Origin of the sequence: Nocardia sienata NBRC 100364 (assembly GCF_001613205.1) — a bacterium.
Lineage (GTDB): Bacteria > Actinomycetota > Actinomycetes > Mycobacteriales > Mycobacteriaceae > Nocardia > Nocardia sienata.
Genome location: NZ_BDBX01000033.1, coordinates 115343 through 169433 on the forward strand (window position 1 = coordinate 115343; position 54091 = coordinate 169433).

Consider the following 54091-nt stretch of genomic DNA (forward strand, 5'->3'; position numbering starts at 1 on the left):
GTCTGGACCGCACCGAGGCCGAACGGTTCGCCGCGATGGCCTCGGCCTTCCACAGCCTGGCCCGCAGCGCGGGTAGCCATTTCAAAGCCGGCGGCGTATGCCAGACCGTGGTCGAACTCGACCGCGCGGTCCTGTTCATCACTGCCGCCGGCGGTAACGCCTGCCTGGCGCTACTGGCCACCGAATCCGCGAATATGGGCATGGTCGCGTTCGAGATGAACCGAACCGTCCAGCGGGTCGGCAGCCATCTCGCCGTCGACTCGCGCCCGCGGCCGAACGGAGCGAGACAGCCGTGAACGGGCCGCGCGAACCCTGGGAGGAAGAGGAAGCCGGTCCGGTCGCACGGCTCTATGCGATGACCGGCGGCCGGGGTCGCACCGCGCGAACCGAACTCACTCTCGACACCATGGTCGTCGACGTAGGAGCCGGCTTCGCGCCGCGGCGCACCGATCCCGAATATGTCGAGATCATCCGATTCTGCCGGGTACCGCAATCGGTGGCGGAGGTCTCGGCGCAGCTGCGAATTCCGCTGGCCATGACCAAAGTCCTCATCGGGGATCTGATCGATGACGGCAGGCTGGCCGTGCGGGCTCCCGCCGAGACCACCGACAGCGCACCCGATCTGGGTCTGCTGCGGACCATCGCGAACAGCCTGCGGGGTGGTTGAAACGACTACCGCGCTCGCCACGACCCGGGCCCGGCACCCCGGATTTCGAACGATCGCCCTTTAACATTTCGGCGGCTTCTGTAGCCGTGCTCACACCGATACTCTGAGCCCCACTCGGTGAGACCGGTCTCCGGTAGGCGCCCGGCTTTCGCTATCGTCTCCGACGAGAGCTGATGCATTGCCGGAGAACGGCAATGCCGAGAACATTGGGTGACGCGCCGGTCACCGCGGTGTCGCACCGGCGCACGCCCGGAACGGGTTGATCTATCGTGGCTGTTCGGCGGCTTCTGCCCGAGGCACTGGTGCGGGCGTTCCGTTCCGGCGCAGACGCGACTCGGGGCCGGCTGGGTATCCGCGCCCGGCTCCTGTCGATCGTGCTGATCACCAGCGTCACCTTGGTCGTCGTCGGCGTCGGCGCCGCCGGATATCTGGTCAAAACCAGTGTCGCCGCGACAATCTGGGCCAATCTCATCAGTGGCACCACCACGCCGGTGATCTCTATGGTGCAGACCTTCGAAGAGGAGCGGCGGCTGTCACTGCTGTATCTGGCGGGCGATCCGGATGCGGCGAACAAGCTGGTAGAGGCACGAAAGCGCGCCGATACCGCGCTCGCGGCGGTGATCGCCAAGGGCGAGGCGGCCCAGCGCCTGAACCCGGACGGATCGGCCGCCGAGCTCGAAACCTTCCGCCCGCTCTACAACCGGGTACCCGGCGTGCGCACCGCGATCGACTCGCGCGCGATGCCGCACGCCGAGGCGTTCGAATTCTTCAGCACCGTGATCGGCACGATCCCCAAGGCATCGCTGGTCGCGGCCCGGGTTGCGCCCGACGCCAAACTCGGTATCGCCCTCGGCTACGGCGTCGAGCCGCTGCGTGCCGCCGAGGCACTCTCCCAGGCCGACACGCTCGGTGCCGTCGCCCTGACCCGCGGCACACTCACCACCGAGGAACTGCTCGAGTTCACCCGCTACACCGGCGAAGTCCGCTCGCAGATGGCCTATTCCGCCACGGTGCTGACCGGACCGCGGCTCGCCCAGCTGCAAACCATCACGGATTCACCGGACTGGCAGCAGGTGACCGCCATGCAGGACGCACTCATCCTGCGCGGGCCGGTTCCCGCCGCAGACTCCGGTACGGACGCTTCCGATACCGATTACGACTACGAGCAGTCCAGCGAAACCGAGCCCGCTCCGCTACCGATGACAGTGCCCGCGTGGCAGGATGCCTCGGTGCGGCTGAGCGCGGCTCTGTTGAGCCTGTGGGAGAACCAGAGTCGCGATGCCCATGCCATCGCCCGGTCCGAGGGTACCGATACCGCGGGAATTTCCCTGGTCGGCGGCATTGTGGTGCTGATCGTGACGGCGGTGGCGCTGCTGGCCGCGCTCATCGGCGCGAACCGGTTCATCGCGCGGATGCGCCGCCTGCGCGACGATACCCTGGAACTGGCCGACGTGCGGCTGCCCGACCTCATGCGCCGACTCGACGACGGGGCCGAGATCGATACCGCCGCGGAAGTGGCACACCTGGACTTCGGCACCGACGAACTCGGCGAAGTGGCCGACGCGTTCAACCGCGCGCAGGTCGCGGCGGTTTCCGCCGCGGTGGCCGAGTCGAAGACCCGCGCGGGTTTCCGCACGGTGTTCCTCAATATCGCCCACCGCAACCAGCTGGCCGTGCACCGCCAGCTGGCCCTGCTGGACAAGGCCGAGCGTCAGGAGGAGAACGCCGACCAGCTCGAACTCCTCTTCGAATTGGACCATTTGGCCACCCGGGCCCGCCGCCACGCCGAGAATCTCATCGTGCTCGGCGGCGAGCAGCCGGGCCGCCGCTGGCGCAAACCGGTTCCACTGTGGGATCTGATCCGGGGCGCCGCGGCGGAGAGCCAGGACTACACCCGCATCCACACCGGCCAGATACCCGATCTGTCGATCACCGGTCCGGCCACCGCCGACCTCATCCACCTGCTCGCGGAGCTGATGGAGAACGCCACCACCTTCTCGCCGCCGGAATCCCGCGTCGAGGTATCGGCCGCCGTCGTCGGACGCGGTGTGGCGGTCGAGGTCGCCGACCGCGGTCTGGGGATGACCGCGGAGGAGATCACCGAGCGCAACGACCTGCTGGCCGAACCACCGGATTTCGGCGTGGCGGCTCTCACCGGCGATACCCGTCTCGGCCTGTTCGTGGTGGCCACCCTGGCGGCCCGCCACGGGGTCTCGGTACGGCTGGCGGATTCGGTCTACGGCGGGATCAAGGCCGTGGTGGTGATCCCGGCCGCGCTCATCGAGACGGCGGGCACCCCCGAACCGCCCGCCGAGCCCGCCCGCGCCGCGGTGACCACTGCCGCTTCCCACAGCACCGCCCCGCCGCAGGACACCTCCGCGTCACCGGTCGCCACCGCACCGGCACCCGGTGACGGCACCCGTCCCGCGCTCCCGCGCCGACGCCGACAGTCTGCCGAACCAGAAGCCACGGAAGCGCCGGTCACCGAGGAGACCCCGCGGGCGCGCACACCGGAACAGGCTCGCAATCTGATGGCCGCCATCGAAGGCGGCACCCGGTCCGGACGCCACCCGCGTCCCGATTCGACCGCGGCCGATCGGCCCCGACAGGAAGGCGACGATGACAACTCCTCCGCGCACTGACCTGAGCTGGCTGCTGGAAGAACTGGTGAGCGGGTTGCCGGACGCCGAATCCGCGGTCCTGCTGTCCACCGACGGGCTGTTGATGGGACGCTCGGCGGGTCTGGATCAGACCGAGGCCGAACGGTTCGCCGCGATGGCCTCGGCCTTCCACAGCCTGGCCCGCAGCGCGGGTAGCCATTTCAAAGCCGGCGGCGTATGCCAGACCGTGGTCGAACTCGACCGCGCGGTGCTGTTCATCACCGCCGCGGGCGCCAATGCGTGTCTGGCGCTCTGGCCACCGAATCCGCGAATATGGGCATGGTCGCGTTCGAGATGAACCGAACCGTCCAGCGGGTCGGCAGCCATCTCGCCGTCGACTCGCGCCCGCACACGAACGGCGCGCCGCAACCGTGAGCGGCCCGCACGACGACTGGGACGAGGAGGACGCCGGCCCCGTCGTACGCCTCTACGCGGTGACCCGGGGCCGCGGCCGCACATCACGTAGCGACCTCACCCTGGACACCATGGTGGTCGACGCATCGCCCGGGCTGGCCTCACGGCGGACCGAACCCGAGTACGTCGCTATCGTCGGCCTGTGCCGGGTGGCGCAATCGGTGGCGGAGGTGTCGGCGCAACTGCACGTTCCGCTCGCGCTGACCAAGGTCCTCATCGGTGATCTCGTCGACGACGGCCGCCTGCTGGTCCGCGCTCCGGCCGAGACCGGCGACAACGCCGATCTCGGCCTCCTGCGGACCATCGCGAACAGTCTGCGCGGCGGCTGAACCGAACCGATCAGGTCAGCCGGGCGGCCAGCCGTTCGGCGTTCATATGGGCGATCGCCTCGATCGACACCATCGGGTTGACCCCTGAGGATGTCGGGAAGCAGGACGCGTCGGCGACGACGATGTTCTTCACGTCCCAGGTGGCGCCGTCCGGGTCGGTCGCCGAGATCTCCGGCGAACCGCCCATGCGTGCCGAGCCCATGATGTGCAGGGCGCCGAGCGCACACCGGCCGGGCCCATAGCCCGCGGTGCGGCAGGCGGCGGAGAACTCCGCGTGCGACCCCCGGACACCGGGTTCGTAGGAGATCCCGGCCTGGTGCCCGGAGAAGATCCGGCGCGCCCCGGCGGCTTCGAGAATGCTCGCCGCGCCCTCGATCCCGGTGTGCAGATGCCCGGCATCGTAGTCGGAGATGCGGTAGTCGACGGTGGGGTGCCCGTCACGGTCCACCTTCACCACCCCGGAATCACGATCGCGGGTGATGATGCCGATCGCGTTCGAGCGGCCGAAGTCCAGCATATTGGTGCGATGGTTCGCGGCGCCGCGCCAGCTCATGAACCCGGTCGACAGCCCCGGATGCAGCGGCCCGGTCTCGTAGATGACCCCGTATCCGTTGCCGTCGAGGTCCGCGTGCCGACGGCAGATGCGGGTCTGCAATCCGCCCTCCCAGGGCCGGATCTCCTCGTCGAACACTCCGAACACCGCCGCGGCCGGATGCAGCCGCAGATAACGGCCGATGTTCTTGTTCGCCAGCCCCGAGCGCTTCAGCAGCGCCGGGGTCTGGATCGCGCCCGCCGCGACCACCACGGCCCGGGCCCGGATCTCGAATTCGACACCCGTCGTGGTGCGCGCCGACACCGATTCGGCCCTGCCCCCGCGGACCGCGATCCGCCGCACATCGGCGTCGACGATCAACCGCGCACCCCGCGCGGCGGCATCGGCCAGCCACGTCTTGGTGACCGACTGTTTGGCTCCCACCCGGCAGCCGTTGCCGCACCGGCCGCATTCCACCCCGGCGTCGCAGGCGTCGGTCACATTGCGGGGCAGCGGGTCCACCGCCCAGCCCAGCGCCCCGGCACCGCGTTCCAGCACCCCGTCGCGCGCCGAGAGGATCGAGCGGCGTTCGTTGACCCCGAGCCGGCGCACCACCGCGTCCAACGACTCGCTGAACTCGGCCTCGCCGAACTGCTTCGCGCCGACCTCGGCCCACTCCGCGCGCACGGTATCGGGTGTAGCCAGCGAGGTACTCCAGTTGACGACGGTCCCGCCGCCCAGACACGTCCCCGCGACCAGAGTGATCTGCCCTGCGGCCGACGCGGAGGGACCCGGCGCGTACAGCTGCTGCAGACCCGCGAGTTCCCCCGCGCCGAAATCCTTGTCGTCGTAGTAACCGCCGCGTTCGACGACGATCACGTCGAGTCCCGCTTCGGCGAGTACGGCGGCCGCCGTCCCGCCGCCCGCACCCGAACCGACGATCACCACATCGCAGGTGAGTGTGCCGGGTTCGGTGATCCGCTGCGGCGCCAGCGCGGGCCGCGGCGCGGTCTGCAGCGGTCCGGGCGGCCCCGGGTAGCCGATCTCCTTCCACAGCGGGTGGAATCCGGTGGGCCCCGGCGTGACGTTGTAGGCGAGCAGCGACGCCTGTTTGAGCGCCTGGAAAACCGCCCGGACCGCACCGATACGGGAGTCACCGAGCCGCAGCAGCGCCCGCTCCCGCTGCTCCTGTGACAGCTTCGAGAATCGCCGCGGCCCGCGCCCGGTGAGCAGACCGGTCACGGGGGAATCCCATACATCCAGCAGCGTCGCCAGCTGCTTGCCCTCGGCCGCCCGGGGATTACGCCCCAGCAGTTCGAATACCGTTTCCACGGCGCCGATTTCGGTCGCCGACGGCATCGTCAATCCGTCCCCCGGCACGAACGTATCGCAGATCGTCCCGAGCGCGGCACGTTGCTTGGCAGTCGCCTTCATACCCATCCGCCTTTCAGATTGCCGAAGTTCTATCACGGAGTGTGAATCACCGCTTACAAAAGCGGATAAAATCCGCCGTGGATACGGCAAATATTCCAGAACACCGATTTACTTCGACGGGCGGCCGATCACCCTCGTGTACTCCGGCATCCGGGGAAGATCCCAGCGGGTCGCCCCGGATGCTCCCCCGATCGACCCGGGCGGCGGCGGTCGGCGGTCCGGACCACCGCTCGTCAGTGAGGGTCGGCGATCCGGGCCAGTACGATTCCGCAGACGATCATCGACAGTCCCAGCACCCGGCCCGCGCTCAGCGGATCCTTGTCGACGATCACACCGAGGCCGATGGCGCCGAGTGCGCCGATGCCGGTGAACACGGCATAGGCGGTGCCGACGGGCAGGGTTCGCATCGCATACGAGAGAAGGTATACAGCGACCGCGGCGAGCCCGAAGCAGAGCAGCGTGGGCAACGGCCGGGTAAAGTTCTGCGTCGGCTTGATGCTCTGCGACCAGGCGATCTCGACCGCTCCCGCCAGAGCGAGTACGAGCCAGCTCATTTCAGTATTCCTTGCCGAGTTCGTGGGCGGTGTCGAGGGCGAGCGCATACGACGCGTCATGGTCGTCGCGCAACCACGCCAGCGCCGGATCCTGCCGCGAGTTGGCCAGCTCGGCGTTGATGAAAACCGTGTCGTACACGGCGAAATGGCCCGCGAAGAAATCGCGGAGATAGCTCTCCTGGTAGTCGAAGGCGGCCTTGGGCGTGCCAGGCGAGTAGGCGCCGCCGCGGGCGGTGGCCACCACGAAACGGCGCGGCGCCAGCGACATTCGCGGAAAGGTCACCTGATCGAGCCACGCCTTGAGCGCCGCCGGAACGGAATAGTTGTACATCGGGGTGCCGATGAGCACGATGTCGGCGGCGAGCAGTTCGGTCAGCAGCGGCTCGACGACCCCCCACGCCGCGACCTGGGCGGGTGTACGCGCGAGCATGGCGAGCCGATCGAGGTCGGTGGCTCCCGCGGCGAGAACCGCATCGCAGATCTCGGTCCAGCCGGTATCGATGAACGGCACCGGATCGGCCGCCAGATCCCGGTACACATAACCGGCGCCGGGATGTGCGGCGCGCCAGGATCCGGCGAACGCTGCGCTCACCTCTCTGCTGATCGAACGGGTGCGCGCACTCGCATCCAGGTGCAGAAGAGTGGACATGATCAAACCTCCAACCAAGTGGACAGTGCGTCCACTTGGTTGATCGTAAGGCGAACTGGACGTAATGTCCACTTATTGCGTTATGGTGCCGACATGGATATTCGCGTCGACCTGCTCACGACACAGGCGGCCGGTGGCGGCGAACGAGCGGACGCAGCGCGCAACCGGGCCAAGATCCTCGCCGCGGCGGCCGAACTGTTCACCCTCCGCGATCCGCGCGCGGTCACCATGGACGACATCGCGAAGGCGGCCGGTGTGGGGCGCGGCACGCTGTATCGCCGCTATCCGGATGTCGGCGCCATCGCGATGGCACTGCTGGACGACCATGAACGAGAACTCCAGGCGCAGTTGCTCGGTGGGTCACCACCTTTGGGACCGGGCGCACCGCCGGCGGAACGGCTGGCCGCCTTCTATGCCGCCATGGTGGGACTGCTCGATGCGCATGCCGATCTCGTACTGGGTGCGGAGAGCGGTGAAGCGCGGTTCGCCACCGGCGCGTACGGGTTCTGGTCGGCGCATGTGCGGGCCCTGCTGGTGACGGCCGGAGTAGCGCGACCCGATTCGCTCGTCGACGTCCTACTCGCTCCCGTGGCCGTGGAGGTCTATCGGCATCAGCGCGAGCGGGGCCTGAGTTCCACGCAGATCACCACCGCGCTCGCCGACCTCGCCCACGCCGTCATCGCGTCTGCTGCCGGTTGATCCACGCGCCTCGCACGCCTTATCCTGCACCTGCGACGCGGCACAGGCCGGCTTCGGTCACCGGAGGTGGCGGCGCGGCCGGCGCGCACTCGACGCTCGCACCTCAGAAGAGCGTCATGGGTTCGGCATCCGCCGGGTCCGGCAAGAGCTCGAGTTCGGGCACCAGGGAACGGACATCGTCGTGGAACCGGCGCGCGAGGTCCCGGGACGAAGCATTGTCGGGAGTATGCAGGAATACCGTCGGCGACCGCCCCTCGCGCAGCCATTCGGCAGTCCGCACGACCCACGGCCGCCAGCCCGCGACCGTGACCGCGTGGTCGTCGCGACCGTGGTATCGGACGATCGGCGCGCCTGTCAGCGCCTTCATCCGGCGCGGCAACCGGGGCTTCTTGGATCGGGCCTCGAATTCGGCCGGACTCGCGGCGGGCGCGCCGAACAGCACGGTGGTGTCGAATGGCACCCATTCGGCATCGACCCGGCCCAGCACCCGCTCGAGCTGCGCTGCGGCACCCTCCTCGGCGAAGAACTCCGGATGCCGCACCTCCACCGCGAGCGGCAGCTCCGCGGGCAGCCTCCGGAAGAACATCGCCAACGCACCCAGATCCGCGGGACCGAACGAGGACGGCAGCTGCACCCACAGCGCGTGCATCCGGGACCCCAGCGGTTCCATCGTGTGCAGGAACTGCCGCAGTTCGGCATCCACACCGGAGAGCCGACGCTCATGGGTGAGGGTTTTCGGCAGTTTGATCACGAACCGGAAATCGGGATCGGTCTGGTTCGCCCAGTTCTCCACGGTCCGCCGGGCCGGAACCGCGTAGAACGTCGTATTTCCCTCCACCGCGTTGCACCACTGCGCATAGCCGCGCAGTTTGTCACCGCGGACCGGCCATGCGGTATGCGTCCACATGGCGCAGCCGACGTAGAGCCTCAACGCTTCAGCCCGTGCATCCCCGCCACGATCTTCTCGATCACCGACGCCGGCACCAACCGCCGCAGCAGAAAGACGATCGGCGCGCGACTCCCTCTGGCGTACAGCGGTTTCGGCCTGTCCGCATCGATCGCCCGCAGAATCGTCCCGGCCACCTGTTCCGGCGAGATCCCCGCCTTCTCGTTGCGGTCGAGGTGCGTGATCATCGTGTCGAAGTCCGCTTTGTACACCGAGTCCGGCGCGATGTACTTCGTGCGCCGCTCTCCGATCCCGGTCGCGATGGATCCCGGTTCCACGGTGCTGATCCACACCCCGAACGGCGCCGTCTCCAGCCGCGCCGCATCCGCGAACCCTTTGATCGCCGCCTTCGCCGCCACATACGACGACCGATATGCCAGCGGGAAACTCGCCAGCATCGACCCCACCATGACGATCCGCCCGTACCCCCGCTCCCGCATCCCCGGCAGCACCAGCTGCGCCAGCCGGACCGCCCCGAAAACATTCAACTGGAACAATCGCTCGATCGCCTCGATCGGTAGTTCCTCGACAGGACCCGACTGGCTCTCCCCCGCATTGTTGACCAGCACATCCACCGGCCCCAGGTCGGCGCCGAACCGCTCGATCCCCGCCTGATCGGTCAGATCGAGCGCGCGATACTCCACCCCCGCCACCCGCGCCGAGTCCGCGATCGTCTCCGGGTTCCGGCTGGTCCCGATCACCCGGTAGCCCCGCCGCACCAGCAGCGCGGCAGTAGCCCGGCCGATCCCCGAGGACGCTCCGGTCACCAGCGCGGTCTTGGTCATACAACACCTGTCCTCGACGATCCGTGGTCAACCGGGTGGGATCACCCGATTCGCCAATCTAACGGACTCGCGCGAACGGCGGGCGGATGCCGCCGACGCCCGGAATCACCGCGGCACCGTATCGGGCGCTGTGGTACTCGACCTGCAGCTCTTCGAAGTCGACTCGATCCTGATCTCGGCAGTGGATGCGTCGGTGCTGCCTCCTCAGCTACCGGCCATGCGCTTCAGTCCGGCCAAGGTCGATGCCTGGTACTCCGCAGACCCGGGGTCGATCCGCCCGGCCATGGGATGATTCCCGTACTTCCGGCATTCCCGCAGCGTATCCAATGCTGCCCAACCCATATCGGCCGCGCCGTCGCCGATCTCGTACTGCCGCTCGCTGGACGACCCGACCCGGTCGCGAAACATCGGGACTTCACATCGGTCGCGCGCTGCGGCCGGTGGGGACATACTTCACCTCGTCACGACATGATCATGAAAGGTGTCACGACATGGGTGCTCCCACCGCGCTGGTGCTGTTCGCCGCGGGCCTGTTGTTCTTGACCGCGCTCGGTCTCGGAGTCTGGAAATGGCAGGCCATGGTCGGTTCGCCCGACGGTGTGGCTCACCCGTATGTGGACATAGCACACCGGTCCGCCCTGCTGTACTCGTTCGCGACCGCCATGATCGCGCTCTTCGTCGAATTCTCGGCGTGGCCGGCGGCGGTCGACGCGACCGCCGCCGGGCTCCTGGTGCTTATGTTCGTGATCACCATCGCGAACTATGTCAGGCACGGCATCCTGCGCGACACCACGAACCAGATGCACAATCCGCCGCCGTCGTTCCGCTTCGTGCTGGTGGCCCTGATCGTCGGCGAGATCGGCGGCTTCGCCGTGCTGCTCGCCGGGTTCGCCGCCGGTCAGCTCTTCTGAGCGGGCTTCACCACTCCACGAGAAGCTGTTTCGGGCCGCGTACCAGCAGACCCGACTTCCACGGGATTTCGTCGAGCGGCAGCGACAGCCGCAATGAGGGGAAGCGTTCCAGCAGCGCCTCCAGTGCGACCTGGAGTTCGACGCGCGCCAGCTGCGCCCCCAGGCAGTGGTGGGCGCCGTAGCCGAAGGCCACGTGTGGATTGCGCTGCCGGGTGAGGTCCAGGTATTCGGGATCATCGAAGATGTTCTCGTCGCGGTTGGCGGACTGGGTGTTCACGAAAACCGAATCCCCGGCCCGCACGGTCACGCCGCTGAGCACCACGTCCTCGGTCGCCACGCGGGGTTGTCCGGCACCGGCGCCGAGCTGCACGTAGCGCAGCAGTTCCTCCACCGCACCCGGGATCAGTTCGGGCTCCGCGCGCAGCAGCTCCCAGTACTCGCGCTGGGTGAGCAGCACATAGGTGAAGTTGGCGATCTGATTGGCGGTGGTCTCATGGCCTGCGATGAGCAAGCCCACACCGAGGTTCACCAGTTCTTGTTCGCTGAGGCGGTCCTCCTCGTCACGGGCGGCGACCAGCGCGCCGAGCAGATCGTCGGTGGGCCGGCGCCGGCGCTCGGCGACCACCTCGGCGAGATAGGTCTCCAGCGAATCCCGGGCGCTCTCGATCTGTTCCCGGGTGTAGGCAGTGGTGGACAGGATCGCGTCGGAGAAGTCGCGGAACCGGTGCTGATCACGCGGCGGCACCCCGAGCATCTCGCAGATCACGGTGACCGGTAACGGCAGCGCGAAACCCTCCACCAGATCGGCGGGCGCACCGGTGTGTCCGAGTGCGGTGAGCAACTCGTCCACTATCTCGCGGGTACGCGGGCGCAATCCGGCGACCCGGCGGCTGGTGAACGCCTTGGCCACCAGTTTCCGCAACCGGCTGTGCTCGGGCGGATCCATGCTCAGCAGCGAATCGGGGCGGACCGGCGCGGGAGTGGCCCGGGGCAGGTTCTCCCGGCCGACGGTCGCCGCGCGGCTGAACCGGGGGTCGGCGAGGACCAGCTTCACATCCTCGTATCGGGTGACCAGCCAGCCTTCCCCACCGTAGGGCAGTTCGACCCGGCAGACAGGCTCTTCACGGCGCAGTTGTGTGAACAGCGGGTCCATCTCGAGACGAACCGGTTCTCCGAAGGGGTACCGACGTACCTCGGTGTTCGCGGTCATAGGTCTCCCTTTCCCGACGCCCGGCGACTCCAGCCAGGTAAGCGATTGCTTACTTAGACAGGGTAAGGGTTTTCGCGAGGTGGCGTCAACGACGCAACGGCCTTACGCCGGAGGGAATCTCGTATCGTTGCGCTCCAGGAGCACTTCCGCAGCCCGCAGTACATGGCCGGCGATCTGGGCCGGATCGGCACTGTGCAGCGGCTCCCGATGCAGGACGGAACGAACCAGCCCGATCCCCAGCAGCCAGGCCAGCAGCAGATCCGCGCGCAACTCCCCGTCACCGCCGTCGGTGAGCGTCGACAGTGCCCGGATGTACTCCTCGCCCAACTCCCGGCGGATCACCGACGCGCCCTCTTCGTGTCCGCTGGAACGCAACGCCGCCTGTAACCAATTACCGGGCGAAACAGTCTCGCTCGGCTCCAGCGCGCGCTCCAGCAACCGCGCCAGCAACGCGTCCACCGGCCCGGCGTCGAGCACCGAACGCCCACGATCGGTCATCGTCGCCCGGAAGAGCTCGTCCTTGTTCCCGAAGTACCGGAAGAGCAGCGCCTGGTTCACCCCCGCCCGGGTGGCGATATCCCGCACAGTGGCGCGCTCGTACCCGCGTTCGGCGAACAGTTCCTGCGCCGCCGTCAGAATCGCGGCCCGCGTGGCCGAGGCATCCCGTCGACGACCCGCCGGTTCGTTCCCGTTGATCATGCACCCTCCGCTCACCTGCCATCCGGAAGAGCAGCGTAAGGCACACCGGATCGGACAAAGCGGGCACCCAGCAGACCCGTATCGAAGCCGGACGATGCTGTCCGCCGGATGTCGGATCGTGGCCCGCAGAGCGCGGCGGTGAACCGTCGGTCCGGGATCCGGGGCGGACCGCCGTCGACGGTCTCCCTGTCGCCCGGGACGCTCTCGGCCGTCCCGGCCCGGCCGCCGCCGAACCGGCGCTTCCTCCGACGCTCATCTCGCCGTCCCCGTAGCGCAACAGCCGGCCTGTGCGGCGCCTTCGACACGGGGAACCGACGTGGCGCGTTCACGCGTGATGCCGGCGGCTCCGTGCACCGGCCAGGACGGCGGCTACCGCCACGAGGCGAGCGCCGACCCGGCCTGCCGGCGCGAACAGGCGATGATGTCGGGACTGCACATCCGATGGCAAGCCGCCGAGGCACGACTCGTCGATAACGACAGGGTCTCGAAGAGCGACGGGGCGCGTCCGGCTCGGTGTACCGGATTCGCGACCGCTTCCTATTCCGGGGCAGTACTGGACGTTCCGTGTGTGCGGCCTTAGGCTCGGATGACCATGCCGGAACTCCTCGGGATCAATCATCTGACGCTGTCCACGACGGACCTGGACCAGCTCGTGGCGTACTACACCGGAGTGCTCGGAGCGAGGCTGTCCTTCGAACGTCCCGCCTCGGGCACCGGCCCCCGTATCGCGATTCTCGATGTCGGGGGCGCCGACCACCTGGCGATCGTCGAGACCACGACCGGTCCGGCCACCGGCCTCGATCCGCTCGGACGGGCCGGATGGGGTCTGCGCCTGGCCACCTACGCCCAGCTGTGCGAGGTCCGGGAACGAATCATGGGTGCCGGGCTGCCGGCCGGACCGATCGAGACGCTGCCCACCCAGTGGACGATGACGGCCCAGGATCCGGACGGTCGCCCGGTCGATATCCGCGCCCACCGTCCCTGAGCAGCGGGCGTCTACACCGCCGCACCGGTCCCGTCCGTGCCTCCATACCGAGCACGGCGCGAATATCAGCGGGCGTGGGATACCGCGATTCCACAATCCAGTAGCGGCGGACCGCCTCACCCGGCAAACCGACCTGCGGCGAACAGTACGGCGGCGGCCGGAAACCAATGCCACTTTATGGATCCCACCGGACACGCACCGGCGCGACCAGGCCGTCCTTCCATACCCTACGGCCGGTGTGGAGTTTCGCGTCGCGATGCGAGAAGGTCACATCGCGCAGCACTCACCGGCCCGGTCCTTCACGCGATCAGCTGCCGAGTGGCTATCCGCGCAGCGCCGATCTGGCCTCCATGAGGGCGAAACCGAGCAGGTTCAGCCCCTTCCACCGCGTGGGGTCCGCCGCACACGGGTCATCCGCCGCCAGCCCGATACCCCAGATCCGGTCCACCGGACTGGCCTCGACCAGAACCCGGTCCCCGGTTTCCAGCAGGAAACGCCGCAACTCTTCGTGCTGACCGAACTTCGCGATATTGCCCGCGACGACGATGCCGAATCGATGCAGGCCCCACAACTCCTCGTCGAAACCGCCGATCCGCCGTCCCAACGCCTTCGCCGCTCCGGGACTGCTCACATCCAGCACCTCCGCGGCGATCGCCCCGTCGTCGAACAGCATCGCTTTGCGCCACATCATGTAATGCTCGGCCGTCGGAAAGACCTCTCCGCCGACTGTGAATTCCGCCGGCCACCACTGGCTGAGGCAACCGGCACCGACAGACCCGTCGCTACGGGGATGATGGCCCCAGAACGGCAGGTACTTCACCCGGCCGCCTTCGGCCACGATATGGATCAACTCACTGACACTCCGCGCCGTCATCCGGTTCACCCTGCCCGAAACACATGGACCGCGCATCCGGCTTTCGATCGGTCGCGGCTGTCGCTGAATGCGGTCTTCGTGCGCTCGAAGAGCACTACCCGGCTGCGCGGTTACGCACCAGCACGGACACCGCCGCCAATTCTCAGGAGGCCCCGACACAGGTCACGGGCGTTTTCACAAGACGCGCAGCGCGGTCACCTTCCAGGGCGTCGTGCTGCCGCGCTCGATACGCCCGGCGAGGACCAGGCGGCGCGGACCGCGCTGATAGGTGGCGACCATCTCCGCCGCGCGCTCCTGCACCTGGAACAACCGCACCGTGCCGGGCACCGCCGACCCGAGGGTCCGGCCGGGGGCGTGATCGCCCGCCACGAGGGCGCCGATGGCGCTGACCAGCCCGGGTGTGCACAGGGCGGTGAGCTGCGCGACCGGGCGCCGGCGGTCGAGTACCTCGAGCAGGATCCGGACCGAGGTCGTGGCGAAGGCCCGGGCACCGGCGGGTTCGGGATTCCGGGACGTATCGTGACCCGCCCGCTGGGCTCGCCGCACACCAGCGGGCGCACTGTGGTTGCGCCGGAGCGTTTTCCGATCCGGACGGGTCGCACAGCCTCGGGCGAGCGACTCCCGGTGCGCATCGCGATCTTCGGCTTCCGTCTCCCCTGTGGCGGAGGCCGTGTCGGAATCCGGCACTGTCGCGAGCCGGCCGCGGGCCGGCTCGGCGACCGCTTCTGCCGGGGACGCCGGTCGCGGGACCGCAGCTGCGGAAGCGGCCGCCTGCGGTCGAGGTGCCACGGCCGGGCCTTCGGCGCACACCCTGCCGGCCTCCGGAGGAGCACCGGCTCGCGCACACGACCGGCGTACCGGCGGCTCGTATCCCGGCACCCGATGGAGTACCGGCCGGAAATCACACATTTCTACGCCCCCCTTTGCGAAACGGATCGCCCCCACGACGTTTCCTTCCGCGACAGCATCGCACCTCCGGTCGTGGCAGTACAGACGGTCATCGGAACTTTCACCGGAATCCCGGTCGAGGCGGCGTGTCCCGGATCGGCCGGTGAGTCGGCGAGTCGTGCGCACGACGCGCGGAATACGGGGGTGTCGGAATCGATTGCTAACTTGAACGCTACCGTTCGTTCGCTTTTCAGATATCGGAGAGTCAGTGCTCGGCCATTCCCACGCCACCAGCGGCGCGCTCGCGTTCGTCACCGCCGCCACCGTCGTTCCGACTCCCGTGATGGAGGTGGTGCAGGGGCCGGTGGAGATCAGCGCGCTCGAACTCGTTCTGGGAGCGTTGATCACGGCAGGCGCGGCATTGCTTCCCGATATCGACCATCCGAACGGCACCATCGCCCAATCACTCGGCCCGGTGAGCAACGCGCTCGCGAAAGGGGTTTCGGTGGTGTCCGGCGGACACCGCAAGGGGACGCATGGATTGCTGTTCATCCTGCTCGCCGGTTGGGCGACCTGGGCCGGAGTGCACCATCTCGGCCGGTATTTCACCTCGGGCATGATCTTCGTGATGCTCGCCTTCGGGGTCCGGGCGCTGCACCTGACGCCGAAGGGCGATTCGCTGCGCGCCTATGGGATGTGCGTGCTACTGGCCGGCGGCGGCACCGTGCTGATGGACCGCTGGCTACCGGACGCGCCCTACTGGCTACCGTTCGCGATCGGGCTGGGGACGCTCATCCATATCGTCGGCGACTGCCTCACCGACCGGGGCTGTCCGCTGCTGTGGCCGCTGAAGCCCCGGCTGGCGGTGCCGATCATCTCCCGGACCGGGAACAAGGTGGAGACCTGGGTACTGACCCCGCTGATGGGCCTGGTCACGGTCGGGTTGCTGTACGTGTACGCGGTGCCCAACTAGGACGTGCGCGAGCAACCCATGGCCACCAAGCGTGTCCTCACCTGCGAATATTGGCTTAGTGTGCGGCTATGACCGAGGCAGCGGAGGACAAATACCTCCCGGAGACCGGGCTGGCGGCCAGACTCAATTGGCTGCGGGCCGGAGTGCTGGGCGCCAATGACGGGATCGTCTCGACCGCGGGGCTCGTGGTGGGGGTCGCGGCCGCGTCGTCGAGTACCGACACGATTCTCACCGCGGGTATCGCGGGCATCAGCGCGGGAGCAATTTCCATGGCGGTCGGCGAGTACGTCTCGGTGAGCACCCAGCGCGATACGGAGAAGGCGCTGCTGGAGCAGGAGAGCCGGGAACTGGCGCAGGATCCGGCCGACGAGCTCGACGAACTCACCGCCATCTACCACGCCAAGGGATTGTCCGCGGAAACCGCGCGGAAGGTGGCCGAGGAACTCACCGCCTACGATGTGTTCGCCGCGCACGCCGAGGCCGAGCTGGGACTGAACCCCGACGAGCTGACCAATCCGTGGCACGCCGCGCTGTCCTCGGCGGTTGCGTTCACCGTCGGCGCGCTGCTACCGCTGCTGGCGATCCTGCTCCCGCCGGAGTCGGCGCGGATACCTGTCACCATGGTCGCGGTCCTGCTGGCGCTGGCGCTCACCGGTTCGATCAGTGCCGGGCTCGGTGGCAGCAGCCGGCCGCGTGCGATGGCCCGGGTGGTGACAGGTGGCGCACTGGCGATGGCGGTCACCTACGGGATCGGCCAGCTCGCGGACGTCACCGGCATCTGATCTGCCGCGAATCCTGCTGCCGGAGAGCTATTTCTGTTAAGTGAACCAGCGGCGAGTCGGATACTTTGCTGTACTTGGCGGGTGAGTTCTCTATTCGCCGTATTGCCCGCGGCCGGGATCGAGTCGGCCGCACAGGCTTACGAGCGTTATCAGGCCCTGGCCGGTGCACCCGAGCCGACGCCGCCGCCGCAACCGGTGGGGGTCGTATGCACGCTGATACACCGTTCCGGCACAGGGTTGCGGGTGTACCGACGTCCGGAAGCCCGCGGGGCACTGCTGGAGGCCACCGTCGATGATCGTTTCGACTGTCTGCGCGCACTGCTGGCCCTCACCGCCGACCGCGACCTGGCCGTGCTCGATGTCGCCACCCGCCGCTTCTACAATCCGCGGGGCGCCGCCCGGGTCCCGGTGACCGCGGGCGATTTCCGGCTGCCCTATCTCACCGAGAGCATCCTCGACGAGATCCTGGAAACCCCGCCGGATCCGCGCGACCCGGCGCTGAAAGTGATCCGCGCGCCCATGTGTCATATCCGGGCGCGCCGATTACCGGAAGGGATATTCGAGCTCGAACATCGCGACCTCGACGCGTTCTTCCAGCTCTACACCGACGACGCGATTTTGGTGCGCAAGACGATCTGGGCCTGGGCGACCGGTGACCCGTGGTGGCAGCAGGCCATCGCCTGGCAACCGATCGACGCCCCGGATCCCAGACGCCGCCGCCCGCCCGAGGACGATATCGATTCCGTCCTGGCCGAACTGCGGCAGATGGCCGAGGAGACCCCTTTCGAACTCGGGGCGCTGGACCTGATCTCGGCCCTGGGCGATGTCGACAACCAGGCCCAGGCCATCCTCGGCCGCGCGAATATCGACGCTCCGGACCAGCCCTGAACTCACCGGTCCGGTTACTTGATCCCTACTCGCAGCCGCACCGAATCGTCGGTGGTGCTCTGCAACGCCTGACCGATCAGGCTACCGATATCGAGTTGCGGTACAGCGCCGTTCAGCGCGTCGGTGAGCGGTACCAGCCCGGGTTGCAGGGCGGCCAGTTCGGGGCCGGCTTCGTCGAGGAACTCGCGCAGGCGCTGCAGCAGCGGGACCAGGCCGTCGTCGCTCAAATACCTCTCCGGTGATCCCTCGGCGCCGGTGAACCTGCCCACCGCTTCGATGAAATCGTCGAGCACTTCGGCGAACCGGGTGAATTCGGCGGCCGCCGCGGAGGTGGCGGGACCGGACCAGTCGCTGTCCGCGGCGGCAGTCTCGAAATTGTCGAGCAGTTCGGCGATACGCGGTTCCCGGGACATGATCGTGGCCGCCAGCAGATCGGCGGCACGGGTGAGTTCGGGCAGCACCGCGTCGGTGCCGTGCAGGGCATCGCGCAGGGTCCGTACCAGCGATCCCATGGTCGCCGGGTCGAGTTGGTTCATGGTCCGGGTGAGCATCCGCGCGGCCTCCGGAATCGACAGCGGGCTGTGTATGTCCTCCGATTCCAGCCGTTGCCCGTCGCGCAGGTACGGGCCCACCCCGGTCTTGGGCGCGAATTGCACATAGGGTTCCCCGAGCGCCGAGAGGTGTTCGACGGTGACGACGCTGTCGGTGGGCAGGCGATGGGAATCGTCCACTCGGAAACCGACTTCCACCCCGTCTGCGACGCGGTCGACGGAGGTCACCCGGCCGACCTCGATACCGGTGAGCAGGACCGGTGCCCCCACTCCGAGCCCGCCGGAATCGTCGAGCACCAGTGAGGCGTTCAGATACTCGGTGAACGGATCCGCACGCACCACCCCGAAGGTCAGATAGCTCGCACCGAGCACGGTGATGGCCGCGATACCGCCCAGCGACGCCAGTGGCCCGATCTTCATCGCACGGCTCCGATCATGCGCAGGGTTTCGATGATCCGGTTCACCTGGTCGTCCGCGGACATATCCTCGGCGTGCACCGAGCGCAGGTTCACCTGGGGCCCGTTCTCCACGAACGGGATGACCTTGTCCCGCAGCAGGGCGACCAGCAGGTTCAGGTTCGAGGGCTGCCGCAGGTCCAGCGGTCCGCCGGTCACCATCGGAATCAGCGCCGCCGCGGCCGCACCGCCGGACTGCGCGAGTGGGGCCAGCCAGGTCAGCGACCCGCCCACCGGGCCCAGCCCACCGAAGATCTCGGTGACCCCGGCGATGGATTCGGTAGCGGCGCTCATCTGCCGGACCGACTCCGGGCGCAGGATATTGTCCAGCTCGTCCTGGATCCCGTGCATCACCTCGGCATTCGACGCGACGCCGTACAGCAGCAGATCCACTTGGTCCAGGTGCGCGGCCAGATCCACCGTATCGGTCGCGAGAACCTGCGCGATCCTCTTTGTCTCCGCCGGATCCTGCGGCAGCACCGAGTTGACGCGGTTGACGATGTCCTGCAACTGCCCCACCGACCCGCTGTTCACGAAGAACGCGATGGCGGCCATGGTGTCCTCGAGCTGCACCGGCGGCCGGGTGCGGTCGCGGGTGATGGTGTCGCCGGGGCGCAGCAGCGTGCCGTATTCGCCGGGCGGGGTGGTCAGCGCGATATGGATATCCCCGAGCACAGTGTTCTGCCGGAGTTCGGCGATCGTGGTGGCCGGTAGCTCGACCGAATCCGCGACCTCGATATCCACGGCCACATATCCCGGACCCGACGCGTCGCCGGGCACGACCTCGACTTTGTCCACATTGCCGACCTGGGCACCGCCCGCGATGACCTTGGCCCGCGCGGGCAGATTCAGCACATTGGTGAATTCGATCCGCAACCGGTAGCTGTCCCCGGCGACCATGGCTCCGGGCACCGGGATCTCGGAGGGATCGAACGCACAGCCCGCGACGCCCAGCGTCGCCGCCAGGCCGAACGCGGCCAGGCCGCGCCGCAGGCGGGTGAGATCCACCGTGATCCGCGCGGTCATCGAGCACCTACCGATCCCAGCACCAGCCGTATCAGATCCAGATCGACCATCCCGTCGGCCGCACCGGCACAGCGGCCGGGCGAGACCGCGTTCACCGCCGCGCACACCTGCTCGGCGTTCGCCTGCGGGACGGCCACCCGCGGGGGCGCGTAGGTGAGTCCGGGTACCCCGCTCACCGGATCGGTGACCGTCCGGAACGCCGAGACCAGCACCGGCGTGGTGCGCACGATATCGCCGAGCGACCCGACATTCGCGCGCAGCAGCTTCACCAGCGGCACCAGGCCGTCGAGCGAGGACATGAGCGGATCGGCCAGGATCACGGTGAGATCGTTGAGGACGGGCAGGATTTCGCCCAGCCCGTCGAACAGCGCGATACCGGGGGTGAGCAGTTCGGTGTGCGCCTGGTTCAGGGTCGGGGCCAGCCGGGTGAGCATCAGTTTCAGATCACCCCAGTGTTCGGCCACCTTGTTGGATACCGAGGCGTAGGCGTCGAAGATGCCGGCCAGGTGGGCGATATCGGCGTCCGGTGATTCCAGGACCCGGCCCAGCTGATCGATCAGATGGTTGATCTGGGGTCCGGTACCGGCGGAGGCCGTGTCGAGCGCGTCCAGCCCACCGGCCAGGGCACCCGGCCGGGTTTCGGTGCCGCCGATCTGATCGGACAGCTCCGCGAGCGCGGTCACGGTCTGGGTCAGGCTCTTCGGAGTGAGGGTCTTGGTCACACACTTGCCCGGATCCCATTCCTCGGTGGTCTTCCCGCTCGACAGCACCGCGAGTTCCCGGTCGGCGACCACCGTGTTGGACACCGTCGTGGCGCCGGAGTCGGCGTAGAGCGGATGGTCGGCGTCGACCTCGAAATCCACCCGCACCTTCGCGCCCTCCGGCGCGATACCGGTCACCGTGCCGACGGCGATTCCCCGCATCGAAACCTGATTGCCCGCATAGAGGCCGATACTGTCCGGCATGAGCGCGCAGTACGCGCGGGTCTGCTTCAGCGGTTCGAACGCGATCACATAGGCCGCCGCCACTGCCAGCACCAGCACCAGCGCCCCGGTGATGGACATGAGCGCCGGCGACCCGAGTAGTTTCCTGACCATCAGCACGCCTTCCCGGGCAGCGGGACACAGACGAGCGCACCGGGATCCAGTGCCGGGGCGGTCACCGTGGTCCCCGACCGGTCGATCCGCACTCCGCCGTCCGGACCGGTCAGCTCGCGCAGTTTCGTGGCCAGGCTCTGCGCCGAAACGATCATCGGCTCCAACTGGTTGCCGTACTCCTGCAAGCGAGGCAGGGCGTCGGCCAGCTGACCGACCTTCGGGCGGAGGGTGTCGTCCCAGGCCGGGGCCAGCGCGCTCACCCGCTGCACCACCGAACTCAGCAGCGCCAGCGCCTGCCGCAATTCGGCGCGTTTGTCCAACAGGACCGTCTCCATGAGATTGACGTTGTCCATCAGACGGCCCAGATCTGTTTTCGCGCCGTCGTACATGGTGACGTACTCGTCCGCGGTCGCGATGGCGTTCGACACCTGGGTGCGCTGGCGTTCGATGGCGTCCAGATAACTGCCGACCGTGTCCAGCACGCTGCGCAGCGATTCCGGCGCGGCGTCGATGGAGGTGTCGAGCGCGGCGAGATTGCGGCGCAGGGTGTCGCCGTCGGTTTCCCGCAGCGGCGTGGTGGCGTCCTGGAAGGTTTCCATCAGGCTGTAGGGCAGCCGGACCCGGTCGGCGGGAATCGGTTTGTCACCCAGTTCTTCGCTACCCGCCGGGAACAGTGCCACATAGTGGCCGCCGACCAGGGTCAGCATCCGGATATCCAGGGAGCTGCGGTCGCCGACGAACACATCCCGGTCCACGGTGAATCGCATGAGCACGCGGTCCGGTCGCAGATCCAGCGATTTCACCTCGCCCACGGGTACCCCGGCCAGGCGGATGTCGTCGCCGGGTTTCACCGACTGGGCCTCGCTGAGTTCGGCGGTGTAGGTCCGCTTGCCCAGCGGCACCACATACAGCGTCCCGACAGCCACCGCCAGCAGCGCCACCGCGCACACGCCGATCAGGCCCAGCCGCAGCTGTTTGCGCAGTTTCGTCGGTTCGTCGGTGATCGGCTGGTCGCGGTCGAACCACCGGACCGGTACCGCCGCCCGCTTCCCGAGCCTCACCCGTTGCATATCGCCACCCGCTGTCCGCCGATCAGTACCCGCACCGGAGCCGGTACCTCGGCCGTGCCCTTACTGCACTCCGGCCGGAACCCCGCCGGCGTCCGGGGGAAGGAGGTGTCCACCGCGGCCAGCAACCCGGGCAGGCGGCCGAAGACATCGACGGCCTGCTGCGGGTCGGGGAACAGGCCGCGGATCATGGCATCGATATCGGGGCCCATCTCCGGGCTCAATCCGGCCGCGGCCAGTAGCCGGTCCACCGGTTCGAGCACCGAAGGCGCGCTGATCGCGAAATCGGCCAGCCCGCCGACATTGCGCTGGAGAGCCTGGAAGATATCGGTGAGCCGGGCCAGCAGCGGCACCAGATGGTAGAGCCGGCCACCCACCCGGTCGGACAGATCCGACATGTTCCGGACGAGGGTGCCGATCACCTGCTGCCGGTCGCCCACGTATTCGCTCAGTGTGCCGATGGCGTCCAGGGCCGGACCGATACCGGCGCCGTCGCCCTCGATCACGGCGAGCAGGCTCTCGGTCAACTGGTTGAGGGCCTCCGGCGAGAGGGTCGCCAGCACCGGCTGCAGGCCGTTGAACAGGCTGGTCACATCGAACGACGGAATGGTCTGTTCCGGGCCGATGGTCGATCCGTCATCGAGCCGGATCCCGGCGTTCGGCTGCTGTTGCAGGTCGATATAGCGCTGGCCGGTGAGGTTCTGGTATCGGATGGCCAGGGTGCTGTTGTCGTAGACCGGGGTGGCGGTGGTGACGGTCAAGCGGACCTTCGCCCGGTCGCCCTCCAGCGTCACGGCCTCCACCTTGCCGACCTGCACACCGAACATCCGGACGTCGTCACCGGTCTTCAGCCCGTTGGCATCGGTGAACAGCGCGTGATGGGTTTCGGTCGCACCGTTCACGGGCCGTTCGATGGCCCCGATCACCAGCGCCAGCACCAGGCCCATCGCCCCGGCGAACAGGGCCAGCCGCCAGGCGGCCCGGCGTGCGGTCATCGCGCACCTCCCAGCTCCACGTCCAGATCGAGCACCGGCCCGTCGGGGCCGTCCTTGAACGCGACACCCAGGCGGGTGAGCAGGGTGCGCAGGTCGGCAGCGGACTGCTGCGGATCCGGAACGGCCAGCGCCAGCAGGTTCAGGGTCGGCGCGAGCATGTCGGTGTACCCGGACAGCTGCCCGGCGCTGTGCGCGGTCGCGGCCAGGCTCGGCAGGATATCGCCGGTGAGCGCCTTGACGCCCGCGTCGTAGTCGGCGCGATCGGTGCGCAGCACATCGATATCGACGATCTGGTCGAGCACCTCGATGGTGGCGCCGGCGAACTGGCCACCGCCCTCGAACGCCGGACCCAGCCGCCCGACCAGCTCGTTCGCCGGCATCGACTGATGGTCGGCGATCACCCGGCCCGCGGTGATCAGCGCCTCGGCCAGCGGGGTGAACGCCTTCACATCGGCGGCCGCCTGCGAGATCACCATCGCCATATCGGGCGTGAACACCGTGTCACCGGTCTGCGAGAGACTACGCAGCAGCGCGCCCATGGTCGCGTCGTACACATCGGCGGCCCGGCGTCCGGTCAGATCGACCACCGCGCCGGATTCCAGCGGCGCGCCGCCCGCGCCCGGCCGCAGTTCGATCTCGCTGATACCGAAGAGGTTGGCGGGCGCGTAGTCGACCAGCATGCTGTCGTCGATCCCGTGCAGGCGGTCGCGCTCCAGGCGCAGCCCGATCTCCTGGGTGCCCCGCCCGACAGGCGCGATATCGGTGACGGAACCGACCTGGACACCGTCGATCCGCACCAGCGCGCCGGCCACGACACCGTCCCCGATCTGTTCGGTCCGTAAGGCGATCCGCAATCCGTCGTCCGCGGTCAGCTCCCGGTACCCGTAACCGGCCAGAGCGAGCACCACCACGAGCGCGACCATCACCGCGCCGACCCGCCGCGCACTGCGCGGGTCGGCGGCGACCCCGGGCATTCCGTACTTCGGCATCTGTCCCTATCCCGTGAAGCTGATCGCCGAGTCGAATCCCCACAGCAGGAGGGTCAGCACCATATCGATGGCGATGATGGCGACGAAACTGGCGCGCACGGCCCGGCCCGAGGCGATACCGACGCCTTCGGGCCCGCCGGTGGCGAAGAAGCCGTAGTAGCTGTGCACACAGATCACCACGGTGCCGAAGACGGCGACCTTCACCGTCGCCGCGACGATGTCGAATCCGGCTATGAACTGGAAGAAGTAGTGGTCGTACACGCCGGCGGACTGGCCGTGCACCAGGGTGATCAGGCCGCGGCAGGCGAAATACGAACCGATCAGCGCGATCAGGAAGGTCGGCACGATGGCGATGGCCCCGGCGATGACCCGGGTGGTCACCACGAACGGTACCGACCGCAGACCCAGTGCCTCGATGGCGTCGATCTCCTCGGAGATCCGCATCGAACCGATCTCCGCGGTGATCCGGCAGCCGGCCTGCGCGGCGAATCCCACCGCGGCGGCGATGGGGGCCAGCTCGCGCGTGGTCGCGAACGCCGAGACGATACCGGTGACCGGCCCCATTCCCAGCATGTCCAGGGTGGCGAACGATTCCACGCCGATCGACGCGCCGATCACCAGACCCAGCACGATCATCATGGGCACGGTCCCACCGCCGACGATCACCGAACCGCGGCCCCAGGTCATATCGGTGATGACGCGCAGGGTTTCGGCCCGATAGCGCTTCAACGCCAGCGGGATCGAGGACAGCACCTGCCAGCAGAACACCACCACGAAGCCGAGCGAATCGACCGCGCCCAGGATCCGGCTGCCGCGCCGGAAGTACCGCGCCAGGAATCCGAGCCCTTTCGGGGCGTAGGAGGTCGCGGCCATCACGCCAGCCTGGTCGGGAGGAACATGGCGGTCACCTGGGTCATGGCCAGATTCACGATGACGATCGACACGACCGACAGCACCACCGCGGCGTTCACCGCGTCGGCGACACCGCGCGGCCCGCCCTTGGCCTCCAGACCGCGCTGGCAGGCGATGATCACCACCAGGAATCCGAAGATGAGTGCCTTGAGCAGCGAAACCCAGACGTCGGCGGCGGTGGTGAAGGAACCGAAGGTCGCCCAGTAGGAACCGGGCGTCACACCCTGCCCGCCGATCGCGACCAGGTATCCGGCGATGACACCGACGAAGATCACCAGAATATTGAGCAGCGGCGCGACCAGCAGCATCGCCACCATCCGGGGAATCACCAGCCGGTGCACCGGGCTGATACCCATGGTGTGCAGGGCGTCGATCTCCTCGCGGATCGTGCGGGCGCCGAGGTCGGCCGCGATGGCCGCGGCCCCCGCGCCGCCGAGCAGGAATCCGGTGGCCATGGGCGCGCCCTGTTTGATGACGCCGAGGCCGCCGGTGGCGCCGAGCAGCGAATCGGCGCCGAGGTTGTGGATGAGATTGCCGACCTGTACCGACACGATCACCCCGAACGGGATCGCCATCAGGATCGCCGGGAAGGCGGTGACCGTGACCAGCCGCCATGCCTGGATCAGCATCTCTTGCCACTGGAACCGGCCGCGCACCACATCCGACGCCGCGCCGGTGACCGATTCCCGGGCCATACCGACCGCGCGGCCGAAGGTGCGCAGCGAGGAAACAATGGTGCCCGAGAAATTCTGCTGGACGATTTCTCGCGCGGAGGGTTTTCGCGAGAGTTCGGCGGAATCGGATCGGGCCACGGAATCGATCGCCGCGGTATGGCGCTCGGAGTTCATGGCCGAGATCCAGGTACCGCTCTCGCGGGACGGATTGTTGCGGAATTCATGCGTGTGATCTCTCCGGTCCGGCATCGATGCCAACGGAGAGGAAGCTAATCGTTACGCGCGGTGACGGACAAATCCGCGAGGGTGTGACAGTGAACACGACAAAGCGGCCGCGCACATCAATTTCTGGAGATGACGCGACCGGTCACAAGAATATTCACATTGAATTAGAACGCGTTTCATCGAACGAACCGTGCGGTGCGCACGAATATTCGCGAATATTCTCAGCCGTCCAAATCGACACGGATCGTCAGCAGATCGGTACCCATGGCCCGTACCGCGGCACTGTTGCCACGCGGTAGCGAAGACAACCTGCGAACCGGGTCGTCGTCGGGCAGCAGGTGCGCGGTGCCGGGCAGCCATTCACCACGCAACCGCACCCGGACCCGGTTGTCCGCGCGGATATTGCGCACATAATCCGAGCGGTCACCGAACTCGGAGACGAACCAGAACTCGTTACCGGTCCGCCGGCCGCCGACCGGCACGACCCGGGGCGCTCCGCTGACCCGGCCCGTGGTCTCCAGCAGCTGCTGCGCCGACCGTTTCCGGTTCAGCGGATTGGCCACATGCCGCTGCACTGTGGTGACGATGCGATGTTTCATACGTCGCCTGTCGATCATGTGGCGACGGTAACACCGGCGCCCCCGACGCGCCCGTAAGGCGCCCGGCCGAAGCAATCGTCGGATCATTCGACCGGAGCACGCGCCATGGGCGACAATTCCCCCGTGCGAACTCAGTTCACCAACGAGCTCGTCGCGTTGACAGCGGATCTGACACAGATGTGCCGTATCACCCATGAAGCGGCCGAACGTGTGACCGATGCCGTCGTCGGGGCCGACCTCGCCGCGACCTACGAGGTCTTCGCCCTCGACGAACGACTGCAGGCCATGTACGGCGCCTGCGAAGCGCGCACCGTCGTGCTCCTGGCGCTACAGGCACCGGTCGCGCGCGATCTACGCCATGTGGTGACCGCGATCCAGATCGCCGGTGAACTGTCCCGGATCGGCCGGCTGTTCAGCCGGGTGGCCGATCAGGTGTACCAAGCCCACCCGGACCCCATCGCCGGACCGCCGATCCTCGACGTACTGGCACAGATGGCCGGCCTCACCGCCGAATGCACCGCCCGGGCCCAGCGCGCCGTCACCCGCGGCCGGCACACGCCCGCCGAGGACACAGGGGCCGACACCATGCAGACACTGAACCAGAAACTGCACAACGCGTTGGCCTCGACCGGGGACGCCGCCACCGAGACCACGATCACGCTGGCCCTCGTCGGTCACAAACTGGCCCGGACCCTGGACCACACCGAACGCATAGAACGATTGATCCATTTCCTGGATACCGGTGTCCCGCCGACCGCCCAGATCCGCACCGACGACGCGGACGCCGATATCGCCGAATAACGCCGCAGCCCCTCGCCCGCGCCCGCTCGCTCCCAATCATGGGAATTCCCTATGCTTTTCATCTGACGGCGGATCGGTGTACACCCGGAGCCGGAATACCGGCCCACTGCGGCCACTACAGCTTCATATCGAGAACCGGCCGGATCGCATCCGGCCCCCTGAACGTCACGGCGAGCGCACCGGTGCGGAAAGACCTCGGGTCTCCCCCTCATCAAGCCCCGCGGTGCGTCGCGACCGCCGGTCCGGACAACCGGCCCGCGACTCGCGCCGGATACAGCGCCCTCGCTCGTGACACGCCCACCCCCGAGTCGGCGCCGGCACGGCGACTCGGGGGTGGTGCCCTTCCGGAGGAAGGAATACCCCGCTCCCCCATCGGGTACTCCCGCTCAGGTATGCCGAATATCACACCGGACAGTAACTTTCGGTTAGCTGACCGGCCGGTAGCTTGACGCTCGGCACATCCCGGTACCTCGGCAAGGAATCTCGTTGAAGCGCACAGCAAATGAACACCAAGCGGGCATCGCGCCCCTCTCCCATCGATTCGCGGAGGTCCGGCGATGAACTCGCTGCTTTCTGCCCTGCCCGCCCCGGCCCGCAGGTTCGCCGCCCTTGTCGTGCCCGTGCTGATAGCGATAGCCCTGGTCGCGGGTTTTCTGCTGCAGGGCTGTGCACCCAGCCCGACCGACCCCGCCGCCGGCGCCGCGAAATCGGTTGCCGGTACCGCCGCCGAGATACGGTCCGCGCTCGACAAGCTGCCGGTGAAGGCCGAGGTCGGGATGGCCGGATACAGCCGGGAGAAGTTCCCGCACTGGGACAACAACGAACCCGAACACGGTTTCGGTCCGGAGTTCGCCCAATACCTCAAATGCACCACCCGCGAGGTCATGATGCTGCGCGATGCCACCGGCGAGGTGAGCCTCGATCCGAAGACCTGCGATCTGAAGATCGGTAAGGACGGCGGCTGGCAGGACGCCTACGGCGTCATGGACAGCAAGACCGGGAAGCTCAAGCCGTACAAGTTCATCGTCGAGGCCAAGAGTGTCGACGCCGAGCACATCGTGCCCCTCGCCGAGGCCTGGCGTTCGGGGGCCAAGGACCTCGACACCGACACCCGGCGCCGGATCGCCAACGACGCGCTGAACCTCATCGCCTCAGATCCGTCGGCCAACCGTTCCAAGGGCGACCAGGACGCGGCGCACTACCTGCCGCCGGGAAGCTTCCGGTGTGGCTATGTCTCGCATTACGTCCAGGTCAAGTTAAAGTACGGCCTGAGTGTTGACCCAGAGGAACAGACCGCACTGCGCACCGCGGTGGACGACTGCGTCGAACGGGGTGAGTTCAAATAGCCGAAGTCATCGAGTTACCCGCCTCGGCATCGGTGATGACCCGGGAAGCCGGCACCATCTCCGGCGATCTCGACATCACCGTCGATCCCGAGGGCTTCGGCCTCGTCCGCTACCGGGAGACCGAGGACTGGTACGCGATCGGCAATCTGGACGACGACGAGCCGCGGACCTGGAAATCGGTCGCGGAACTCGAGGAAGCGATAGTGAAGGGCATCGGGGCACGCGACGCCGCGGGAAACACGATCCCCTTCGAATGCTGACGACCGGCCGGACGGCCCGGCGGCGAGCCACCCTCGCCGCCGGGCCGTTCGGCTACCGGGCCGAGGCCGGGGTGCGGAGCACCGGCTCGTCCCAGGCGATCCGGTAGCGCTGCTCGATGGCGACCGTCTTCTCCGGTTTCATCACCGTGCGCGCCAGGACGGGCATCAGCCACTGCATCATCCTGCGGGCCACCGGTCCGGGCGTCTTACTGTGATTGATCCTGGCCGCGCGGGCTGCCACACCTTCCACCCGGGCACGGCGCAAGGTCTCGTAGGCCGTGAACGCTTCGGCCGGTTCGGGGATGTCCCGCAGGCACCGAGCCAGTTCGATCGCACTCTCGATCGCCAGCGACGCACCCTGGCCGGAACTGTTCGACGGCGCGTGCACCGCGTCGCCCACCAGTACCATTCGCCCCCGGTGCCAGTGCGGAACCGGCGGCATGGTGTGCAACGCGCCCACGGTCTCCAGCTGGTCGGCGGTGGTGGCCCGGGCCAGTTGCCCGCCCGGCGTGTCGTCGCCGTAGGTCTCGCGCAGCACTTCCAGCCAATGCTCGGCGGGTATCCGGCGCGCGTCGGTGAGCGAGAGGTATTCCTTGCTGGGCAGGTTCGCCCCCCAGCCGACCCGGCCGGGACCGACGCTCCAGTACAGGTAGTAGGCCCGCGAACCGTAGGCGAAAACTATAGTGCCGGGTTCGATATCGACCGCGCAGTCCACGGTCGCGCCGAAACCGAGCATCCCGGTGTATTCGGGGCCCGGTGCCGCCGGATCGATCAGCCCCCGGACGGTGGAGCGGATTCCGTCCGCGCCGATGAGCACATCGGCGGTGGCGGTACTCCCGTCGGTGAACCGGGCGAGCACGCCGTCGGCGGTCTGCTCCGCCGAGGCCAACCGCTTGCCGAATTCGACCGGCACCCCGGCGGCCACCGCCCGCTCGTGCAGGGTGCGGTGTAGTTCGCCACGATCGACCAGTTGCAGCGGCGGCTGATCACCCAGCACGGGCATGTCCAGCAGCTTTGCGCCGACCGACAGCGCCATCCGCGGGATGGGTACGGCGATATCGCGGACCGCGTCCCCGGCTCCGATCACATCCAGAGCGGCGACACCGTTCGGCGCCAGGGCGAGGCCGCTGCCGATCGTGTACGCGGGGCTCGGATAGGCCTCGTAGACGCGGGCATCGATACCCGCTTTGTGCAGTGCGGTGGCCACCACGGGCCCCGCGATTCCGCCGCCGATCACCAGGGCGGTCGCTGTTGCGGACATGGGAGTACTCCTCGGGAGTTCGAATCGACGCCGCCGACCCGCGGCGGCACGGTCCGCGAACCTCGCGGTCCGGACCGTTTCCTTGCCGAACCACCCCGGCGTCCACCCACCCGGTTATCCTGTGTTCTGCCAAACTCGTGGCCGGGTGTGCGTGCGCGCGGGCACGGTCCGAGACGGTGATCCGAGCTCGATGGTGGTGTTGCCGCACCTCCATCGGGCCCGGTTGGTTCACTGATCCGTCGTGCTATCAGCCCCCTCCACGTAGGCGCGAGCGCGCGCGCTGTCCACACCCGGTCCGTTCCGGTGCCAGGCCCGCCATTCCGCCAGATCGGGAAAAGTTCCCTCGACCAGCTCGGTGCGCAACGCCCTGGTCCACTCCGCTTCGGCCTCGAGCACGGCGAGCCCGTACTCGGATTCGATCAGGAACAGCCGGGGCAAGGTGTCGGCGAGCTCGGCGAACTCGGCGCGCACCTGCGCGATCTGCTCGTCGAGCACGGCCAGCCGGCGGCCCAGCAGCTCGGCCACGTCCTCCGGCGGCAGCACCGCCAGAATCGACAGGCCCGCGACGAACCGGCCGCGTTCGGGTTCCGGTTCCGCGATCAGCTCCCGGGTCCAGTCCACGAGTTCGCGACGTCCGGCGGCGGTGATCCGATAGATCACCCGCTCCGGCCGCGCCCCCGCACGCTCACTGCCCACCACCTCGAGAAAACCGGCCTTCGCCAGATTCTGCACAACCGTGTACAGCGACCCCCATTTGATATCGAGGTCCCGGTCTTTGCCGTATTCACGCAGCCGGGCCGCGATCTGATACCGGTGCATGGCTTCGTCCTGCATCACCGCGAGCACCGCGAGGGCCAGCAGATTGCCGACCTTGCGTTTCTTCGCCATACACCCTCCTTACTCGCCTACGAATATACGTTGACGAGTATATGGGCGGCAAGAGATCGATCCCGGTTTCCCTGTCAACCGGGCTATGTGACGCCTTCGCCGTCGAGACCGAGCGCGGCCCGTCGGGGAGGGGCCGGTCGCTACGAAGTCTCCACCGTGTCGGCGACCAGGGATGCGGGCGCCGCCAGCCGCCACGAATCCAGGACTATGTCGCGCATTTCGTCCAGATCGTCCAGCGCCGCGAGCCGTACCCGGACCCACGGGTTGTTCGCCTCGTGCCCGGCGATCCAGAATTTGCCCGGTTCGGCCTGCACCAGTTCGTCGCGGTCGACGACCGGGCAGCGCACCGCCATCGAGGTCTCGTCCTCGGGCAGGGTGAGGAACAGCCGGCGCTCCACCTTGAATACCGGCATACCCCAGGCGAACTCTTCGGTCGTGGCCGGGAGGGCCAGGGCATAGGAGCGGACATCGTCCCCGGTGGCGGTCATGACCGTGATTCTGCCCGTCGCCGGTGACAAGTTCACCCGCCGTGGGACCGTTCGCACACCTCGGAGTCGGCTTCCGCGGCAGCCGAAGATCGTGGGCTCGCCCTCAGGCGCCGGCCCTGACCACGGCCCCGGAGAGCTCCACCCCTGCCCGGTTCAGTTCGTCCAGAGCTTTCTCGATGGCCTCCGGTGCGACGCCGGCGGTGAGACCGAGCAGGATCCGCGTGGTGAAACCGGCGGCGACGGCATCCAGTGCGGTCGCCCGGACACAGTGGTCGGTGGCGATACCGGCGACGTCGACCGCGCCGATATCGCGGGCCCGTAACCACTCGGTGAGGGTTTCCCCGGCCGTCGACGCGCCCTCGAATCCCGAGTAGGCGGCCGAATACTCACCCTTGGAGAAGACCTCCTGCACCGCGGCGGTATCGAATTGCGGAGGGAAATCGGCCCCCGGGGTGCCGACCCGGCAGTGCGGCGGCCAGCTGTCCACATAGTCGGGTGTCTCGGAGAAATGGGCGCCCGGATCGATGTGGTAATCGCGCGTGGCCACCACCGCGTCGTATCGGTTCTCCGCCAGATATTCGCTGATCAACTCCGCGACGCGGGCGCCACCGGATACGGCCAGCGCTCCGCCCTCGCAGAAATCGTTCTGCACATCCACCACGATCAGCGCGCGTTTCATAGTTTCAGTCTCCTCGCGTACGCCCGGTCAGACCAGGAATGTAGTCGCAACCGCCGGATCACCGCCGGACAGTTTGAGTCCCTCCCACGGCAGACTCACCAAGCCGCGGGCGAGGAGATCCCGGGATTCGGCGAGGGTGGGCAGGTCCCGCACCTCACCGCCGCGCACCAGCGGGACCAGCAGGTCGCGCACCTCGTAGCCGGCGGGCGCCGGTCGGTCGGCGGTCGCCGGGTAAACGATCTCCTCCACTATGGTCCCGGTGCCGCGAGCCAGGCGCACCGCGCGTTTGGCACCGCCGCGGGATTCCTTGTGACTGGATCGTTTGGCCACCGGCAGCCCGTCGACTTCGACCAGCTTGTAGACCATTCCGGCAGTCGGCGCACCGGAACCGATGACCAACTGGGTACCGACGCCGTAGGCGTCCACCGGTTCGGCCCGCAGTGCCGCGATGGCGTATTCGTCCAGGTCCCCGGACACGATGATCCGGGTCTTCACCGCGCCCAGCTCGTCCAGTTGCCGGCGTACCTGCCGGGCCAGGACGCCGAGGTCACCGGAGTCGATGCGCACGGCACCCAGTTCCGTACCCGCGACCTCGACCGCGAGCGCCACGCCACGGGTGATGTCGAAGGTGTCGACCAACAGAGTGGTGCCGGTGCCGTGCGCCGCCACCTGGCTGCGGAATGCCTCGATCTCGTGTTCGCCGTCGACACCGCTGTGCACCAGGGTGAACGCGTGCGCACTGGTACCCGCGCCGGGCAGGCCGTAGCGGCGGACCGCCTCCAGATTGGAAGTCGCGTGGAAACCCGCCAGGTAGGCCGCCCGCGCGCTGGCGGGTGCGGCCTGCTCGTGGGTGCGGCGCGAACCCATCTCGATCATTCGGCGTCCGTCCGCGGCACTCACCATCCGGGCGGCCGCGGCGGCGATCGCGCTGTCGTGGTTGAACACCGACAGCGCCAGCGTCTCGAGCACCACGCATTCGGCGAAGGTTCCCGTGACCGAGAGGATCGGCGAACCCGGGAAGTACAGCTCGCCTTCCGGATAGCCGTCGATATCGCCGGTGAACCGGTAATCGCGCAACCAGGCGACCGTGTCGGCGCCGAGGAACCGGGCGGCGATCTCCAGTTCCTGCTCACCGAATCGAAAGCGGGCCAGCGCATCGAGGAAACGGCCGGTACCGGCCACGACGCCGTACCTGCGACCGTGCGGCAAACGCCGGGCGAACACTTCGAAGGTGCACCGCCGCGCCGCGGAACCGTCGGCGAGAGCGGCGGCCAGCATGGTGAGCTCGTATTGGTCGGTCAGCAGAGCGGTGCTGCCGGCCGCGTCGCGCAGGTCCACGGGTGTCACTGTAAACAGCCCGTGCCCGCGGCGGGGATGCCCGCCGCGGGCGGTGCCGGGCACCGAACCCGCGCGGCGGCGTGTCGCGACTGGTACGCGACGTCCGGGCAGGCGGGGACGAGCGGCATCGTTGCTGCTCCGGGTGTTGTGAATTACTCCGCGCGTCGTACTCTTGGTTTCATGGCCTTGTGCAACACCGCACCCCGCTCATCGACGGCAGAGGTCCTCCTCGGCGCCCCCGGCGTCACGTTGTCGGCGGCCCAGGCGACACCGGAGGCCGTGGAGTACACCGAGATCCTCGAGGCGGAGGACCGGCCGTGGGTCACTGTGGTCTGGGACGATCCGGTCAACCTCATGCACTACGTCGCCTACATCTTCCAGAAGCTGTTCGGCTACAGCAAAGCCAAGGCGACCGAACTGATGCTCAAGGTGCACAACGAGGGCAAAGCGGTCGTATCGTCGGGATCGCGGGACAAAATGGAACAGGATGTCCGCCGCCTGCACGCGGCAGGCCTGTGGGCGACCATGCAACGAGACGACTGATCGGACGGTTACCGTAGCGACGTGCGTAAATGGAGCCGGAAGAACTCATTGAGCGGTCTCAAACTGCGGTCGGAGATGGACGCGCGCGAAGCCAGTGTGCTGCGCTCGCTGGTCGGAGCGGTTTCGGGTCTGCTGGGTGAACGCGCCTCCTCTGCCCCCGAGGACGAGCTCGCCGCTCTCACCGGTCTGCGCAGCGGTAATACCGCGCCGCCCGACGATCCGCGGCTCGCCCGGCTGCTGCCCGAATTCCATCGCGCCGAACCGGGCTCCCCCGACGCCGAACGAGCCGATCTGAACAGCGCGCTGCGCGGTCTACACGAGCCGGAGATCATCGATGCGAAACTGGCCGCCGCCGGGGTGGTGCTGAACACCCTCCCCGAAGACGGCGGCAAGATCGTGATCACTCCGGAAGAGGCCGACTCCTGGCTCACCGCGCTCACCGATGTCCGGCTGGCCCTCGGCGTGGTACTCGAGATCGACGCCGACACGCCCGAGCAGTTCCCGCCCGATGATCCACGCGCTCCCCATCTGGACGTCTATCACTGGCTGACCTGGATGCAGGACTCCCTGCTGCAGGCGATGGCCCCGTGACCGCCGCGCCCGGAGCGCGCAATGCGCTCACCGATGTGGCGGGCCTGCTCGTCGGCCACCACCACGTACTCGATCCGGACGCGACCCACGGCTCCGGCGCGGCCACCGGTTGCACGGTGGTCCGCGCGCCGGGCGGCGCGGTCGCCGCGGTGGATGTGCGCGGTGGCGGCCCCGGCACTCGGGAGACCGATCTACTCGACCCCGCGAATACGGTCCGGCAGGTACACGCGATTCTGCTCACCGGCGGGAGCGCCTACGGCCTGGCCGCCGCGGACGGGGTGATGCGCTGGCTGGAGGAACACGGCGAAGGGCTGCCCATGTCGCCCGAGGACCCCACTCGCGTGGTCCCGATCGTGCCGGGTGCCGTGATCTTCGACCTTCCGGTCGGCGACTGGAACACCCGCCCCACCGCCGAATTCGGGTATTACGCCGCCGACGCCGCCGGACCCGATTTCCTGCGCGGTTGTGTCGGCGCCGGGACCGGTGCCCAGGCCGGCGCGCTCAAGGGCGGTATCGGCAGCGCCAGTATCCGGTTCGACGAGGGCGTCGCCGCCGGGCTGACCGTGGGCGCGCTGGTCGTCGCCAACCCGGTCGGATCGGTTTTCGACCCGCGCACGGGGATACCGTGGGGCGCGGGCACCGACGGCCCCGAGTACTTCGGCCTGCGGCCCGGTACCGCCGAGGAACTCGCGGCGGCGAACGCGCTGCCGGTCAAGGGCACCGTCCTCAACACCACGATCGGAGTGGTCGCCACCGACGCACCGCTGGACCCGGCCGGATGCCGCCGGCTGGCCACGGTCGCCCACGACGGTCTGGCCCGGGCGGTCCGCCCGGCCCATTCCCCGCTCGACGGGGACACCTTCTTCGCGCTGGCCACCGGCACCGCGACACCGCCGCAGGGGCCCGACCTGCCCGCCGCGTTCCCGGCCGACCTGGCGGTGATCGACGCACTGAGCACCGCCGCCGCGGTCTGCGTCGAACGCGCGGTGGTCGACGCGATCCGTACCGCCCACTCCGTGGCCGGCATCCCGGCCTACAACGACCTGTTCGGTACCTGATCGCCCGCCTCCGGCGGGACGGGCCGGGGACCTGGTGGGCCAGCGTGTGACGAGGGTGTGCGCGAGCAGAGCGGTAGGGGCCGTGCAGGGTGTCGGGAATACCCGAATATCCTCGGCGGTTGTCGGCTGTGACCGGTCGGCGATGGCCGTGACAAGAGGTGGAAGGGTTCGATTGTGCTCGTGATCAGGGCCGACCTGGTGGATGCGATGGTCGCGCACGCGCGCGCCGACCATCCCGACGAGGCCTGCGGCATCATCGCGGGACCCGAGGGGTCCGACCGGCCCGAGCGCTTCGTGGCCATGATGAACGCGGAGCGGTCGCCCACTTTCTACCGTTTCGATTCCGGCGAACAGCTGAAGGTCTGGCGGGCCATGGACGACGCCGACGAGGAGCCGGTGGTGATCTACCACTCCCACACCGCCACCGAGGCCTATCCCAGTCGTACCGATATCTCCTACGCCTCCGAGCCCGGTGCCCACTACGTGCTGATCTCCACCCGCGACGCCAGGCGGCACGAGCTGCGCAGTTACCGGATCGTCGACGGCGAGGTCACCGAGGAGCCGGTACAGATCGTCGACGCCTACGAAACCGTCTGACCGCCACATTTTCCGATCCACGACCGAGTACAAGCGAGGAGCAGCACCATGCCGGTCACCGTGTCCATCCCGACCATCATGCGTACCCACACCGGAGGCGAGAAGCGCGTCGCGGCCGAGGGGTCCACACTCGCCGCGGTGATCGACAACCTCGAGGCCAACCACCCGGGGCTGGCCGAGCGGCTGCTCAAGGAGGGCAAGCTGAACCGGTACGTCAACATCTATGTCGACGACGAGGACGTGCGGTTCTCCGGCGGCCTGGAGACCGCCGTGGGCGAGGGCTCGACCGTGACGATCCTGCCGGCCGTCGCGGGCGGGGCCCGATAATTCCGTGGCACGCTACGAGTCACTGATCGCGACCCTCGGGAACACCCCGCTGGTCGGTCTGCGCACTCTGTCCCCGCAGTGGGAGGGCGAGCAGCCGGTACGGCTGTGGGCCAAGCTCGAGGACCGCAACCCCACCGGGTCCATCAAGGATCGTCCCGCGCTGCGCATGATCGAGCAGGCCGAGGCCGACGGCCGGCTGACCCCGGGCTGCACCATCCTGGAACCCACCAGCGGCAACACCGGGATCTCGCTGGCCATGGCGGCGAAACTCAAGGGATACCGCCTGGTGTGTGTGATGCCGGAGAACACCTCGGTGGAGCGCCGGCAACTGCTCACCATGTTCGGTGCCGAGATCATCGACTCGCCGGCGGCGGGCGGTTCGAACCAGGCGGTGGCCCGCGCCAAGGAGATCGCCGCCGCGAACCCGGCCTGGGTGATGCTCTACCAGTACGGCAACCCCGCCAACGCGCTCGCGCATTACGAGACCACCGGCCCGGAGATTCTCGCCGATCTGCCCGAGATCACCCATTTCGTCGCCGGTCTGGGCACCACCGGCACCTTGATGGGAACCGGGCGGTTCCTGCGCGAGAAGGTCCCGAACATCGAGATCGTCGCGGCCGAACCACGCTACGGCGAACTGGTCTACGGTCTGCGCAACATCGACGAGGGCTTCATCCCCGAGCTGTACGACGAATCGGTACTCACCAGCCGGTTCTCCGTGGGCCCCTACGACGCCGTGCGCCGCACCCGCGAATTGGTGCTCGAAGAGGGCATCTTCGCCGGTATCTCCACCGGCGCCATCCTGCACGCCGCACTCGGGGTCGCCCGTAAGGTGGTCGCCGCGGGCCGCCGCGCCGATATCGCTTTCGTGGTGGCCGACGGCGGCTGGAAATATCTGTCCACCGGCGCCTACGACGGCACCCTCGAAGAAGCCGAGGAACGCCTCGACGGCCAGCTCTGGGCTTGAGACCGCGCCGGCTCGGTACCCTCGGAAGCGACGCGCCGGTACCTGTGGCGCGTGACGAGGAGGAGATCGTCATGACCGGTGGTGGGCCGCTGGGCGCTTCGTTCGACCCCGACCGTATCGCCGCACTCCGGCCCCCGCCGGGCGGTGGACCGGTTCCCGGCGGCTCGGGTTCGGGCGGGTTCGCCACCACCCGTCGCACCTGGTCGCGGGCCGGGATCCTGACCGTTGCGTTCCTGGTGGTGCTGTACCTGATCGAGTTCGTCGACGCGGTGATCGACTCGTCCATCGATCGGACGCTGGGCATCGAACCTCGCGAGGTCGACGGCCTGGACGGGATCGCCTTCGCGCCCCTGCTGCACCACGGCTGGGACCATCTGATCGGCAACTCCCTGCCCGTGCTGATTCTCGGTTTCCTCACCCTGGCCACCGGCATTCGCCGCGGACTGGCCGCCACCGCGATCGTCTGGCTCGTCGCCGGTGTGGGCACCTGGCTGACCGGTGGCGAGAACACCGTGCACGTCGGCGCGTCCTCGCTGGTCTTCGGCTGGCTCATCTATCTCATCTGCCGCGGCTGGTTCGCCCGGCAGCTCGGGCAGATCGTACTGGGCCTGGTGGTCCTGGTCCTCTATGGTTCACTGCTGTGGGGCGTCCTACCCGGTCAAGACGGAATCTCCTGGCAGGGACACCTTTTCGGCGCTATGGGTGGACTGTTCGCCGGGTGGGTACTCTCCAGTGATGAACGTCGACACCGTCGTCAACTCCACACCGGGTCACTCGCCTCACCCCGGTGACCGTGGGTGCGGCCAGTATTTTCGGGGGATGCGGTCTTGAATCGGGAAACCTCGTGGCAGCATGGTGACATGCGCCTCACCGTCCTCGGGTGCTCGGGCAGTGTGTCCGGCCCGGATTCCCCCGCGTCGGGTTATCTGCTCACCGGTCCGGATATGTCGCCGGTGGTCATCGATTTCGGACCGGGCATCCTCGGTGCGCTGCAGCGATTCGCCGATCCGGGCGAGGTGTCGATCTTCCTCACCCATCTGCACGCCGATCACTGCCTCGACCTTCCCGGGCTGCTGGTGTGGCGGCGCTACCATCCGGCACCCCCCGCCGGGCGAGCGATCGTCCGCGGTCCCTCGGACGCCCCGCTGCGGATCGGTAATGCCTCGGCCGAGATCGGCGGGGAATGCGACGACTGGTCCGATGTGATCGATTTCCGCCCGTGGAAAGAGGACGAGACGGTGGAGTTCGGTCCCGGGCACACCCTCACCGCCCGGCGGATGTTCCACCCGCCGGAGTCCTACGGTCTGCGGATCACCACCGCCGCCGGCCGTACCTTCGTCTACACCGGCGATACCGCGGTCTGCCCGGCGGTCCAGGAACTCGCCCGGGGCGCCGATGTCCTGCTGGCGGAGGCGTCCTGGACCCATGACCCCGCCAATCGCCCGGCGGGTGTTCACCTTTCGGGCACCGAAGCCGGCCGTATCGCCGCCGAGGCGGGGGTCGGCGAACTCCTGCTCACCCATATTCCGCCGTGGACCTCCCGCGAAGACGTCATCGCCGAGGCCAAGGCCGAGTTCACCGGGCCCGTGCACGCGGTCACCCCCGGCGAGTCCTTCGACCTGTAGACCCAGGCATGTCCCGGCACGGGTACCCCACTACGCTGAGCCCGTGTCGAGACGAGCCGATGGCAGGGCGGACGACGAACTCCGCGAGGTACGGATAACTCGAGGTTTCACCACGCACCCGGCGGGTTCGGTGCTGGTGGAGTTCGGGCAGACCCGGGTGATGTGCACGGCGAGCGTCACCGAGGGGGTGCCGCCGTGGCGACGTGACTCGGGTCTGGGCTGGCTCACCGCCGAATACGCGATGCTGCCGGCCGCCACCCACACCCGCAGCGGCCGGGAATCGGTCAAGGGGAAGGTCGGCGGGCGCACCCAGGAGATCAGCCGGCTGGTCGGCCGCTCCCTGCGGGCCTGTATCGACCTCGCCGCCATCGGGGAGAACACCATCGCCGTCGACTGTGATGTGCTGCAGGCCGACGGCGGCACCCGGACCGCCGCGATCACCGGCGCCTATGTGGCGCTCGCGGACGCGATCACCTATCTGGGGGCGGCCGGGGCGCTGGCGGATCCGCAACCCATCTCCTGCGCCATCGCCGCGGTGAGTGTCGGTGTGGTGGACGGACGGGTCCGGCTCGACCTCCCCTACGAGGAGGATTCGCGGGCCGAGGTCGATATGAACGTGGTCGCCACCGATACCGGCACCCTGGTGGAGATCCAGGGCACCGGTGAGGGTGCGACCTTCCCGCGGTCCACTCTCGACAAACTGCTCGATTCGGCGCTGGCCGGGTGCGAACAGCTGTTCGCCGTCCAGAAGGAAGCGCTGGCCCTGCCCTATCCGGGCGTACTGCCGACGGCCACCGAGAACCCGAAGAAGAAGTGATGACGCGTCGGGTCCTGCTCGCCAGTCGCAACGCCAAGAAATTGACCGAACTGCGCCGCATCCTCCACGAGGCCGGAATCGAGGGTCTGGAGATCGTGGGCCTCGACGATGTGCCGGAGTATCCGGAAGCTCCGGAGACGGGGGCGACCTTCGAGGAGAACGCGCTGGCCAAGGCACGCGACGGCGCCCGCGCCACGCGGTTGCCCTGTATCGCCGACGATTCCGGTATCGCGGTGGATGCGCTCAACGGTATGCCCGGAGTGCTGTCGGCGCGCTGGTCGGGCCGACACGGTGACGATGCCGCGAACAACGCGCTGTTGCTGGCGCAATTGTCCGATACACCCGATGAACGCCGCGGCGCGAGTTTCGTCTCCGCGTGCGCGCTGGTGATCCCGGCGGGCGCGGAGATCGTGGTGCGCGGCGAATGGCCGGGCACCATCGCGCGGGAGCCGCAGGGCGACGGTGGGTTCGGTTACGACCCGCTGTTCCATCCCGACGGCGGCGAACTCAGCGCCGCCCAGCTCACCCCGGCGCAGAAGGACGGGGCGTCTCATCGTGGCCGCGCGCTGGCTCAGCTCCTGCCGGCGCTCGCCGCGCTGGCGGGCTGAGTCCCGCGCCGGGTGGTCAGACCCCGAAGTCGCGCTTGACCTGCTGGGTGTTGCGGTGCTCGACGAAGAACGACAGCAGCGGGATCGTACCCGCGAGCAGCGTGCCGACGGTGCGTTTGATCGGCCAGCGCACCTTGACCGCAAGATCCGCGGTGAGGATCAGGTAGATGAAATACGCCCAGCCGTGTACCACCGCGATCCAACTGGGCGTATCCACACCGAAGCCGTATTTGGCGATCATCTCGGCGGTGAGGAACAGCAGCCACAGACCGGTGACCCAGGCCAGGACGCGATAGCGCAGTAGCGCGCCCGCGATCCGCCGGTCGCCGGTCGGCGCGGCGGCGCCGGCCTCGGGTGTGGTGGTGGCGTTTTCGCTCGCGGTCAACCCGCGCTCCTCTCGGTTTCGCGGGCCGGGCCCGCGGTGCTGCCCGCGGCGCCGTCGGCGGCGTTCAAACGGGCCAGGTAGCTGTTGTATTCGGCGAGCACCGGATCGTCGTCGCGGGCGGCTCGCGGGCGTTCGGGCAGGAAACCGGCCGGGATCTCCCGCGGACCGGCCGCCGGGACACCGCGCCGGCCGGCGAACAGGCCGGTGCGGGTGTTCGAGGGGCCGGATTCGGTGTCCGGCGTGTTCGCGCCCGGTTCGGCGCTCACCCCGGACGGTTCGGTACCGGCGGTCTCTGTTTCCAGCCGCACGAAGCGGAAGTAGGCGAACAACGCGAACCCGGCGAACAGCGGCCACTGCAGCGCGTACCCGAGGTTCTGCGCGGTGCCGCTCGCCGAAGAGAACCGCTCCCACTGCCACCAGCCGAGGGCCAGCGCTGCCAGTGCCAGCACGACCACCAGCAGGACCAGGGCCGGGCGGTGCACGGTGCGGCGAGGTGTTGCGGACACGGCTACCACGGTACCCGTCTACTACACGGACCGTAGTGTGAGGTGGGTATCGCGGCAGCCGGTATCGCCGCCGGTCAGAACTTGTAGACGACCCCGGTGAGACGTTCGGACTCCGCCCACAGGCGCTGCCACAGGTCGGTGTTCTTGGACAGGCGGGTGGACGGGGACGCCTCCACCGGGCCCTGGGACTGGAACAACCGGGTCGGGCCCCAATACGTATCGGGATCGGCGTCGGGTGTGGTGGCCGCGAACAGCGTCGAATGCGCCGCCTTCGCCGGCGCGTGCCCGACCAGCCGGATCACCGGTTTGCTGACCCAGTCCAGCGGCGTTTCGGTGCGGGTGAACAGTTCGGTGGCCGATACCCCCGGGTGCACCCCGTAGGAACGTTTGGCCGAGCCGGACGCCGCCAGCCGGCGCTGGAGTTCGCGCGCGAACATCAGGTTCGACAGTTTGGCCTGGGCGTAGGCGAGGTTGCGCTGGTAGCGGCGGTTCTCGTAGTTCAGGTCGTCGACCCAGAACTTGGGGGTCTGCTTGTGGGCGATACTGGCCAGGGTCACGACCCGGTCGCGCATCCGGTCCAGTAGCAACCCGGTCAGCGCGAAATGGCCGAGATGGTTCACCCCGAACTGAGTTTCGAAACCGTCCACGGTCCGCGAGAACGGTACGTTCATCAGGCCGGCATTGTTGACGAGCACATCGAATTCCTCGGTCTGCTCGGCGAATTCCCGGACCGAGGACAGGTCGGCCAGGTCCAGCCGGCGGACCAGGAGGTCGCCGCCGATGGCATCGGCGACCTCCTGTGCTTTCTCGGTGTTTCGGCAGGCCATCACGACGGTGGCTCCTTTGCCGGCGAGTACTTTTGTGGTCTCGGCTCCGAGTCCGCCGTTGGCGCCGGTGACGACGAATGTGCGTCCGCGCTGGTCGGCTATCTGATCAGGTTTCCACGCCATGGTCCGACCTTACTTCCGAGTAAGATGACTGGGAAGTGCGGCACACACCTGTCGAGCGGGCAGGACAAGCCGGGCCGCGGCTGAGCGCACGGCTGTCGGTGCGGCGCAGTAGGCTGCCCGAGTGCCCGAACTCCCGCCCGTTTCCGAGCTGCTGGCGACCGCTGTGACCGCACTCGGCGGTAAGGAACGGCCCGGTCAGATGACCATGGCCGCGGCGGTGGACAACGCCATCGAGAACAAAGAGCATCTGGCCGTCCAGGCGGGAACGGGCACCGGGAAATCACTCGCCTATCTGGTGCCCAGCCTGCGATACGCGGTGCGTACCGGGCGCACGGTGGTGATCTCCACCGCGACCATCGCGCTCCAGCGCCAGCTGGTGGACCGCGATCTCCCCCGCCTCGCCCAGGCGCTGACGAAACCGCTGGGCCGCACGCCGGAGTTCGCGATCCTCAAGGGCCGCAACAACTACCTGTGCCTGAACAAGATCAACAGCGCCGTCCCGGAAGAGCCCGCCGAGGCCGAACTGTTCGACGCGTTCGCGGTCTCGCGGCTCGGCCGCGAAGTGAAACGGCTCAACGAATGGGCCTCCGATACCGAGACCGGCGATCGCGACGAACTCACCCCGGGCGTCGGCGACCGTGCCTGGCGGCAGGTGAGCGTGTCCGCGCGCGAATGCCTGGGCAAATCACGCTGCCCGTTCGGGCAGGACTGTTTCGCCGAGCGGGCCCGGGCGGAATCGGCGCAGGCCGATATCGTCGTCACCAATCACGCGCTGCTGGCCATCGACGCCATCAGCGGTGTGCAGGTACTGCCCGAACACGATCTCGTGGTGGTCGACGAGGCGCACGAACTCGTCGACCGGGTCACGGGGATCGCGACCGCCGAGTTGTCCGCCACCGCCATCAGCACCGCGGCCCGGCGCTGCGCGAAACTCATCGACGAACGGGAGGTCGACCGGCTGGAGGAGGCCGCCGAGGCCTGGCACACCGCGCTCGACGAGCTGCCGCCAACCCGCTGGGACACGCTGCCCGAGGGCGTCGCCGGGGTGCTGGCGCTCGTGCGGGACGCCGCCTGGAATGCCCGCACCGCGCTCAATCCGCAGGGCTCCGGGCCCGGCAACGACCCCGAGACCGCCGCCGGCCGCAATATGGCCATCGCGGGGGTGGAGGAGATCCACGACAGCGCGGTCCGCGCGCTCACCGCCTTCGACGAACCGGACCCGGCGGTCCGCCGCGATGTGGTGTGGCTGTCGGCCGACGAGATCCGCGGCGTCACCCGGCGGACCCTGCGCATGGCCCCGCTGGCCGTGGGCGGGCTGTTGCGCAGTCAACTGTTCGGCGCCGCGACGGTCGTCCTCACCTCGGCTACGCTGCAGATCGGCGGAAACTTCGACGGTCTGGCCCGCACCTGGGGTCTGCCGCCGCAATCGAACAGCCGCGTCGATCCGGCGACGGCCAACAGCGCCGAGGCACCGAGCGACGCCGACACCGTGCGCTGGACCTCGCTCGACGTCGGTTCGCCGTTCGACCACGCCAGATCCGGGATTCTTTACGTCGCCAAACATCTGCCGGCCCCGGGCCGCGACGGCCTGCCCCCCGCCTATCTCGACGAGATCGAGCGGCTGGTGGGCGCCGCGGGCGGACGCACCCTGGGACTCTTTTCGTCCATGCGGGCGGCGAAGGCGGCCACCGAGGTGCTGCGCAAACGCCTGGACACCCCGATCCTGTGCCAGGGCGAGGATTCCACCGGCGCCCTGGTGCGCAAATTCGCCGACGACCCGGAGACTTCGCTGTTCGGCACCCTCTCGCTCTGGCAGGGCGTCGACGTGCCCGGTCCCTCGCTGAGTCTGGTGATCTTGGACCGTATCCCCTTCCCCAGGCCCGACGATCCCCTGCTGGCGGCCCGGCAGCGCGCCGTGGAATCGCGCGGCGGCAACGGTTTCCTCACCGTCGCCGCGAGCCACGCGGCCCTGCTGCTGGCCCAGGGCACCGGGCGGTTGCTGCGCAGCGTCGACGACCGCGGCGTCGTGGCCATCCTCGATCCCCGGCTGGCCACCGCACGCTACGGCGGTTTCCTGCGCGCCTCCCTGCCCCCGTACTGGGAGACGGCCGACCCGGCCGTAGTGGAGAAGGCACTACGCCGGCTCTCCGCCGCCGCGACGGTCTGATCCGGTCCGAGGTCTACAGCGCCGCTTTGAAGATCAGGGTGAGCACCGCGGCGACCACGGCGACCACCACCGCGGTCAGTCCCCACACCAGGCCTCCGCGCGCCCACCGGCGGCGGCCGTCCACCGAGAAACGGCCCGGGCCGGTGAACGCCAGGGCCGCCGCCGCCGTGGCGTAGAGCAGGCCGGTCTCATAACCCTTGCCGGTGAGCAGCCCGCCATCGAAGGTCGTATGGATGATGACGATGGTGGTGCCCAGTACGATGGCCGCGCCCAGCAGAGACAACGCGCCGAGCGCCAGCAGCAGCCCGCCCGTGAATTCACTGAGCCCGGCCAGCGTGCCGAAGAAGCTGCCCGGGTTGAAGCCCATCTGCTCGAAAGCGGAATTATTGGCGCTCAGACCCGGACCGTCGAACCATCCGAAAAGTTTCTGGCTGCCGTGTGCGGCGATGAGCAGACCGAAGACCAGCCGCAGAATCAGGAGGCCGATATCGGTGGACAGAGATCGGTCTCGGGTCGCCGGTACCGCGGTGCGGTCCAACGTCGACTCGACTGTCATATGAACCCCTCCAAGCTATCCGGATAGTTAGCCACGGAAACAAACGGACCGAGGTCCTCTTGTCAAGGTTATCGGTTGCCGGCCCGGCCCCCTCACAGGCTATTCCGCCAGGAAGAAGAAATATGCGAGGAAGATCAGGGTCAGCACCCACATCACCGGATGCACCTCGCGGAATCGGCCGCGGGCCACCATCACCACCGGGTAGAAGATCATTCCCATGGCCAGTCCGTTCGCGATGGAATACGTCAACGGCATCATCACGATGGTGATGAACGCCGGTACCGCGAACTCCAGCCGGGTCCAGTCGATCTCCCCCAGCGACCGGGCCATGAGCACCCCGACCACGATCAGCGCGGCCGCGGTCACCGCCCCCGACGCCGCCACCACCGAGAAGATCGGGTAGCAGAACATCGCCACCGCGAACCAGGCGGCCGTCGCCACCGCGGTCAGTCCGGTCCTACCGCCCGCGGACACACCGGCTGTCGATTCCACATACGCCGTGGTCGTGGAGGTGCCGATCACCGCCCCGGCCATGGTGCCCACCGCGTCGGCCGACAGTGCGCTCGCGGCCCGTGGCAGCTCTCCCTTGCTGTTCAGCAGGCCCGCCTGGTTGGCGACCCCGATGAGCGTGCCCGATGCGTCGAAGAAATCGACGAACAGCATGGTCAGCACCACCACGGCCATCTGCGCGGTGAACGCGTCGGGCAAATGGACGATCGCCTGCCCGAAGGTCTGGTCCAGCCCCCGGGGCAGAGCCGCGACACCGTCGGGCACATCCACCAGACCGGCGACCATCCCGACCACCGCCGTCAGCACGATGCCGTACAGCACCGCCCCGTGCCAGCCGCGGACCAGGAAGATCACCGTGACCACCAGGCCGAACAGTGCCAGCACCGTGGTGCCCTGGGTGAAATCGCCGAGTTTTACCAGCGTCGAATCACTGTCGACCACGATGCCCGCGTTCTTGAACCCGAGAAACGCCACGAACACGCCGACACCGGCCGCGACCGCGAGCTTCAGCTGCAACGGGATCGCGTTCAGGATCTTCTCCCGGATCCTGGTCACCGCGAGCACGAAGAAGATCACCCCTGACAGGAATGTGCCCGACAGCGCGACCTGCCACGGAATGCCCATACCCAGCACCACCGAGAACGCGAAGAACGCGTTCAGGCCCATCCCCGGCGCCAGCGCGATCGGGTACCGGGCCCACAATCCCATGACCAAGGACCCGGCCACCGCCGAGACCGCGGTCGCGGTGAACACGGCCTGGGCCGGGATCCCCTGCTCGCCCAGCGCGCCCTGATCACCGAGGATCGACGGGTTGACCGCCAGCACGTAGCACATGGCAAGGAATGTCACCGTGCCCGCCATGAGCTCGCGGCGCATGGTCGACCCGTGCACCCCGACAGCGAAATAGGTATCGATCCGCCCGCGGGTCCGGGTCAGAAGATCGGTGGCCATCAGACCTCCAGTCGGCTGGACAAGACACCCGCCCGAGCGCGGGCGGGGAGCGGACCGGAGTCCGGCAGGAACTCGCCGGGCACCGCTCCGGCCGACACCCGGCGCGTACGCACCGAACCGAACCGGAAGAGGCGACAGCCTCGTATGCCCCCTACCGGTGAGCGCAGTACACAGCGGGAGGTCCGGCGCCCGGCAGCGCCAGTGTGGAACGGTATCCGATCCCTGTTCGAACCGAAGTCGCCACCCACCCCGACGCATGTGACCCCGGCGCCGTCGGTCAGGCGTTGACCACTCGGCCCAGCTCCGCGGGTGTGGCCAGCAGATCGTGTGCCGGCAGCACCCGGACCGTGTAGCCGACAGCGCCCGAGCGCGGTAGCGGAGTCTCGACGCCGAAGATCGTGAGCGGGGATTCGGCGGACTCCACTCCGGTGCATGACATCGCGACGGTACTGGTGTCGGTCAGCTCGTCGTCCGGCGAGACCCGTCCCAGCACGGCCTGGACCGTCACCTCGCCGGGTTCGAGACCACCGAGGTCCACCCGCGCGGTCAACGACAGCGGCGTCCCGATCACGGGGGTGTCCGCAAGACCGGCCGCATCCACCTGCACCACCCGAACACGCGGCCACGCGTTGTCCAGCCGCCTGCGGTAGTCGGCGATCTCCCGGGCACCCCGCAGGTCCTCTGCGGTGACTCGCCGGGACGCCGCGGCGGCCGGCACGTAGTACCGCTCGGTGTACTCGCGCACCATCCGGTCCGCGAGCACAACCGGTCCGAGAACGCGCAGCGTGTGGCGCACCATCTCGACCCAGCGGCCCGGAACACCGGACCCGTCACGCTCGTAGAAGCGCGGCGCCACCGTCCGCTCCATCAGCTCGTAGAGTGCGTTCGCCTCCAGATCGTCGCGACGCTCGTCGTCGGACACGCCGTCGGCTGTCGGGATCGCCCACCCGTTCTCGCCGTCGAACATCTCGTCCCACCAGCCGTCCCGAATCGACAGGTTCAACCCACCATTGAGCGCCGATTTCATCCCGGACGTACCGCACGCCTCCAGCGGCCGCAGCGGATTGTTCAACCACACATCACAACCCCAGTACAGGTACCGGGCCATCGACATGTCGTAGTCGGGCAGGAACACGATCCGGTGGCGCACCGCCGAATCGTCGGCGAACCGCACCACCTGCTGGATCAGCGCCTTACCGCCCTCGTCCGCGGGATGGCTCTTACCCGCCACCACCAACTGCACCGGCCGGTCGGGATCCAGCAGCAGATCCCGCAATCGCCGCGGATCGCGCAACATCAGGGTCAGCCGCTTGTAGGTCGGAACCCGGCGGGCGAAGCCGATGGTCAGCACCTCGGGGTCGAATACCGAATCCACCCACGACAGTTCGGCATCCGCCGCTCCCCGCTGCCGCCACGACTCGCGCAACCGCCGCCGCACCTCCCGCACCAGCTTCGCGCGCAGCGTCCCGCGGATCTCCCAGAGCCGCTCCGGCGACGGCTCCTCCAGCGCCTCCCGGATCCGGGGACCGTCGCCGGTATCGAGCCCCTCCCCCCATTCCCGGGCGGCCCAGGTGGGTGCGTGCACACCATTGGTCACCGAACCGATCGGCACTTCGGCGGCATCGAAACCGGGCCACAGCGAGTCGAACATGCTCCGGCTCACCGCGCCGTGCAGGCGGGAGACCCCGTTCGCGCGCTGCGCCAGCCGCAAACCCATATGGGCCATGTTGAATACCGCGGGATCGTCCTCCCGGCCCAGCGCGATGATCCGGTCCACCGTGATCCCGGGCAGCAGCGGCGATTCCGATTCCCCGGACGACCCGCCGAAATACCGGTGTACCAGCGATACCGGAAACCGGTCGATCCCGGCCGGCACCGGCGTATGGGTGGTGAACACGGTCCCCGCGCGCACCGCCGCCAGCGCGGTATCGAAATCGTGGCCCGCGGCCAGATACTCCCGGATCCGCTCCAGCCCCAGGAAACCCGCGTGCCCCTCGTTCATATGGAAGACCTCAGGGTCCGGGAGACCGGCTGCCGCGGTGTAGGCCCGGACCGCCCGGACTCCGCCGATGCCGGCGAGGATCTCCTGTTCGATCCGGTGTCCTTGGTCGCCACCGTAGAGCCGGTCGGTCACCGACCGCAGCTGCGGATCGTTGGCCGCGATATCGGAGTCGAGCAGCAGCAGCGGCACCCGCCCCACCTGCGCGATCCATACCCGCGCCGTCAGCACGCGCCGGTCCGGCATCGCCACGTGCACCAGCACCGGCGCGCCGTCGGCGGTCAACAACCGCAACGGCAGCCCTTGCGGATCCAGCGCCGGATACCGCTCGGCCTGCCGGCCGTCGGCGGTCAGCGACTGCCGGAAATACCCGGCCCCGTACAGCAGCCCCACCCCGATCAGCGGCAACCCCAGATCCGATGCCGCCTTCAGATGGTCCCCGGCCAGGATGCCGAGCCCACCCGAATAGATGGGCAGCGCCTCGGTCACCCCGAACTCCATCGAGAAGTAGGCGATCCCCCGCACCCCCGCATCCGGGGCCGGGCGATCCAGATATGCCCGCAAATCCGCGGCCGCCGCGTCCACCCGCGCACAGAATTCCGCGTCGCCGGCGAGTTGGTCCAACCGCTGCGGCGGCACCTCCCCCAGCATCCGGACCGGGTCGTGCCCGGTCTCGGTCCACCGGCGCGGATCCATCGCGGCGAACACATCCTGGGTCGGACCGTGCCACGACCAGCGCAGATTGGTGGAGAGCCCGTCCAGCGCGGCCAGCCGCTCCGGCAGGTGGGCGCGGACGGTGAACCGACGCAGTGCCTTCATCCGCCCGAGCTTAGCTGTGGATATCTGCGCGCCTTCGGCGCGCAGGCCGGGGCCCTGTGACGCCGGTTGTTCACTCCGCCGCTGGAGTCGCCGCGCTGTCGCTCCAGAGCCGGGGGCGGGCCCCGACCATGGAGGTGGACCGCCCAGAGAAGGTAGGAGAGGCACTCCGCCGAGTTCATTCGCGCCGGTTTCCGCTACCGGTGTCGTTGCCAATAACGTGGGGAGGATGACCGGCCGCATCGCCATCGATGACACCGCCCCGCACGTCCCCGGCGGCTACCCGGCGAAGGCCGTGGTCGGGGAGGTCTTCCCGGTGCGGGCCGTGGTGTGGCGGGACGGTCACGGCGCGGTGGGCGCCACCCTGGCGGTGCGGGCGCCGGGCTCGTCGCGGTCGATACGGGTCCCGATGACCCCCGACTACGAACCCGATGTCTTCAACGGTGTCTTCACGCCGACAGCGCCCGGGATGTGGCATTTCCGGGTCGAGGGCTGGGCGGATTCCATCGCGACCTGGCGGTCGGCGGTGGAGGTGAAACTGGCGGTCGGGCAGAGCGCGGCGGATCTGGACAACGATCTGGAGATCGGCGCCCGGCTGCTGGACCGGGCGGCGCAGGCGGTGCCGAAGCAGGAGTTCGAGCGGCTGCGGGCCGCCGCGGCCGCGCTCCGCGGCACCGATCCGCTCCCGGCGCGGGTGGCTCCGGCATTCACCGACGAGGTCACCGAGATCCTGCGGCGGACGCCGCTACGGGAGTTGCTCACGCGCGGGCCGCAATTCTCGGTGCTGGTGGAGCGCCCGCGGGCCCGCACCGGGTCCTGGTACGAGTTCTTCCCCCGCTCGACCGGCGGGCGCGACGCCGACGGGTCCCCGGTGCACGGCACCTTCGCGACCGCCGCGAACGAACTACCCCGGATCGCGTCGATGGGGTTCGATGTGGTCTACCTGCCGCCGATCCACCCCATCGGCGCGGTGAACCGCAAAGGCCGTAACAACGCGCTCACCGCCGGCCCCGACGATGTCGGCTCACCATGGGCGATCGGTTCGGCCGAGGGCGGTCACGATGCGTTCCACCCGCAACTGGGTACCGAGGCCGATTTCACCGCCTTCGTCCACACCGCGACGGAGCTCGGCCTCGAGGTCGCGCTGGACCTGGCCCTGCAGTGCGCGCCCGACCATCCGTGGGTGAGCGCGCATCCTGAATGGTTCACCACGCTGCCCGACGGCACCATCGCCTACGCCGAGAACCCGCCCAAGAAGTACCAGGACATCTATCCGCTCGATTTCGACCACGACCCGGACGGCCTGTACGCCGAGATCCTGCGGGTGGTGCGGTACTGGATCGGGTTGGGTGTGAAGATCTTCCGGGTCGACAACCCGCACACGAAACCGGCCGATTTCTGGGAGTGGCTGCTCGCCACGGTGCGCCGCACCGATCCGGACGTGATCTTCCTGTCCGAGGCGTTCACCTATCCCGCGCGGCTCTACGGTCTGGCCCGACGCGGTTTCAGTCAGTCCTACACCTACTTCACCTGGCGCACGCACAAACACGAACTCACCGAATTCGGTTCGGAACTCGCCGCCAAAGCCGACGAAGCACGGCCCAACCTCTTCGTCAACACGCCCGACATCCTGCACGAGAGCCTGCAGCACGGCGGTCCGGGAATGTTCGCGATTCGCGCGGTCCTGGCCGCGACCCTGGGCCCCAGCTGGGGGGTGTACTCGGGTTACGAACTGTACGAGCACCGGGCGGTGCGCCCGGGTAGCGAGGAGTATCTGGATTCGGAGAAGTACGAACTGCGCCCGCGCCCGTTCGCCGAGGCCCGCGCCCGGGGCGAATCCCTGGAACCACTGCTGACCCGGCTCAACGAGATCCGCCGCCGCCATCCGGCGTTACAGCAACTGCGCTGCCTGCACTTCCACCATATCGACAACGACAACCTGCTCGCGTACTCGAAGACAGACCCGGCCACCGGCGACGCGGTTCTCGTGGTGGTGAACCTGAATCCCTTCACCGCCGAACAGGGCATGCTGTCGCTGGACCTGCCCGCCGTCGGCCGGGAATGGCACGACCATCCGGTGGTGCACGACGAGATCAGCGGCGAGCAGTACCACTGGGCGCAGACCAACTACATCCGGCTCGATCCCGCGCACGCGGTCGCCCACATCATCGCGCTGCCTCCGGTGCCCCATCACGCCCGCGCCGCCCTGGCGTACCGGCGCGGGTTCCGGTGACGCCGTGATGGATCGCCGCGACCTGCTACTCCTCGCCGCGGGCACCCATCCGGACCCGCATACGGTGCTCGGCGCGCACCCGCACCCCGACGGCACCGCTGTCCGGGTGTTGCGACCCGCCGCGGAGTCGGTGTCGGTGCTGGTCGGCGGGGTCGAACATCTGCTGGACTCCCTGGGATACGGAATCTTCACCGCCGTGCTGCCGTATCCGGAGATCCTCGATTACCGCATCGTCACCGTGCACCCCCATCGACCGGCCACCGTGACCGCCGACGGCTACCGCTTCCTGCCCACCCTCGGCGAACTGGACCTGCACCTCATCGGCGAGGGCCGGCACGAACGACTGTGGGAGGTACTGGGCGCGCATCCGCGTACCTATCGGGGGCTCGACGGTGAAGTCGCCGGTGTCTCCTTCGCGGTCTGGGCGCCGAACGCCCGCGGCGTCACCGTGTTCGGCGATTTCGACCGCTGGCAGGGCGGTACCTGGCCGATGCGCTCGCTCGGGAGCTCCGGAGTGTGGGAGGTCTTCGTACCCGGCGCCGCGCCCGGCGACCGTTACAAATACCGGGTGCGCGGGGCCGACGGACGGATCACCGATCACGCCGACCCGGTCGCGTTCGCCACCGAGGTGCCACCGGCCACCGCCTCCGTCGTCACCACGACGGAGCACCGATGGACCGACCAGGACTGGCTCACCGCGCGTAGCCACACCGATCCGGCGCGTGCGCCGTTCAGTGTCTTCGAAGTGCATCTCGCATCCTGGCGGCCGGGACTGGACTACCGCGAACTCGCCACCGAACTCAGCGAATACGTACGCGGGCTCGGTTTCACCCATGTCGAACTGCTCCCCGTGGCCGAACATCCCTTCGGCGGATCCTGGGGATACCAGGTCAGCTCGTACTACGCCCCCACCGCACGCTTCGGCAGCCCGGACGACTTCCGCGCCTTCGTCGACCATATGCACGCCGCCGGTATCGGCGTCATCCTCGACTGGGTTCCCGCGCATTTCCCGCGCGACGCCTGGGCGCTGGCGCGTTTCGACGGCACCCCCCTGTACGAGCACCCGGACCCGCGCCGCGGCGAACAGCCCGAATGGGGCACCTACGTGTTCGACTACGGACGGCCCGAAGTGCGCAACTTCCTGGTCGCCAACGCCCGGTTCTGGGTCGAGGAGTTCCATATCGACGGCCTGCGCGTCGACGCGGTCGCGGCCATGCTCTACCTCGACTACGCCCGGCCAAGCGGCGGCTGGGAACCCAATGTCCACGGCGGCCGCGAGAACCTGGAGGCCGTCGCCTTCCTCACCGAACTCAACGACAGTCTGCGCACCTCCTATCCGGGTGTGGTCACCATCGCCGAGGAATCCACCACCTGGGCCGGCGTCACCCGCGCCACCGAGGTCGGCGGGCTCGGTTTCTCCATGAAATGGAATATGGGCTGGATGCACGACACACTCGGCTATCTGGGCCGAGATCCCGTGCACCGCACCTGGCACCACAACGAGATCACCTTCTCGCTCATGTACGCGTGGAGCGAGAACTACGTCCTGCCCATCAGTCACGACGAGGTCGTGCACGGCAAGGGCACACTGTGGACCCGGATGCCCGGCGACGAGTTCGCCAAAGCCGGCGGGGTCCGCGCATTGCTCGCCTATATGTGGGCCCACCCGGGCAAGCAACTGCTGTTCATGGGCCAGGAGTTCGGGCACTACCGCGAATGGTGGCACGACCACAGTCTCGACTGGCACGAACTCGACAATCCGCTGCACCGCGGTATCCAGCTGCTGGTCGCCGACCTCAACCGTGTCTACCGCGACCATCCCGCACTCTGGAGCCAGGACACCACCCCCGGCGGCCACTCCTGGATCACCGCCGACGACCGGGATTCCAACGTCCTGGCGTTCCTGCGCCACGGCGCCGACGGCAGCACGGTCGCCTGTATATGCAATTTCTCCGGCACCACCTACCGCGACTACCGGATCGGCCTGCCCGCGGCGGGGCACTGGGCAGAAATCCTGAACACCGATGCGCTCGAGTACGGCGGCACCGGCTCGGGCAACCTCGGCATGGTCCACGCCGACCCGGTGAGCCGCCACGACCGCCCCGCCTCGGCCGCGCTCACGCTGGGCCCGCTCAGCGTCATCTGGCTGACCCCCGCCCCTGAATAGCCGCTACCGCCACCGAAGAGCGACGGCCGGCGCGCATCGATTCCCCAAGGGCCGGAGCACACTCGAGGATCGGAGATATCTTGCTGGTGCCCACTGCCCCATGCGTTGCCTCCATAGCCTGCCATCTGCCGGCGCCGAGTTCCGCGAGGCCCTGAAAGGGTCGAGGCCCGTCCCGCCGTTCAGGCCTC

The 54091-nt window shown here is 68.4% G+C and carries 57 protein-coding genes (1 of these 57 only partly in view); 27 read left to right on the plus strand and 30 right to left on the minus strand.

The genetic code is table 11. From position 1 onward, the window contains the following. From NS4_RS18605 to NS4_RS18625, 5 genes are all read left to right on the plus strand, one after another. A protein-coding gene (locus NS4_RS18605) for a roadblock/LC7 domain-containing protein (RefSeq protein ID WP_063060790.1) crosses the window boundary here: on the plus strand, positions 1–296 show its 3' portion. 121 nt of this gene lie to the left of the window's left edge; the window shows 296 of its 417 coding nt (coding positions 122–417); the start codon falls outside the window, past its left edge; the stop codon is at positions 294–296. Continuing rightward, positions 293–667: a DUF742 domain-containing protein gene (locus tag NS4_RS18610; RefSeq protein ID WP_063060791.1), complete on the plus strand. Its 375-nt coding sequence runs from the start codon at positions 293–295 to the stop codon at positions 665–667. The genes NS4_RS18605 and NS4_RS18610 overlap by 4 nt, the downstream gene beginning before the upstream one ends. Positions 668–936: 269 nt before the next feature. Then, positions 937–3309: a sensor histidine kinase gene (locus NS4_RS18615; protein ID WP_084487490.1), complete on the plus strand. Its 2373-nt coding sequence runs from the start codon at positions 937–939 to the stop codon at positions 3307–3309. Continuing rightward, complete coding sequence (locus tag NS4_RS18620) at positions 3287–3625, plus strand: roadblock/LC7 domain-containing protein (protein WP_369690221.1); 339 nt, start codon at positions 3287–3289, stop codon at positions 3623–3625. Before NS4_RS18615 ends, NS4_RS18620 begins: the two co-directional genes overlap by 23 nt. Before the next feature lie 73 nt (positions 3626–3698). Further along, positions 3699–4070 carry a DUF742 domain-containing protein gene (locus NS4_RS18625; protein ID WP_063060792.1) on the plus strand — a complete coding sequence of 124 codons (372 nt, stop codon included), beginning with the start codon at positions 3699–3701 and terminating at the stop codon, positions 4068–4070. Between the two features lie 10 nt (positions 4071–4080). Here the strand turns inward: NS4_RS18625 and NS4_RS18630 are convergent, their stop codons facing one another. From NS4_RS18630 to NS4_RS18640, 3 genes are all read right to left on the minus strand, one after another. After that, positions 4081–6036 carry a GMC family oxidoreductase N-terminal domain-containing protein gene (locus tag NS4_RS18630; protein ID WP_063060854.1) on the minus strand — a complete coding sequence of 652 codons (1956 nt, stop codon included), beginning with the start codon at positions 6034–6036 and terminating at the stop codon, positions 4081–4083. A gap of 233 nt (positions 6037–6269) precedes the next feature. Next, positions 6270–6590, minus strand: coding sequence for a DMT family transporter (locus tag NS4_RS18635; protein WP_063060793.1), 321 nt, complete (start codon positions 6588–6590; stop codon positions 6270–6272). A 1-nt stretch (position 6591) separates the two neighbouring features. Further along, positions 6592–7239, minus strand: coding sequence for an FMN-dependent NADH-azoreductase (locus NS4_RS18640; RefSeq protein WP_063060794.1), 648 nt, complete (start codon positions 7237–7239; stop codon positions 6592–6594). 93 nt (positions 7240–7332) lie between these two features. Between NS4_RS18640 and NS4_RS18645 the strand changes: the two genes are divergently transcribed. After that, positions 7333–7938, plus strand: a complete 606-nt coding sequence (locus NS4_RS18645; protein ID WP_063060795.1) for a TetR/AcrR family transcriptional regulator — start codon at positions 7333–7335, stop codon at positions 7936–7938. A 103-nt stretch (positions 7939–8041) separates the two neighbouring features. Here NS4_RS18645 and NS4_RS18650 read toward each other — a convergent pair whose 3' ends face one another. From NS4_RS18650 to NS4_RS32275, 3 genes are all read right to left on the minus strand, one after another. Continuing rightward, positions 8042–8869, minus strand: a complete 828-nt coding sequence (locus tag NS4_RS18650; RefSeq protein ID WP_245665519.1) for a DUF72 domain-containing protein — start codon at positions 8867–8869, stop codon at positions 8042–8044. Beyond that, on the minus strand, positions 8866–9669 hold the full coding sequence (locus tag NS4_RS18655; protein ID WP_063060797.1) for an SDR family oxidoreductase: 804 nt from the start codon (positions 9667–9669) through the stop codon (positions 8866–8868). The genes NS4_RS18650 and NS4_RS18655 overlap by 4 nt, the downstream gene beginning before the upstream one ends. Before the next feature lie 204 nt (positions 9670–9873). Continuing rightward, positions 9874–10077 (minus strand): hypothetical protein, encoded by a 204-nt coding sequence (locus tag NS4_RS32275; protein WP_157106112.1) that lies wholly within the window; start codon positions 10075–10077, stop codon positions 9874–9876. 83 nt (positions 10078–10160) lie between these two features. Between NS4_RS32275 and NS4_RS18665 the strand changes: the two genes are divergently transcribed. Beyond that, positions 10161–10580, plus strand: a complete 420-nt coding sequence (locus NS4_RS18665) for a hypothetical protein (RefSeq protein ID WP_063060799.1) — start codon at positions 10161–10163, stop codon at positions 10578–10580. Between the two features lie 7 nt (positions 10581–10587). On the opposite strand, the gene NS4_RS18670 is transcribed toward NS4_RS18665, so the two are convergent. After that, positions 10588–11790, minus strand: coding sequence for a cytochrome P450 (locus NS4_RS18670; protein ID WP_063060800.1), 1203 nt, complete (start codon positions 11788–11790; stop codon positions 10588–10590). A gap of 102 nt (positions 11791–11892) precedes the next feature. Next, complete coding sequence (locus NS4_RS18675) at positions 11893–12489, minus strand: TetR/AcrR family transcriptional regulator (protein WP_063060801.1); 597 nt, start codon at positions 12487–12489, stop codon at positions 11893–11895. A gap of 592 nt (positions 12490–13081) precedes the next feature. Here NS4_RS18675 and NS4_RS18685 point away from each other — a divergent pair. Beyond that, positions 13082–13474 (plus strand): VOC family protein, encoded by a 393-nt coding sequence (locus NS4_RS18685; protein WP_063060855.1) that lies wholly within the window; start codon positions 13082–13084, stop codon positions 13472–13474. A gap of 322 nt (positions 13475–13796) precedes the next feature. Here NS4_RS18685 and ybiA read toward each other — a convergent pair whose 3' ends face one another. Beyond that, positions 13797–14348: a riboflavin biosynthesis intermediates N-glycosidase gene (ybiA, locus tag NS4_RS18690; protein WP_084487493.1), complete on the minus strand. Its 552-nt coding sequence runs from the start codon at positions 14346–14348 to the stop codon at positions 13797–13799. A gap of 174 nt (positions 14349–14522) precedes the next feature. Then, positions 14523–14894, minus strand: coding sequence for an Rv3235 family protein (locus NS4_RS18695; protein WP_157106113.1), 372 nt, complete (start codon positions 14892–14894; stop codon positions 14523–14525). A 610-nt stretch (positions 14895–15504) separates the two neighbouring features. Between NS4_RS18695 and NS4_RS18700 the strand changes: the two genes are divergently transcribed. The 3 genes from NS4_RS18700 to NS4_RS18710 all read left to right on the plus strand — a co-directional run bounded on the left by NS4_RS18700 (position 15505) and on the right by NS4_RS18710 (position 17879). Further along, positions 15505–16209: a metal-dependent hydrolase gene (locus NS4_RS18700; RefSeq protein WP_063060805.1), complete on the plus strand. Its 705-nt coding sequence runs from the start codon at positions 15505–15507 to the stop codon at positions 16207–16209. Between the two features lie 68 nt (positions 16210–16277). Continuing rightward, on the plus strand, positions 16278–16991 hold the full coding sequence (locus NS4_RS18705) for a VIT1/CCC1 transporter family protein (protein WP_063060806.1): 714 nt from the start codon (positions 16278–16280) through the stop codon (positions 16989–16991). Positions 16992–17072: 81 nt separating this feature from the next. After that, positions 17073–17879, plus strand: coding sequence for a hypothetical protein (locus NS4_RS18710; RefSeq protein WP_063060807.1), 807 nt, complete (start codon positions 17073–17075; stop codon positions 17877–17879). Positions 17880–17893: 14 nt separating this feature from the next. On the opposite strand, the gene NS4_RS18715 is transcribed toward NS4_RS18710, so the two are convergent. The 9 genes from NS4_RS18715 to NS4_RS18755 all read right to left on the minus strand — a co-directional run bounded on the left by NS4_RS18715 (position 17894) and on the right by NS4_RS18755 (position 26487). Then, entirely contained in the window at positions 17894–18850 is a 957-nt protein-coding gene (locus NS4_RS18715) for an MlaD family protein (protein WP_063060808.1), read from the minus strand. Continuing rightward, a complete protein-coding gene (locus NS4_RS18720) occupies positions 18847–19911 on the minus strand; it encodes an MlaD family protein (protein ID WP_063060809.1) in 1065 nt (354 codons plus the stop codon). Before NS4_RS18720 ends, NS4_RS18715 begins: the two co-directional genes overlap by 4 nt. Then, positions 19908–21008: an MlaD family protein gene (locus tag NS4_RS18725; protein ID WP_063060856.1), complete on the minus strand. Its 1101-nt coding sequence runs from the start codon at positions 21006–21008 to the stop codon at positions 19908–19910. The genes NS4_RS18720 and NS4_RS18725 overlap by 4 nt, the downstream gene beginning before the upstream one ends. Further along, positions 21008–22078, minus strand: a complete 1071-nt coding sequence (locus NS4_RS18730; protein WP_063060810.1) for an MCE family protein — start codon at positions 22076–22078, stop codon at positions 21008–21010. Before NS4_RS18730 ends, NS4_RS18725 begins: the two co-directional genes overlap by 1 nt. Further along, complete coding sequence (locus NS4_RS18735; protein ID WP_063060811.1) at positions 22066–23070, minus strand: MlaD family protein; 1005 nt, start codon at positions 23068–23070, stop codon at positions 22066–22068. Before NS4_RS18735 ends, NS4_RS18730 begins: the two co-directional genes overlap by 13 nt. Next, positions 23067–24059 (minus strand): MlaD family protein, encoded by a 993-nt coding sequence (locus NS4_RS18740; RefSeq protein WP_063060812.1) that lies wholly within the window; start codon positions 24057–24059, stop codon positions 23067–23069. Before NS4_RS18740 ends, NS4_RS18735 begins: the two co-directional genes overlap by 4 nt. Before the next feature lie 6 nt (positions 24060–24065). After that, positions 24066–24932, minus strand: coding sequence for an MlaE family ABC transporter permease (locus tag NS4_RS18745; protein ID WP_063060813.1), 867 nt, complete (start codon positions 24930–24932; stop codon positions 24066–24068). Then, on the minus strand, positions 24932–25819 hold the full coding sequence (locus NS4_RS18750) for an MlaE family ABC transporter permease (RefSeq protein ID WP_063060857.1): 888 nt from the start codon (positions 25817–25819) through the stop codon (positions 24932–24934). Before NS4_RS18750 ends, NS4_RS18745 begins: the two co-directional genes overlap by 1 nt. A 272-nt stretch (positions 25820–26091) precedes the next feature. Continuing rightward, complete coding sequence (locus tag NS4_RS18755) at positions 26092–26487, minus strand: nitroreductase/quinone reductase family protein (protein ID WP_063060814.1); 396 nt, start codon at positions 26485–26487, stop codon at positions 26092–26094. A gap of 105 nt (positions 26488–26592) precedes the next feature. Here NS4_RS18755 and NS4_RS18760 point away from each other — a divergent pair, with 105 nt between their 5' ends. The 3 genes from NS4_RS18760 (at position 26593) to NS4_RS18770 (ending at position 28876) form a co-directional block, all read left to right on the plus strand. Next, positions 26593–27270, plus strand: a complete 678-nt coding sequence (locus NS4_RS18760) for a phosphate signaling complex PhoU family protein (RefSeq protein ID WP_245665521.1) — start codon at positions 26593–26595, stop codon at positions 27268–27270. A 557-nt stretch (positions 27271–27827) separates the two neighbouring features. After that, positions 27828–28616, plus strand: coding sequence for an HNH endonuclease family protein (locus NS4_RS18765; protein WP_063060816.1), 789 nt, complete (start codon positions 27828–27830; stop codon positions 28614–28616). Between the two features lie 35 nt (positions 28617–28651). After that, positions 28652–28876, plus strand: a complete 225-nt coding sequence (locus tag NS4_RS18770; protein ID WP_169811777.1) for a hypothetical protein — start codon at positions 28652–28654, stop codon at positions 28874–28876. Between the two features lie 52 nt (positions 28877–28928). Here the strand turns inward: NS4_RS18770 and NS4_RS18775 are convergent, their stop codons facing one another. The 5 genes from NS4_RS18775 to NS4_RS18795 form a co-directional block, all read right to left on the minus strand. Continuing rightward, positions 28929–30137 (minus strand): FAD-dependent monooxygenase, encoded by a 1209-nt coding sequence (locus NS4_RS18775; RefSeq protein ID WP_063060818.1) that lies wholly within the window; start codon positions 30135–30137, stop codon positions 28929–28931. A gap of 228 nt (positions 30138–30365) precedes the next feature. After that, positions 30366–31025, minus strand: a complete 660-nt coding sequence (locus NS4_RS18780) for a PadR family transcriptional regulator (protein ID WP_063060819.1) — start codon at positions 31023–31025, stop codon at positions 30366–30368. A 140-nt stretch (positions 31026–31165) separates the two neighbouring features. Continuing rightward, positions 31166–31513 (minus strand): MmcQ/YjbR family DNA-binding protein, encoded by a 348-nt coding sequence (locus tag NS4_RS18785; protein ID WP_063060820.1) that lies wholly within the window; start codon positions 31511–31513, stop codon positions 31166–31168. Positions 31514–31616: 103 nt separating this feature from the next. Next, a complete protein-coding gene (locus NS4_RS18790; protein WP_063060821.1) occupies positions 31617–32192 on the minus strand; it encodes an isochorismatase family protein in 576 nt (191 codons plus the stop codon). A 27-nt stretch (positions 32193–32219) separates the two neighbouring features. Then, positions 32220–33470 (minus strand): nicotinate phosphoribosyltransferase, encoded by a 1251-nt coding sequence (locus tag NS4_RS18795; protein WP_245665531.1) that lies wholly within the window; start codon positions 33468–33470, stop codon positions 32220–32222. A gap of 240 nt (positions 33471–33710) precedes the next feature. Between NS4_RS18795 and clpS the strand changes: the two genes are divergently transcribed. The 10 genes from clpS to rdgB all read left to right on the plus strand — a co-directional run bounded on the left by clpS (position 33711) and on the right by rdgB (position 40663). Continuing rightward, positions 33711–34073 carry an ATP-dependent Clp protease adapter ClpS gene (gene clpS / locus NS4_RS18800; RefSeq protein WP_063060823.1) on the plus strand — a complete coding sequence of 121 codons (363 nt, stop codon included), beginning with the start codon at positions 33711–33713 and terminating at the stop codon, positions 34071–34073. 21 nt (positions 34074–34094) lie between these two features. Next, positions 34095–34664: an oxidative stress transcriptional regulator AosR gene (gene aosR, locus NS4_RS18805; RefSeq protein ID WP_063060824.1), complete on the plus strand. Its 570-nt coding sequence runs from the start codon at positions 34095–34097 to the stop codon at positions 34662–34664. Next, complete coding sequence (locus NS4_RS18810; protein ID WP_063060825.1) at positions 34661–35722, plus strand: P1 family peptidase; 1062 nt, start codon at positions 34661–34663, stop codon at positions 35720–35722. Before aosR ends, NS4_RS18810 begins: the two co-directional genes overlap by 4 nt. A 174-nt stretch (positions 35723–35896) precedes the next feature. Then, complete coding sequence (locus tag NS4_RS18815; RefSeq protein WP_063060826.1) at positions 35897–36319, plus strand: M67 family metallopeptidase; 423 nt, start codon at positions 35897–35899, stop codon at positions 36317–36319. A gap of 48 nt (positions 36320–36367) precedes the next feature. Then, positions 36368–36646, plus strand: a complete 279-nt coding sequence (locus NS4_RS18820) for a MoaD/ThiS family protein (RefSeq protein ID WP_063060827.1) — start codon at positions 36368–36370, stop codon at positions 36644–36646. A gap of 4 nt (positions 36647–36650) precedes the next feature. Continuing rightward, positions 36651–37613 carry a PLP-dependent cysteine synthase family protein gene (locus NS4_RS18825; RefSeq protein ID WP_063060828.1) on the plus strand — a complete coding sequence of 321 codons (963 nt, stop codon included), beginning with the start codon at positions 36651–36653 and terminating at the stop codon, positions 37611–37613. Positions 37614–37684: 71 nt separating this feature from the next. Beyond that, positions 37685–38404, plus strand: a complete 720-nt coding sequence (locus NS4_RS18830; protein WP_084487494.1) for a rhomboid family intramembrane serine protease — start codon at positions 37685–37687, stop codon at positions 38402–38404. Between the two features lie 69 nt (positions 38405–38473). Next, positions 38474–39238 carry a cyclic nucleotide-degrading phosphodiesterase gene (locus tag NS4_RS18835; protein WP_063060829.1) on the plus strand — a complete coding sequence of 255 codons (765 nt, stop codon included), beginning with the start codon at positions 38474–38476 and terminating at the stop codon, positions 39236–39238. A 43-nt stretch (positions 39239–39281) separates the two neighbouring features. Then, on the plus strand, positions 39282–40055 hold the full coding sequence (gene rph / locus NS4_RS18840; RefSeq protein WP_063060830.1) for a ribonuclease PH: 774 nt from the start codon (positions 39282–39284) through the stop codon (positions 40053–40055). Further along, positions 40055–40663, plus strand: coding sequence for an RdgB/HAM1 family non-canonical purine NTP pyrophosphatase (gene rdgB, locus NS4_RS18845; RefSeq protein ID WP_063060831.1), 609 nt, complete (start codon positions 40055–40057; stop codon positions 40661–40663). The genes rph and rdgB overlap by 1 nt, the downstream gene beginning before the upstream one ends. A 16-nt stretch (positions 40664–40679) precedes the next feature. On the opposite strand, the gene NS4_RS18850 is transcribed toward rdgB, so the two are convergent. The 3 genes from NS4_RS18850 to NS4_RS18860 all read right to left on the minus strand — a co-directional run bounded on the left by NS4_RS18850 (position 40680) and on the right by NS4_RS18860 (position 42504). Next, positions 40680–40979: a DUF3817 domain-containing protein gene (locus NS4_RS18850; RefSeq protein WP_245665535.1), complete on the minus strand. Its 300-nt coding sequence runs from the start codon at positions 40977–40979 to the stop codon at positions 40680–40682. A 65-nt stretch (positions 40980–41044) separates the two neighbouring features. Beyond that, entirely contained in the window at positions 41045–41554 is a 510-nt protein-coding gene (locus tag NS4_RS18855) for a hypothetical protein (protein ID WP_063060833.1), read from the minus strand. Positions 41555–41628: 74 nt separating this feature from the next. After that, positions 41629–42504 carry an oxidoreductase gene (locus NS4_RS18860; protein WP_063060834.1) on the minus strand — a complete coding sequence of 292 codons (876 nt, stop codon included), beginning with the start codon at positions 42502–42504 and terminating at the stop codon, positions 41629–41631. Between the two features lie 121 nt (positions 42505–42625). Here NS4_RS18860 and NS4_RS18865 point away from each other — a divergent pair, with 121 nt between their 5' ends. Then, entirely contained in the window at positions 42626–44671 is a 2046-nt protein-coding gene (locus NS4_RS18865) for an ATP-dependent DNA helicase (RefSeq protein ID WP_063060835.1), read from the plus strand. 13 nt (positions 44672–44684) lie between these two features. Here NS4_RS18865 and NS4_RS18870 read toward each other — a convergent pair whose 3' ends face one another. From NS4_RS18870 to glgP, 3 genes are all read right to left on the minus strand, one after another. Continuing rightward, complete coding sequence (locus NS4_RS18870; RefSeq protein WP_063060836.1) at positions 44685–45227, minus strand: DoxX family protein; 543 nt, start codon at positions 45225–45227, stop codon at positions 44685–44687. 99 nt (positions 45228–45326) lie between these two features. Further along, positions 45327–46688, minus strand: coding sequence for an NCS2 family permease (locus NS4_RS18875; protein WP_063060837.1), 1362 nt, complete (start codon positions 46686–46688; stop codon positions 45327–45329). A 277-nt stretch (positions 46689–46965) separates the two neighbouring features. Further along, complete coding sequence (gene glgP / locus NS4_RS18880) at positions 46966–49506, minus strand: alpha-glucan family phosphorylase (protein WP_174552109.1); 2541 nt, start codon at positions 49504–49506, stop codon at positions 46966–46968. A 226-nt stretch (positions 49507–49732) separates the two neighbouring features. Between glgP and NS4_RS18885 the strand changes: the two genes are divergently transcribed. Further along, positions 49733–51736: an alpha-1,4-glucan--maltose-1-phosphate maltosyltransferase gene (locus tag NS4_RS18885; RefSeq protein ID WP_063060838.1), complete on the plus strand. Its 2004-nt coding sequence runs from the start codon at positions 49733–49735 to the stop codon at positions 51734–51736. A 7-nt stretch (positions 51737–51743) separates the two neighbouring features. Then, entirely contained in the window at positions 51744–53903 is a 2160-nt protein-coding gene (gene glgB / locus NS4_RS18890) for a 1,4-alpha-glucan branching protein GlgB (RefSeq protein ID WP_063060839.1), read from the plus strand. Positions 53904–54091: the final 188 nt, after the last annotated feature.

What these genes read in the sequence shown, in the direction of transcription:
- NS4_RS18620 (WP_369690221.1), top strand. Translation starts at nt 3,287, where the DNA reads ATGACAACTCCTCCGCGCACTGACCTGAGCTGGCTGCTGGAAGAACTG.
- NS4_RS18630 (WP_063060854.1), bottom strand. Translation starts at nt 6,036, where the DNA reads ATGAAGGCGACTGCCAAGCAACGTGCCGCGCTCGGGACGATCTGCGAT.
- NS4_RS18635 (WP_063060793.1), bottom strand. Translation starts at nt 6,590, where the DNA reads ATGAGCTGGCTCGTACTCGCTCTGGCGGGAGCGGTCGAGATCGCCTGG.
- NS4_RS18640 (WP_063060794.1), bottom strand. Translation starts at nt 7,239, where the DNA reads ATGTCCACTCTTCTGCACCTGGATGCGAGTGCGCGCACCCGTTCGATC.
- NS4_RS18645 (WP_063060795.1), top strand. Translation starts at nt 7,333, where the DNA reads ATGGATATTCGCGTCGACCTGCTCACGACACAGGCGGCCGGTGGCGGC.
- NS4_RS18655 (WP_063060797.1), bottom strand. Translation starts at nt 9,669, where the DNA reads ATGACCAAGACCGCGCTGGTGACCGGAGCGTCCTCGGGGATCGGCCGG.
- NS4_RS32275 (WP_157106112.1), bottom strand. Translation starts at nt 10,077, where the DNA reads ATGTTTCGCGACCGGGTCGGGTCGTCCAGCGAGCGGCAGTACGAGATC.
- NS4_RS18665 (WP_063060799.1), top strand. Translation starts at nt 10,161, where the DNA reads ATGGGTGCTCCCACCGCGCTGGTGCTGTTCGCCGCGGGCCTGTTGTTC.
- NS4_RS18670 (WP_063060800.1), bottom strand. Translation starts at nt 11,790, where the DNA reads ATGACCGCGAACACCGAGGTACGTCGGTACCCCTTCGGAGAACCGGTT.
- NS4_RS18675 (WP_063060801.1), bottom strand. Translation starts at nt 12,489, where the DNA reads ATGATCAACGGGAACGAACCGGCGGGTCGTCGACGGGATGCCTCGGCC.
- NS4_RS18685 (WP_063060855.1), top strand. Translation starts at nt 13,082, where the DNA reads ATGCCGGAACTCCTCGGGATCAATCATCTGACGCTGTCCACGACGGAC.
- ybiA (WP_084487493.1), bottom strand. Translation starts at nt 14,348, where the DNA reads ATGACGGCGCGGAGTGTCAGTGAGTTGATCCATATCGTGGCCGAAGGC.
- NS4_RS18705 (WP_063060806.1), top strand. Translation starts at nt 16,278, where the DNA reads ATGACCGAGGCAGCGGAGGACAAATACCTCCCGGAGACCGGGCTGGCG.
- NS4_RS18715 (WP_063060808.1), bottom strand. Translation starts at nt 18,850, where the DNA reads ATGAAGATCGGGCCACTGGCGTCGCTGGGCGGTATCGCGGCCATCACC.
- NS4_RS18720 (WP_063060809.1), bottom strand. Translation starts at nt 19,911, where the DNA reads ATGACCGCGCGGATCACGGTGGATCTCACCCGCCTGCGGCGCGGCCTG.
- NS4_RS18725 (WP_063060856.1), bottom strand. Translation starts at nt 21,008, where the DNA reads ATGGTCAGGAAACTACTCGGGTCGCCGGCGCTCATGTCCATCACCGGG.
- NS4_RS18730 (WP_063060810.1), bottom strand. Translation starts at nt 22,078, where the DNA reads ATGCAACGGGTGAGGCTCGGGAAGCGGGCGGCGGTACCGGTCCGGTGG.
- NS4_RS18735 (WP_063060811.1), bottom strand. Translation starts at nt 23,070, where the DNA reads ATGACCGCACGCCGGGCCGCCTGGCGGCTGGCCCTGTTCGCCGGGGCG.
- NS4_RS18740 (WP_063060812.1), bottom strand. Translation starts at nt 24,059, where the DNA reads ATGCCGAAGTACGGAATGCCCGGGGTCGCCGCCGACCCGCGCAGTGCG.
- NS4_RS18745 (WP_063060813.1), bottom strand. Translation starts at nt 24,932, where the DNA reads ATGGCCGCGACCTCCTACGCCCCGAAAGGGCTCGGATTCCTGGCGCGG.
- NS4_RS18750 (WP_063060857.1), bottom strand. Translation starts at nt 25,819, where the DNA reads ATGAACTCCGAGCGCCATACCGCGGCGATCGATTCCGTGGCCCGATCC.
- NS4_RS18755 (WP_063060814.1), bottom strand. Translation starts at nt 26,487, where the DNA reads ATGATCGACAGGCGACGTATGAAACATCGCATCGTCACCACAGTGCAG.
- NS4_RS18765 (WP_063060816.1), top strand. Translation starts at nt 27,828, where the DNA reads ATGAACTCGCTGCTTTCTGCCCTGCCCGCCCCGGCCCGCAGGTTCGCC.
- NS4_RS18770 (WP_169811777.1), top strand. Translation starts at nt 28,652, where the DNA reads ATGACCCGGGAAGCCGGCACCATCTCCGGCGATCTCGACATCACCGTC.
- NS4_RS18775 (WP_063060818.1), bottom strand. Translation starts at nt 30,137, where the DNA reads ATGTCCGCAACAGCGACCGCCCTGGTGATCGGCGGCGGAATCGCGGGG.
- NS4_RS18780 (WP_063060819.1), bottom strand. Translation starts at nt 31,025, where the DNA reads ATGGCGAAGAAACGCAAGGTCGGCAATCTGCTGGCCCTCGCGGTGCTC.
- NS4_RS18785 (WP_063060820.1), bottom strand. Translation starts at nt 31,513, where the DNA reads ATGACCGCCACCGGGGACGATGTCCGCTCCTATGCCCTGGCCCTCCCG.
- NS4_RS18790 (WP_063060821.1), bottom strand. Translation starts at nt 32,192, where the DNA reads ATGAAACGCGCGCTGATCGTGGTGGATGTGCAGAACGATTTCTGCGAG.
- NS4_RS18795 (WP_245665531.1), bottom strand. Translation starts at nt 33,470, where the DNA reads ATGCTGGCCGCCGCTCTCGCCGACGGTTCCGCGGCGCGGCGGTGCACC.
- clpS (WP_063060823.1), top strand. Translation starts at nt 33,711, where the DNA reads ATGGCCTTGTGCAACACCGCACCCCGCTCATCGACGGCAGAGGTCCTC.
- NS4_RS18820 (WP_063060827.1), top strand. Translation starts at nt 36,368, where the DNA reads ATGCCGGTCACCGTGTCCATCCCGACCATCATGCGTACCCACACCGGA.
- NS4_RS18830 (WP_084487494.1), top strand. Translation starts at nt 37,685, where the DNA reads ATGACCGGTGGTGGGCCGCTGGGCGCTTCGTTCGACCCCGACCGTATC.
- NS4_RS18835 (WP_063060829.1), top strand. Translation starts at nt 38,474, where the DNA reads ATGCGCCTCACCGTCCTCGGGTGCTCGGGCAGTGTGTCCGGCCCGGAT.
- rdgB (WP_063060831.1), top strand. Translation starts at nt 40,055, where the DNA reads ATGACGCGTCGGGTCCTGCTCGCCAGTCGCAACGCCAAGAAATTGACC.
- NS4_RS18860 (WP_063060834.1), bottom strand. Translation starts at nt 42,504, where the DNA reads ATGGCGTGGAAACCTGATCAGATAGCCGACCAGCGCGGACGCACATTC.
- NS4_RS18870 (WP_063060836.1), bottom strand. Translation starts at nt 45,227, where the DNA reads ATGACAGTCGAGTCGACGTTGGACCGCACCGCGGTACCGGCGACCCGA.
- NS4_RS18875 (WP_063060837.1), bottom strand. Translation starts at nt 46,688, where the DNA reads ATGGCCACCGATCTTCTGACCCGGACCCGCGGGCGGATCGATACCTAT.
- glgP (WP_174552109.1), bottom strand. Translation starts at nt 49,506, where the DNA reads ATGAAGGCACTGCGTCGGTTCACCGTCCGCGCCCACCTGCCGGAGCGG.
- NS4_RS18885 (WP_063060838.1), top strand. Translation starts at nt 49,733, where the DNA reads ATGACCGGCCGCATCGCCATCGATGACACCGCCCCGCACGTCCCCGGC.
- glgB (WP_063060839.1), top strand. Translation starts at nt 51,744, where the DNA reads ATGGATCGCCGCGACCTGCTACTCCTCGCCGCGGGCACCCATCCGGAC.